Genomic DNA, 57671 nt, shown 5'->3' with positions numbered 1-57671 from the left:
GCAGCACGGGTGCCGGGCGTGCAGTGGTTGTACAGCGACGTCTTTGTGTCTGCCGACGGGCGCACCCAGCTGCAGCTGTCCCCCTCCACCTTGCCCGAGGCCGGGCGTGCCTGCACCTTCCAATGGGCCACGGTATGGCGCGACCCGGGGCCGCACGACCTGACCACGCACTGCTACCGCCACTATCTCATGTGGTGGCCGGCCACCTGGCTGGTGCACGACGATTACCTGCCCACGGTGCAGGCAGCCTGGGCCGCACACCAGCAGCGGGTAGATGCCGACTGCGCCGCAGGCAGACAGGCCGAAACCGACGTAGAAACCGTGCGTGCCGTGTGCGTGGGGTTGCTGAAAGACTTTGTGCCCGAGGGCGAACGCCGTGGCTACCTGGTTCCGGTGGCGCAGGCCCCAGGGCCTGCGCAGCGGGGCAGTGCGCTCACGGAAGCTGACCAACCCCTGTGGCGCATGCGCTGGGCGGCTGCATTGCAGAAGGCCCCCGCGCTGGTGCGTGGCATTCGGCGCGCATCGCAAGCGCAGGCCGGGGCGGCAACGGCAACGGCAACGAATTCCACGGCTTCGCCTGCGCCTGCCAACTCACTACCCAGTTCACCGTCCGGTTCGCCGTCCAGCGCAGACCCCTCACCGCAGGCCCGGCTGGCTGCCGACCTGCAGGCTTTTGAACAGCACCAGGCCTACCAGGCCGAGCTGGCCGCGCGCTCTCGGCGCAAATGGCTGGCGCTGGGCACCACGGCCGCATTGTTCGTGCTGGTCGGCGGTGTGCTGATGAGCTGGCGCACCGCCTTGGTCCTGCTGGTGGTGATCGGCCTGCACGAGGGCGGGCACTGGCTGGCCATGCGTACGCTGGGCTACCGCAACCTGTCGGTGCTGTTCATTCCAGGGCTCGGCGGGGTGGCGATGGGGCACAAACCCAGCGCATCCACCTGGAACAAGCTGGCCGTGTACCTAGCTGGCCCCGTGCCCGGCCTGCTGCTGGCCATGGGGGTCATGGCGGCGGTGGCTCGTGGTTGGGTGGCACCCTCTGCGTGGGTGCAAGACTTTGTGCTGATGTGCCTCATCATCAACTACCTGAACCTGCTGCCTGTGCACCCGCTGGACGGCGGGCGCGTGGTCGAGTCTCTGCTGTTTGTGCGCTGGCCCGTGCTGCGCTTTGTGTTTGTGGTGGCCGGCATGTGCGCGCTGGGGGCGTTGGGCTGGTTTTTGCAAGACCCCATCACGCTGGCGCTGTCGGGGCTGCTGGCCCTGGGCCTGCCGCACCACTGGCGGCTGATGCGGGTGGACCGGCAGGTGCCACGCGGCGCAGCCGGGGCCACCTTGTCAGAAGCGGATGCGGCCGCGCGCATTTTCACGGCGCTGCAGCAGCCGCAGTTTGCGCGCTGGACCTTTGCGCAGCGCCTGGGTGCCGTGCGCGCTCTGCTGCCCGAGCTGCAGGGCACGCGCCTGGGCTGGGGTGGCACGGCAGCGGGCATGGCGATCTACCTGGCGTGTCTGCTGTCGCCCGCCGCGGCGCTCTGGGCGACGGGTGCAGGGTCCTTGCTCATGGCGGCGCGGCCTGCATACCAGTACCAGCCTGATGAGGTAGACGACAAATCGGCCCCCACCTACAGCGCGTCTGCGACCGGGTATGTGAGCCCTGAGGAATGGGAGCGCCGCCTGCAACAGGCTGCCAGCTTGCCCGAGTCTGAGCGCCTGCCGCTGTATCTGGAGGCGGGGGACTACGCGCTGGAGCTGGAGGACACCCCGGCGGCACTCCACCGTTACCAGCAAGCCTGGGCGCTGGCAGAGCCACTGCCCGCCAGCGACCTGCTGCGGGCCCGCACCTTGCTGGGCTTGCTGCGGGCGACGGAAGAGGTGGATGCATCGCGCGCCTGGGGGCTGCGTCTGCTGGCAGACCTGCCGCCCGATGCCGATGCATCGCTGCGCTCGCTTGAGGCGCAGGCACAGTCCACATTGGCCCACAGTGCCGACTCACTGCCCGAATCCATCGAGCGCATGCAGCACGCCTTGGCGTGGTGGGAATCGGCCAGCGCAGCGCAGCCCGCAGACCTGCAGGGCAGCCTTTCAGCGCCTTTTCTTCAGGCGACGATGGCGCGCTCGGCCTTGTCGCGCTGGTACATGCAGCGGTCTGAAGGCGGTGATGCGCAAGAGGCTGTGCGTCTGCTGCAGCGCAATGTGGATGTGTTGCCTGTTCCGGCAGACAGTGACCGCAGCCGTCTCGCCCTCACGGCCCGCGTGCAGCGTGCCGAAGCCCGGCTGGACCTGGCATGGCTGCTGCTGGCCCAGGGGCAGGCAGATCGCACGGTGCTCATCACGCAACAGGTGCTGGCAGAGGTGCCGCCATCGGTCACGGCCAGCTGGGTGCATCTGCAAGACCGGGCTCTGGAGACCCTGGTGTGGGTTGATATGGCCCGCAAGGACTCTGCCAGCCTGCGCGGCCACTGGCAGGCCTGGCAGCAATCGGCGCGCAATACGGCGTCGCCCCGCCGCGATGTGGTGTGGCAGCTGGATCGCTGGGCCATCCTGCAGCAACTGGGCGACACCCGCGGCGCAGAGGACGCACGGGCTGAACTGCTGCGCCGTGCCAAGCCCGGTGCATACTGGGCCGTGCGCTGGTGTGGTCTGCTCACCGCAGACCCGCAAGCCCGCGAACCGGCCGAGGTGCGTGAGCTGTCGCGCCGTAAAGCAGCACAAGCCACTGGCATGTGCGCCCTGGTGGCTGACCACGCAGCGGACCGTGCGGCAGAGCCTGCAGGCAACCCCAAGAACTGAACAACTGAACAACTGAACAACGGAATAACCCATGCCCATGGGGTGACCCCAGGGCAAAACGAGTGTGAGCGGATGATGCAATTTGAAGCGGTATTGTTTGACTGTGATGGCGTGCTGGTGGACAGCGAACCCATCACCAACGGCGTGCTGTGCGCCATGCTCAACGAGGCTGGCTGGGCTATCAGCGCGCAAGAGTGCATGGACATCTTCATCGGCAAGACCGTGCGCAGCGAGGCCGCCCGCATCGAGTTGCACACTGGCCAGCCGCTGACGGACGACTGGATGGCCGCCTTCTACGCCCGGCGCAATGCCGAGCTGGAGGCTCGCCTCACCGCCATCGAGCACATCCTGCCCACCGTGCAGCGTGTGCACGCCCACCACGGCGGGCGCATTGCCTGCGCTTCTGGGGCGGATCGGTTCAAGGTCGAGATGCAGCTGGCCAAGGTGGGGCTCGCCCCTTTCTTTGCGGGCCGCGTATTCAGCGGCCACGAAATGCCCGCCACCAAGCCCGCGCCCGATGTGTACCTGGCGGCAGCCGCCGCGCTGCAGGCCCACCCCGCCCGCTGCGCGGTGGTGGAAGACACGGTGACCGGCGTGACCGCAGGTGTTGCCGCAGGGGCTACCGTGTTTGCCTACGCCCCGCTGGACGACGGCGCGGCCTTGCGTGCCGCGGGGGCTGTGCAGGTGTTTTGCAGCATGGCGGAGCTGCCCGCGCTGCTGGGCTGCTGAAGGGGCGCGGTATGTTGTCATTGCCAACTGTTGTGCGCTTTTGCCGGGGCCAGCCTCCGTCGCTGCAAAGCCTAGCCCGCGCAGGCCGTGCCGCCCGCCGTGCAGCCCTGGTGCTGGGGTTGGTCGCGCTGACGGCCTGCTCCTCCGTCAAACCCTGGATCAACGAGCCCTTGCCGCCTGAGGACCAGACGGTGCCCGTGCGCAAGTCCGAGCGCGACCCGTCCATCCTGGTGGCGGTCACCCTCTCCGGCGGCGGGGCACGCGCTGCGGCTTTCGGGTTTGGGGTGCTGACAGAAATGCAGCGCACCCGGTTTGACTGGAACGGGCATGCACTCACGCTGCTCGACGCCACCGACGTTATCAGCGGTGTCTCGGGTGGCAGCATCGTGGCGGCCTATCTGGCGGCCCATGGCATCGACGGCCTGCCCCAGTTCGAGCACGATTTTCTGCGCCAGAACTTTCAGAACAGCCTCATCACCCAGGCCCTCAAGCCCGGCAACCTCATCGACCTGACCTCGCCCTGGTGGGGTCGCACCCACCTGCTGGCCAAGCGGCTGGACGAGCTGTACCAGGGCCGCACCTTTGGCGATGTAGAAAAAAGCCCCCGCCACCCGCAGCTGTTCATCACCGCCACCGACATGTCCAACGGCGCGGGCTTTGAATTCACCTGGGACCAGTTTGCGCTGATCTGCTCAGACCTGCGCAAGGTGCCCCTGTCGTTTGCCGTGGCGGCGTCGTCCGCCGTGCCCCTGCTGCTCAGCCCCGTCACGCTGCGCAACTATGCAGACCAGTGCCCCGCCCGCCAGGCCGCAGCCATTGCCGGTGCCCGCCAGGCACCCGCAGACGATTACCGCGCCCGGCTCAACCGCGCGCACGAGTTGAGCTACCTGGACGCCCAGAGCCGCCCCTACATCCACCTGGTCGATGGCGGGCTGGCCGACAACCTGGGCGTGCAGCGCCTGCTCGACCGCGCCCTGGCCGGTGGCGGCCTGCGCGAGAGCTTCAGTGAAATGGGCATTCCGCCGCGCAGCATCCGCAGGCTGGTGCTCATCACCGTCAACGCCGAGCGCGACCCGTCCTTCCGCATCGACACGCAGGACTACGTGCCCAACATGGCCCAGGTGGTCGATACCCTGCTGTTCGGCGCGGGCTCGCGCTCCACCCGCGAAACGCAAGAGTTCCTTAAGGACATCACCCAGCGCTGGCGCGAATCCCTGGCCGATGGCGCACGCGACAGCGGCTTTGATGCCTTTGCCGATGATGCCGAGATCCACGTCATCCCCGTCAATCTGCGCGACGCCCCCGACGACGTAGCCCGCCGCCGCCTGCTGCAGGTGCCCACGGCGTTCTCCATCGCGCCGGATGAGGTCACGGGCCTCATTGATGCGGGCGGCAGCGTGCTGCGCCATTCGTCAGAATTTCAGGCGCTGGTGAAGTCGCTGCAGGGTGGGGGTGCGGCGGCGCCGCGAAAGGCTGCGTTGCCTGGTACGGTAGCTGGCGCGGTGGCTGGGCAGTGAGCGGATCAGGTAGGCGCGTCAGTGGCTGGTGCCGGGCTCACCCCTTGCGCTTGCGCCGCTTGCACCTGGGCCGCGTGTGCCCGCTGGTAGGCCGGCCGTGACTGCAGTCGCTGCCAGTACGCGCTGGTGCCTGGGCCAAACTGCGCTTCCAGCCCCAACTGCTGCGCCAGCAGCAAGGCATAGCCCACCGCGACATCGGCGGCCGTGAAGCGCCCTGCGCACAGATAGTCACGGCTCGCCACTGCAGCCTCTACCGCGCGCAGCCGGGCCAGAAACCAGCGCGTGTAGTCCTCCACCACCTGCGGCTGCTTGCGATCGGCCGGTTCAAAGCGCCCATAGCGCAGCACCAGCGTTTGCGGAAAGGTCAGCGTCGCATCGCTCATGTGCAGCCAGTTCAGGTACGCGCCATACGCCGGGTGCGTGGGCGCTACATCCAGCCCCGCATCGGGGTGCGTGGCAGCGAGGTACTGGCACATGGCTGCCGATTCGGTCATGCGGACATCACCTTGCACCAGCAGCGGCACCGTGCCCAGCGGGTTCTCGTCCAGAAACCACCGCGCCTTCGCGCGGGGCGGGAAGGGCAGCATGTGGAGCTGGTAGGGCAGTTGTAGCTCCTCAAGCATCCACAGGGGACGGAAGGAGCGGGCGCTGATGCAGTGGTGGAGGTGGAGCATGAGGCTGGCGATAAAGTGCAGGCGGTGGTTCAAGTCAGTGTAGTGACGGGTGGCCGTGGGCGCGTTGCTTTGGCCGCCATGCAGGGTGCAGATTGCGCCACTGCGGCATTTGCCATCACGCTTGGCCCGCGTGGCGCCGAAACTCCGCAGGCGACTGCCCAGTCCACCCCCGGAACGCCCGGATAAAACTCTTCTCGTTCTCAAACCCCGCCGCCTCCGCCACCTGCTTGATGGGCCGTTGCGTGCGGTGCAGCAGCTCCACCGCGCGGGTGCGGCGCACCTCGTCTTTCAGGCCCTGCAGCGTGGCGCCTTCCTCCTTCAACTGCCGGTGCAGCGTGCGTGGTGATACGTGCAGCAGCGCGGCCAATGATTCGGCGCTGTGTTGGGGCAGGGCGTGCGCAGGCTGGCCCGGCAAAGGGGCTGCCAGCAACTGGCGCACGCGCTGCACCAGCAGGCGGTCGCGGCGGTAGTGCAGCACCGTCAGCGGCAGGGCGTGTTGCAGCATCTGGCGCAGGGCCTGTTCGTCGCGGCGCAGGGGCAGGTGCAGGTAGCGGGCGTCGAAGTGGATGGCGGTGCGCGGCGCGCCAAAGGTAGACGGGCCCCGGAACAGCACGGCATACGCATCGGCATGCGGTGGGGCATCAAACGCAAATTCGGCAGCGATGAGGGGGATGCGCGAGTCCACCATCCAGCAGGCCAGGCCGTGGGCATTGCGCAGCACCGACACCAGACAGAACTCGCGCAGCGCGCCCAGGTCGCGGGCCTCGGTGATGGCCAGGGTGGCGGTTTCGCCGGTGGTGGTGAGGTGCAGCGCAATGTCGTCCGCCAACAGGCCGTGGTGGCGGCACCAGCGGGCCAGGGCCACCTGCAGCGTGGGCGAGCTGATGCTGGCGCGCGCCAGCATGCCGTAGCTGCCCCAGGGCAGGCGGCGGCTGAACCAGCCCAGGGCTTCGTCGTCCAGCTCGCGCATGGCGGCTTCAGAGATGCGTTCCATCTGCCATGCGGTGATGCGGGCGCTGTCGTCCGCCAGCAGCTGCGGCGCAATCTGTGCCAGGGCCAGGGCGCGTTCGGGGCTCATGCTGCGCCGCTCATACGCCAGAGCAATGGCGCGGACAAAGGCGATGGGGGTGGCTGCTGGCCCTGCGGCGAGCTGTGTGGAGAGGGGGGCTGAAAGTGCGGGGAATGTCACCCCGCGGAGTGTGCCACCCGTGGCACGATTTGCAACCATTGTGGCAACTTGGCCGAATAAGAGGCTCCTATCCTTACGGTAACCGCCCATAGGTTGCGCTAGCCGGGGCTGGAGACAAAGCCAAGGAGACAAACCCCGTGACGAGTGCAGCCACAACCACCCCCGCACCGCAAATGGAGAGCTACGCACACGGTGCGACCGACACTCCCTTGATCGAGCAGACCATCGGTGCCTTTTTTGCCGACATGGTGGCCCGCCAGCCCGAGCGCGAGGCGCTGGTCAGCAAGCACCAGGGCCGCCGCTACACCTACGCCCAGTTGCAGACCGAGGCGCATCGCCTGGGCAGCGCACTGCTGGGCTTGGGGCTGGTGCCGGGGGACCGCGTGGGCATTTGGTCGCATAACAACGCCGAATGGGTGCTGATGCAGTTGGCCACCGCGCAGGTGGGCCTGGTGCTGGTCAACATCAACCCGGCCTACCGCACGGCCGAGGTGGAATACGCGCTGAACAAGGTGGGCTGCAAGCTGCTGGTGAGCATGGCGCGCTTCAAGACCAGCGACTACCTGGGCATGCTGCGCGAGCTGGCGCCCGAGTGGCAGGGCCAGCAGCCGGGCCACCTGCGTGCGGCCAAGTTGCCGCAGCTGAAGACGGTGGTTTGGATCGATGAGGCGGGGCAGGGCGTTGACGAGCCCGGCCTGCTGCGCTTTACGGATTTGATCGCACGCGGCAACGCGGCTGACCCGCGCTTGGGAGAAGTCGCAGCCACGCTCAAGGCCACCGACCCCATCAACATCCAGTTCACCAGCGGCACTACGGGCTTCCCCAAGGGGGCCACGCTCACGCACCGCAACATCCTGAACAACGGCTTCTTCATCGGCGAGTGCATGAAGCTCACGCCCGCAGACCGGCTGTGCATTCCCGTGCCTCTGTACCACTGCTTTGGCATGGTGCTGGGCAACCTGGCCTGCTTTACGCACGGCGCGACCATCGTGTATCCCAACGACGGGTTTGACCCGCTCACCGTGCTGCAAACGGTGCAGGACGAGCGCTGCACCGGCCTGCACGGCGTGCCCACCATGTTCATTGCCGAGCTGGACCATCCGCGCTTTGCCGAGTTCAACCTCAGCACGCTGCGCACCGGCATCATGGCCGGATCGCCTTGCCCCACCGAGGTGATGAAGCGCGTGGTGGAGCAGATGCACCTGCGCGAGATCACCATTGCCTACGGCATGACAGAGACCAGCCCCGTGAGCTGCCAGAGCAGCACCGATACGCCGCTGGACAAGCGTGTATCGACCGTGGGTCAGGTACAGCCGCACCTGGAGATCAAGATCGTGGACCCCGAAACGGGTGCCACCGTGCCCCGTGGCGAGCGCGGCGAGTTCTGTACCAAGGGCTACTCCGTCATGCACGGCTACTGGGGTGACGAGGCCAAGACCCGCGAGGCGATTGACGAGGGCGGCTGGATGCACACCGGCGACCTGGCCACCATGGACGCCGAGGGCTACGTGAACATCGTCGGCCGCATCAAAGACATGGTGATCCGTGGCGGCGAGAACATCTACCCGCGCGAGATCGAAGAATTCTTGTACCGCCACCCGCAGGTGCAGGACGTGCAGGTGGTGGGCGTTCCCGACCAGAAGTACGGCGAAGAACTCTGCGCCTGGATCATCGCCAAGCCCGGCACGAAGCCGACCGAGGACGACATCCGCGCCTTCTGCAAGGGCCAGATTGCGCACTACAAGGTGCCGCGCTACATCCGCTTTGTCACCAACTTTCCGATGACGGTGACGGGCAAGATCCAGAAGTTCAAGATCCGCGACGAGATGAAGGATCTGCTGGGCCTGGAAGAACAAAAGACTGCTTGAACGAGCCACACCGTATGACCATTCTCGACACCCAACTCAACGCCCGCTCGGCGGACTTTCTGGCCAATGCCGCCGCCATGCGCACGCTGGTGGATGACCTGCGCGCCCAGCTCGACAAAGTGGTCCAGGGCGGCGGCGAAGCTGCCCGCGCCAAGCACACTGCACGCGGCAAGCTGCTGCCGCGCGAGCGCGTGCAGATGCTGCTGGACCCCGGCACGCCGTTCCTCGAACTCGCGCCGCTGGCTGCGCTGAACATGTACAACAACGACGCACCCAGCGCGGGGCTCATCGCGGGCATTGGCCGCGTGAGCGGCGTGGACTGCATGATCGTGTGCAACGACGCCACGGTGAAGGGTGGCACCTACTACCCGCTCACCGTCAAGAAGCATCTGCGTGCCCAGGAAGTGGCGCAGCAGAACCACCTGCCCTGCATCTACCTGGTGGATTCGGGCGGCGCCAACCTGCCTAATCAGGACGAGGTCTTCCCTGACCGCGACCACTTCGGCCGCATCTTCTTCAACCAGGCCAACATGAGCGCCATGGGCATCAGCCAGATCGCGGTGGTGATGGGGTCGTGCACGGCGGGCGGCGCGTATGTGCCCGCCATGAGCGACGAGTCCATCATCGTCAAGAACCAGGGCACGATCTTTTTGGGTGGCCCACCGCTGGTCAAAGCCGCCACGGGCGAGGTGGTGAGTGCTGAAGACCTGGGCGGTGGGGATGTGCACACGCGCCTGTCGGGCGTGGCAGACCACCTGGCGCAGAACGACCTGCATGCGCTGCAGCTGGCGCGCAATGCCGTGCGCAATTTGAATAAAAACAAGCCTCCAGCGCCCGCGGATCAAGCGCCAGTAGCTCCTAAATTTGCAGCGGAGGAGCTGTACGGCGTGATCCCTGTGGACACACGCAAGCCGTTTGATGTGCGCGAGATCATTGCCCGCATCGTGGATGGCAGCGAGTTCGACGAGTTCAAGGCGCGCTACGGCACCACGCTGGTCACGGGCTTTGCGCGCATCGAAGGGATGATGGTCGGCATCATCGCCAACAACGGCATCCTGTTCAGCGAGTCGGCCCTCAAAGGCGCGCACTTCATCGAGCTGTGCTGCCAGCGTAAGATCCCGCTGGTGTTCCTGCAGAACATCACCGGCTTCATGGTGGGCCGCAAGTACGAAAACGAAGGCATTGCCCGCAACGGCGCCAAGATGGTCACGGCCGTGGCCACGGCCAGCGTGCCCAAGTTCACCATCATCATCGGCGGCAGCTTTGGCGCGGGCAACTACGGCATGTGCGGCCGCGCGTACAGCCCACGCTTCTTGTGGATGTGGCCCAACGCGCGCATCAGCGTGATGGGCGGCGAGCAGGCCGCTGGCGTGCTGGCCACGGTGAAGCGCGATGGCATTGAGGCCAAGGGCGGGCAGTGGAGCATGGAGGAAGAAGAAGCCTTCAAGGCCCCCATCCGCCGCCAGTATGAAGACCAGGGCCACCCTTACTACGCCACGGCCCGCCTGTGGGATGACGGCGTGATCGACCCCGCCGACACACGCCGCGTGCTGGCGCTGGGCCTGGCCGCCACGCGCAATGCGCCGATTGAAGACACCAAGTTCGGTATCTTCCGCATGTAAACACGTTCAAAGGGAGCAAGGCATGCGCGCGTGGTGGTTTGGTGGTTTGGCATGGGTGTTGGCGACTGCCACAGGTGTGGCGCATGCCCGCGTGGTGGAAGAGCAGATGGATGTACCCGTCCAGGTGAAAAACATCTGGGGCAAGGAGGTTGCGCAGAACATCCGCGTGACGGTGTGGTCTGATGATTCCAACCCCCGGCCAGCGCCCATTGCCATCGTCAACCACGGGCGGGCGCCCGACGCGCAGGGGCGCGCAGCCCTGGGCCGCGCACGCTATACCGATGCATCCCGCTACCTGCTGCGCCGGGGATTTGTGGTGGTCGTGCCCACCCGTGTGGGCTACGGTGCCAGTGGTGGAGAAGATGTGGAAGACACGGGGGCCTGCAACAACCGCCACTTTCCGCCCGGCTTCGCTGCGGCAGCCCAGCAAATGGTGGCTTCGCTGAACGCAGTGCGCCAGCGCCCCGATGTGGACCCGGACCGCGTGCTGGTGATCGGCCAATCGTTTGGCGGGGCCAGCACGGTGGCCTTGGCGGCCATGAACCCGCCCGGCGTGCAGGCCGCCATCAACTTTGCCGGGGGCAGTGGTGGCGACCCCAAGGGTCGGCCGCAGAACCCCTGCTCGCAGGCCGCGCTGGATCGCACCTATGCGCAATACGGAGCGCAGGCTCGTGTGCCCATGCTCTGGATCTACACCGAGAACGACATGTTCTTTGGCCCGCAACTGCCCAGGCAATGGCATGCCACCTTCACCCAGGCGGGGGGCAAGGCCCGCTTTGTGCAGTTCCCGCCGCATGGGGAAGACGGGCATTCCCTCTTCACGCGTTTTCCGGAGGTCTGGCAGCCAGCGGTGTCAGAGTTTCTGGACGCCAACGGGTTCAAGGCCGTAAGCCGTCCCTGAAGCGTTGAGCCACTGAAAGAACCGACATGCCCTTCTTTTCTTCCTCGATTCCACAAGCCATCAAGCGACTGGCCTGGGCGGCTGCGCTGTGCGGCAGTGCCATGGCAGCGTGGGCGCAATCGACTCCCCAGTCGGGTTCCATGCAGCGTGTGGAGATCCCTTTGCCCTCTGGTGTGGTGCTGCGTGCCCACTGGCTGCCAGCCCCGCAGGCCGCACAGGCTGAGGGGCTGGCCGGTGCCTCTGCCCAGCCCGCTGTCATGGCCCTGCATGGCTGCGGTGGGCTGTACGCCAAGGGCGGGGCCTTGTCATCCCGCTACCGCGAGACTGCTGAGACATTGCATGCTGCGGGCTATGCCGTCTTGCTGCCCGATAGCTTTGGCTCCCGTGGCCTGCGGGAGGTGTGCCAGACACGCTACAGCGACCGCAGCCTGAACGTGAACGACCGCGTGCAGGACGCGCGCGCCGCACTGGTGTGGCTGGCTGCGCAGCCGGGCGTGGACGCCCAGCGCATCGGCGTGATGGGCTGGTCCAACGGGGGCACCACCACACTCAACCTGCTGGAGCAGCGCCACATCCACCCGCAGGCGGGCGAGCCACCGCTGGCCGGGGCTGCGGTGTTTTATCCCGGCTGTGGCCCGTTGCTCAAGCGGCGTGCGGCGGTAGAGTCCGCGCCTTTGCTCATGCAACTGGGAGCGCTGGACGACTGGACCCCCGCGCAGCCTTGCGTGGACTGGTCCCAGACCCTCAAGGAGCGGGCTGGCAGCGACGTGACGGTGCATGTCTACGAAGGCAGCTACCACGGCTTTGACGGCAAAGAGCCCGTGCGCCTGCGAGGCGATGTGCCCAACGGAACATCCGCCCAAGGGGTGCACCAGGGCGGCAACCCCCAGGCGCGCACCGAATCTCTGGCCGCGCTGCAATCTTTCTGGAGCCGGGTGCTGGGCGCCCGGAAGGCACCATGAACGCCACACAACATTTCAGCCAGTTGGCCCGCTACAACCAGTGGGCTACGGCCCGCCTGCTGGATGCGGTGGCGGTGCTGCCTGATGAGGACTATCGCCGTGACGTGGGGCTGTTTTTCCGCAGCATCCACGGCACCCTCAACCACCTGCTGGTGGGGGAGCACCTGCTGTGGTTTGTTCGGTTTTCTGAGGGCCGCTCGCCCAGCCTCTCGCTGGATGCTGAGGCCGAGCCCGACCGCGTTCGGCTGGCGCAGCGCCTGCGCGATGGTGCAGCCCGTTGGGCACCACTGCTGGCCAGCTGGCCCGCTGATCGCTGGGAAGGCGATCTGTCCTACACCACCACCAAGGGCGAGGCGGTATCGCTGCCCTTTGGCGCCACCCTGGCGCATGTGTTCAACCACGGCACGCACCACCGTGGACAGATCACTGCGGCACTGACCGCACTGGGTCACGATGGCCCGGTACTCGACCTTGTCTATTTTTTGCGCGCCGAGCAGGCCGCAACACCATCATGAGCAGCAACCTGCAAATCCAATACGAAGGCGCGGTCGCGCGCATCACCCTGACGCAGCCCGAGATCCGAAACGCCTTCAGTGATGAAGTCATTGCCGAGATCACTGCCGCCTTCGCCGAGGTGGGCAGCCGCGCCGAAGTGCGCGCCGTGGTTCTGGCGGCGGAAGGCCCCGCTTTTTGCGCAGGTGCCAACCTGAACTGGATGCGCCGCATGGCCGACTACACCCGCGACGAGAACGTGCAGGACGCTGGCAAGCTGGCCGAGATGCTGCGGGTGATCTACGAATGCCCCAAGCCCACCATCGCCCGCGTGCAAGGCGATGTGTACGCGGGCGGCATGGGCCTGGTGGCGGCTTGCGACATGGCCGTGGCCGTGGACTCGGCAGGCTTTTGCCTGAGCGAGGTGAAACTGGGGCTCATCCCTGCCACCATCAGCCCTTATGTGATCCGCGCCATGGGCGCGCGTGCTGCGCACCGCTACTTCCTCACGGCCGAGCGCTTTGGCGCGGCGGAGGCGCTGCGCATCGGCTTTGTGCACGAGGTGGTGGCTGTCGACCAGCTCGACGCCAAAGTGGACGAATTGCTCAAGGCCCTGACCGCCGCCAGCCCCAACGCCGTGCGCGTGTGCAAGAAGCTGGTCATTGACGTGGCCGAGCGGGAGATCAACGCCGGGTTGATTGCTGCCACGGTGCAGGGCATTGCCGACATCCGCGCCAGCGACGAGGGCAAGGAAGGCGTGCAGTCGTTCCTGAACAAACGCAAGCCCAACTGGTTATGAGCCGACACCCCCCTGAGGCGCTGCGCGCCTTCCCCCCGCTCTCGCTGTGCTGCGCTCAGCGGGCAGGGGGGCGACGCCCTCGCTGCGGGGCGGCCCTTGCTCGGCGTCCTGCGCCTGGTGCGCGCCAGTTGTTACGGTCAACCATCTTTCGCTGTGCCGGGGAGTGCTACTGACATGGACACCCTCTGGCTCCACATCGTGCAGTGGCTCCACACCGTGGGGCTGCATATCGACGGCGGCACGGCGAGTGCCGTGGGCGATGCCGCCGCCACGGCCACTGCGCGGCTGGATATGCCCGGTCTGTTGGCGCTGGCTGCGGCCCTGGGCTGGGCCAGCGGGTTCCGCTTGTATGCCGTGGTGTTTCTGGTGGGAATGATGGGCGTGCTGGGCTGGATGCCCCTGCCGCCAGGCCTGGCTGTGCTGCAAAGCCCTCTGGTGCTGATGGTGAGTGGCGCGCTGCTGGTGGTGGAGTTCTTTGCTGACAAGGTGCCTTGGGTGGACAGCGTGTGGGATGCGTTGAATGCCTTCATCCGCGTGCCAGCCGGGGCGGCTTTGGCTTATGGCGTGTTCGGCGCCGACAACGCCACGATGGCTGTGGTGGCGGGGTTACTGGGGGGCTCACTCTCGGCCACCGCGCTGGCCACCAAGATGACCACGCGGGCGGCGGTGAACACCTCGCCAGAACCCTTTTCGAACTGGGGCTTGTCGTTCTTGGAAGATGGCCTGGTGGTGGCGGTGGTGTGGCTGGCCACCCAGCACCCAGTGGCGTTTGGTATCGCACTGGTCGTGATGGTGGTGGTGTCTGCGCTGCTGCTGGTGGTGCTGTTCAAGTTTCTGCGCGCCGTGCTGCGGCGCTTGTCTTCTTTCTTTTCTGGTTCTGCCAAGGTGGCTTAAATGTTCAAAAAAATACTGATCGCTAATCGCGGCGAGATCGCCTGCCGTGTCGCCGCCACCGCCAAGCGCCTGGGCGTGAAGACCGTTGCGGTGTATTCCGATGCCGACGCCAATGCCAAACATGTCGCCGTGTGTGACGAAGCCGTGCACATCGGCGGCAGCGCGCCCAAAGACAGCTACCTGCGCTGGGAGCGCATCATTGAGGCGGCCAAATCCACAGGCGCACAGGCCATCCACCCCGGCTACGGCTTCCTGAGCGAGAACGAAGACTTCGCACAGGCTTGCGCAGCGGCGGGCCTGGTTTTCATCGGCCCGCCCGCCTCGGCCATCAAGGACATGGGGCTCAAGGCCGAGTCCAAGCAGCTCATGGAAAAGGCGGGTGTGCCCTTGGTGCCCGGCTACCACGGCAGCGACCAGGACCCGACGCTGCTGCAGCGCGAGGCCGACCGCATCGGCTACCCCGTGCTCATCAAGGCCAGCGCAGGCGGCGGCGGCAAGGGCATGCGGGCGGTGGACAAGAGCGAGGACTTCGCTGCCGCGCTCGAATCTTGCAAGCGCGAGGCCATCAACAGCTTTGGCGACGATGCAGTGCTGGTCGAAAAGTACGTGCAGCGTCCCCGCCACATCGAGATCCAGGTGTTTGGCGACACGCACGGCAATTGTGTGTACCTGTTCGAGCGAGACTGCTCGGTGCAGCGCCGCCACCAGAAGGTGCTGGAAGAAGCCCCTGCCCCTGGCATGACGCCCGAGCTGCGCGCCCGCATGGGCGAGGCCGCCGTGGCCGCCGCCAAGGCGGTGAACTACGTGGGCGCGGGCACGGTGGAATTCATCGTGGAGCAGCCGGGCGGCTACGAGCGGCCCGACCAGATGAAGTTCTACTTCATGGAGATGAACACCCGCCTGCAGGTGGAGCATCCCGTGACCGAGGCCATCACCGGGCTGGACCTGGTGGAGTGGCAGCTGCGTGTGGCATCTGGCGAGCCGCTGCCACTCAAGCAGGAAGACCTGTGTATCACCGGTCATGCCATCGAGGCGCGTATCTGCGCCGAGAACCCCGACAACAACTTCCTGCCCGCCACCGGCGCGCTGAATGTGTATGCCTTGCCCGAGTGCGTGACCTTCGAGCGGGGTTCGGTGCGCGTGGATTCTGGCGTGCGCCAGGGCGATGCCATCAGCCCGTTCTACGACTCCATGGTGGCCAAGCTCATCGTGCACGGCGACACGCGCGAGCAGGCACTGGCGCGGCTGGACGAGGCACTGGCGCAGACTCACATCGTGGGGCTGGCGACCAACGTGCAGTTTTTGCGCCGCGTTGCGCGCACCGAGGCGTTTGCCCAGGCCAAGCTCGATACGGCGCTGATCCAGCGCGAGCAGGCCGTGCTGTTCCATCAGGAACCCGTGGGCCTGCCGCTGGCAGCGGCCGCAGCGGTGGCGCAGACCTTGCTGAAAGAGCGCGCCAGTGAAGGCGCAGACCCTTTCAGCCGCCGCGACGGTTTCCATTCCCATGCTGTGGTACAGCGCCGCTTTGAATTTGAGTTTGGTGGGCAGCATGCCAAGGCGCTTTTGACCTATGAGCGCGGTGGCAGCCTGCATCTGGCGGTGGATGAGGGCGCTGCGCAAGTGGCGGGGCTGCTCCAGTTCCGAGCGCTGGCGCAGGGTGTGGAGTTGGAGTTTGCGGGCCAGCGCACGCGTGTTGCTGTGTATGCGCAGGGCGAGGTGGACCACATCTTCACACCGCTGGGGGCCACACAGATCACGGCCATTGATCTGCTGGCGCATTCCGGCGAATCAGCCGCCGAGGGCGGACGCCTGACGGCCCCCATGCCAGGCAAGGTGGTGTCGTTCGCTGTCAAGGCGGGCGACAAGGTGGCCAAGGGTCAACCACTGGCGGTGATGGAGGCCATGAAGATGGAACACACCATCGCAGCCCCGGCGGATGGGGTGGTGCAAGAGCTGCTGTACGCCCCTGGCGACCAAGTGACCGAGGGGGCAGAGCTGCTCAAGCTTGCCGCTGCGTGAAGCAGGTGACAGCGCCATCGCGCGGCAAGCGGTACGCTCGGTGCCCATGAAAATCACTTTTTGCTGTACCGATGCCAAGCCCGAGCCCTGGCTCCAGGGCTTGTCCGCCGCGCTGCCTGGCGCTGATATTTCCGTGTGGCAACCTGGGGCGCCCCAGGCCGATTACGCCGTAGTGTGGGCGCCGCCCCAACAGTTCATGGATGAGCAACCAGCCCTCAAGGCCTTGTTCAACATTGGTGCCGGGGTGGATGCCTTGCTCAAGCTGCGCTTGCCACCGCAGGCGCGGGTGGTGCGGCTGGATGACGCAGGCATGGCCGTGCAGATGGCCGAATATGTATGCCACGCCGTCATTCGCCACTTCCGCGAGTTCAATGGCTACGAGGCCGATATGGCCGCCGGGCGCTGGGGCTACCGCAAACCACGTCTGCGCAGCGACTTCCCCATCGGTGTGATGGGCTTGGGCGTGCTGGGTGAGCGCGTGGCCAAGGCGCTCGCGCAGTTCGACTTTCCTGTCAACGGCTGGAGCCGCAGCCCCAAGGCCATCGAGGGCGTGCGGGCCTTTAGCGGCACAGAGCAATTCAACGACTTTCTGGCGGCGAGCCGCGTGCTGGTCAACCTGCTGCCCCTCACGCCTGACACCACCGACGTGATCAACAAGGACACACTGGCCCGGCTGCAGCCCGGCGCCTACGTGATCAACGTGGCGCGCGGTGCACACTTGGTGGAAGAGGACCTGTTGGCCGCCATTGCCAGCGGCCATGTGGCGGGTGCCACGCTGGATGTGTTCCGCACCGAGCCGCTGCCCAAGGGGCACGCCTTCTGGAACCACCCCCAGATCACCATCACTCCCCACACTTCGGCGCGGACCTTGCGCGAGGAGAGCATTGCCCAGATTGCCCGCAAGATCGGCGCTCTGCAGAGGGGCGAGGCGATTGCCGGGGTGGTGGACCCCGTGCGGGGTTACTGAGCGATGGGGCTGGCGGCCATCGGCTCAGTCCACCGTCACGCCCGCATCGCGCACCAGCTTGCCCAGGCGCTGGGCATCGGTCTTGATCAGCGCGCCAAAGTCTGCAGCGCTGCCCGCCACCACGGGGGTGCCAATGGCCTCCCACTTGGCGCGGAATGCGGGCTCCTTGAAGATGGCGTTGACGGTGGCGTTGAGCTTGTCGACGATGGGTTGGGGTGTGCCTGCCCGCACGGCAATGCCATGCCAGCCGGTGATCTGGTAGCCCGGCACGCCAGCCTCTGCCAAGGTGGGTACATTGGGTAGCACCTTGGCGCGTTCGCTGGAGGTCACGGCCAGCGGTATCAGCTTGCCTGCCTGGATGTGGGGCAGTGAGCTGCCCACAATGTCAAACATCACATTGACCTGGCCGCCGATCAGATCGTTGAGAGCCGGGCCTGCGCCCCGGTACGGGATGTGCGCCAGCTTCACGCCCAGCGTGCTGTTGAAGAGCTCGCCCGCCAGATGCTGGGGTGTGCCGTTGCCCGCTGAGGCGTAGCTGAGCACCGGCTTGCCCGCTTTGGCCATGGCCAGAAACTCCGCCAGCGTTTTTACCCCCAGGGAGGGATGCACTTCGAGCACCAGCGGAAAGGCGGACAGTTGCACCACCGGGGCCAGGTCGGTCAACGGGTTGAACGGCATGCTGCTGTACAGCGATGCGTTCACCGCCATGGGGCCGCTGGCTGCCAGCAGCAGTGTGTGACCGTCGGCAGGGGCTTGCTTGGCCACCTCGGCGCTGCCGGTGTTGCCACCCGCGCCGCCCTTGTTGTCCACAATCACCGTCACACCCAGCCGGCTTTGCAGCTCGGGCTGCAGCATGCGCGCCATCAGGTCGGTGGGGCCGCCGGGCGGGTAGGGCACCACGAAACGGATGGTCTTGCTGGGCCAGCTGCTGGCGGCAGTTTGCGCGACGGCCTGGCCTGCAAAGCCCAGGGCCAGCGGCACGGCGCAGGCGGCGTGCAGCAGGGTGCGCCGGGTGGCGCGCTGCGCGAAGGAAAGCGTGGAGTGGTGTTGCATGTTGTCTCCTGTGGGGGATGGGTCCGTCCCGTCTGACGCGGGTTGTTGTCGGTGAACAGTGGGTGTTTTCAGCCCGCGCCAAAGCGCTGGCGGATATCGGCGGCGGTGGCCAGGGGGCGGCCCAGCGCATTGGCGGCTTCCACCGCCTGGCGCACCAGTGCGGCGTTGTCGGGCGCAACGCTGCCGTCCTTGCACAGCAGGTTGTTCTCAAACCCCACGCGGGCATGACCGCCAAACACGGCAGCGGCGGCCACGCAGGCGTTCTCGGCCGCCCCGAAGGCGCACACGGCCCAGGGTTCGTTGCTGTCGTGGGCGTTCAAAAATGGCAGCAGATCGCGCGGGCTGGAAGTCTGGCCCGCGCTGTAGCGGCCCAGCACAAACAGCAGGAACCACGGCGCATCTGGCACCACGCCACTGGTGCGCAAGGCCTGCCAGCGGCGCAGGTCGGCCACGTCGTACAGGATGACCTGCACCATGGTGCGGCGCTGGGCCAGGCCAGTGAAGAAGCGCTGCAGCCCCGCTTCGCCAATCTCGGGCTTGTCCACCTCGCGCAGGCCGATGGATACGGCCTCGGGCTGCAACGCCTCCACCATGGCGATCTGCGCTGGGGCCTGGTAAACGCCTGCGGCTTCGCTGGTGATCTGGATGACCATGGCATCGCCCACGGCCTGGCGCACCACACGCTGGGCCTCGCGGTAGCCCTCCACATCCAGGCTGTGGCGGCCTTGTGCGTCGCGGATGTGCATGTGCAGCATGGCTGCGCCCGCATCCAGGCAGGCCTTGGCTGTGGCGGCCAGCGTGGCGGGGTTGATGGGCACGGCCGGGTGGTCAGCGGGCTGTTTGTACGCGCCGTTGGGGGCCACGGTCACGATCAGCGGGTCGGCCCACTGGCTAGGAGTCATGGGTGATGTGGGCGAGGTGGTCATGAACGATCTCCGGTCTTGGGGGCAGCGTCGGTAGGGGGCTCGATGGTGGGCAGTTCGCTGGCCAGCAGTGCCAGGCCCTGGCGCAGCAGCGTGTCGTAACGCGCGCGCTCGGCCTGCTTGCGGTCTTCGGGCCAGTCGAAAAATCCCTTGCCCGTCTTCATGCCCAACTGGCTCTGGGCCACCTTGTCGCGCAGGGCCTGGGCGGGTATGTCGGTGTTGGAGAGGCTTGGGTACATGGTGGCCGCGGCGGCGGTGTGCACCTCAATGCCCGCATGGTCGCGCTGCAGCACCGGCCCCGCCGCCAGAAAGCGGAAGCCGAAGCCAAAGCGCACGGCGGCGTCCACGTCCTCCGGCGAGGCAATGCCTTCGTCGATGAGGGCAAAGGCCTCGCGCGAGAGCGCATGCTGCATGCGGTTGGCCAGAAAGCCCGGCTTGTCTTTCTTGACCAGCACCGGCACGCTGCCGCAGCCCCGCATGAAGGCGTGCAGCCAGGTACCCAGGGCGGGGTCGCTGCGCTCGCCCAGCACCACTTCCACCAACGGCACCAGGTGGGCGGGCATGAAGAAGTGCAGGCCCAGCATGCGCTGCGCCGTGGCTAGCCCCTTGGCAATGGCGCTGATAGGAAAGCCCGAGCTGTTGCTGGCCAGCACCGCGTTGGCGGGCGCGATGGCTTCCAGCTCCGCAAACAGTTGCTGCTTGGCGGCCAGCTGCTCGGTGATGCATTCGACCACCAGCACCACGCCGGTCCAGTCCACCTCCTGCAGCGAGGCGCACACCTGCACCGGGCCGGCATGGGCGGCCTGGCCGGCGGTGGTCAGCTCCTGGGCGATGTGGGGCAGCAGCCGGTTGCGGCGCTCGGTGTGCGGGTCTATCACCGTCACGTGGGCGCCCCCGCGCGCCAGAACCACGGCCACATCGGCCCCCATGGTGCCTCCGCCCACCACCACGGTGCGTGCGTTGCGAGGCGAACTTGTTTCCATCGTGTCTCCTGTTTCTTGCTGAGCGTGCTTGCGTGCAATGCAGTCTAGGGAGCCTGCATTGCGCGGTCCAGACGTCTTTTTCGATAGACTGATCGGCTATGAAGATCAATTGGTCCGCCCGCGAGGTGGATGTGTTCCTGTCGCTGGCCGAGACGCTGAGCTTTCGGCGCACGGCCTTGCAGATGCACCTGTCGCAATCGGCGGTGTCGGGCACGGTGGCGCGGCTGGAGGAGATGCTGGACGTACGCCTGTTCGAGCGCACCACGCGCACCGTGCAGCTCACGCTGGCGGGCGAGGTGTTTGCCGAGCAGGCGCGCTTTCTGCGCCACCAGATGGAGGAGACCGTGCGCCGCGTGCAAGAGGTAGCGCAGCTGCAGGTGGGCCGTGTGGCGCTGGCGGCGCTGCCGTCGCTGGCCGCCGGGGCCGTGCCACGGGCCTTTGCCCGGTTTGCCGCGCAGCACCCGGGCGTGCAGATGGAGCTGATCGACAGCTTGGCGGGCCCGGCGTTTGACATGGTGCGCGCCGGGCGGGTGGACTTTGCCCTCACCGCCGCCAACCCCGCCTATGCGGACCTGGACTACACCCCGCTGGTGTCCGACCGGTTTGTGCTGCTGCTGCCGCGCACGCACCCCTTGGCTCGTGGGCGGGGCGCCGTGGCCTGGGCCGATGTGGCCGAGTTGCCCCACATCTCCATGCCCGCGGGCACCAGCGTGCGGCAATACGCGCAAGAAGCTTTGCTGACGCACCGCATCCGCTTTGAACCCCGCTACGAGGTGGAGCACCTGGCCACCATCGCGGCCATGGTGGCGGCGGGGCTGGGGGTGAGCGCGCTGCCCGAGCTGGCTGCCCAGGTGGTGCGCAGGCCCGAGGTGGTGACGCGCGCGCTCAAGGCGCCCGTGCTGCACCGGCCCATCGGGCTGATCACGTTGCGCGGCCGGCCGCTGTCGCTGGCGGCGCAGGCCATGGTGGCGCTGCTGCGGCAAGAGGTTGAGGGCGATGGCGCCCAGGCTGGCTGATGGCGCGTCCGGCGTATGGTCTGGCACGATATGAGGTGGCTCTGTGGCGGCGCTGGCGAGACAATGGCGGCATTCCTTGTCCACCCTTGGTAGCCCCATGAGCATTCCCTCCCGTGTCCGCCTCATCGACGTTGGCCCCCGTGACGGCCTGCAGAACGAAAAGACCCCGGTGCCCGCCGCTGTCAAGATCGAGCTGGTGCACCGCCTGCAGCAGGCGGGCCTGCAAGAGATCGAAGTCACCAGCTACGTCAGCCCCAAGTGGGTGCCGCAGATGGCCGATAACCACGAGGTGATGGCGGGCATCACCCGCCAGAGCGGCGTCGCATATTCGGTCCTCACGCCCAACCTCAAGGGCTTTGAGGCGGCCGTGCTGGACAAGCCCGATGAGATCGTCGTCTTTGGCTCGGCCAGCGAGGCCTTCAGCCAGCGCAACATCAACTGCAGCATTGCCGAGAGCATCGAGCGCTTCGCGCCCGTGGTGCAGGCGGCGCTGGCCGCCGGCATCCGCGTGCGTGGCGCCATGAGCTGCACCGTGGGTTGCCCGTACGAGGGCGACATCGCCCCTGAGCGTGTGGCCTATCTGGCGGGCCTGCTCAAGGGTATTGGCGTGCAGCGCGTGGATGTGGCCGACACCATTGGTGTGGGTACACCGCGCAAGGTGCAGCGTGCCATCGAGGCGACCTTGCAGCACTTTGGCGTGGATGAAGTCTCGGGCCACTTCCACGACACGTATGGACAGGCGCTGTCCAACACCCTGGCTGCGCTGGAGCTGGGGGTGTGGAACTTCCAGTCGTCCGTGGCGGGCCTGGGGGGGTGCCCCTATGCCAAGGGTGCCACGGGCAATGTAGCGACGGAGGATGTGGTCTACATGCTCCACGGCATGGACATTGACACCGGGATTGACCTTGATCGCCTGATTGACGCGGGCGCGTACATTAGCGGCTTTCTGGATCGCAAGCCCCAGTCCCGCGTCGCGAACGCCCTGCTGGCCAAGCGCGCGGGCTGAGCGACCCGGCAGGTGGTGCCGGGCGCAGCGCACGGCTGGGGTTCACAAGGATGAATGAAGCTATGTGTGGAAGTGAACTGACCTCCTTGCCCGACGGCGTGCAGCGCGTGGCTGCCGCCTTGCAGGAGAAAGGCCATCCGCATGCCCCGCGCATGCTGGACAACTCGGCCCGCACCGCCCAGGAGGCGGCCGATGCCCTGGGCATTGCCGTCGGCCAGATTGCCAAGAGCATCATCTTTCGCCGCAAGAGCGACGACGTGGCCGTGCTGGTCGTCACATCAGGCGACCGCCGGGTGGACGAGAAGAAGGTGGAAGCCCATGTGGGCAAGATTGGCCGGGCCGATGCCGATTTCGTGAAGAGCCGCACGGGTTTTTCGATTGGCGGAGTTTCTCCCGTGGCCCATGCCACGCCCCCGGTCACGCTGATCGATCAGGACCTGCTGCGCTTTGATGTGGTGTGGGCGGCTGCGGGGCACCCGCATGGTGTGTTTCCGCTCCACCCCAACGACTTGCAGCGGCTGACCGGTGCACCGGTGGTGGATGTGGTGCAAGCCCCAGCCTCCGCAGCAGGAACGCAGGGGAACCCATGAGCGTCACGCCATCTGCTACTGAATCGATAGCAGCCCGCGCTCAATTGATGAGCGATGGGGGCTATTTTGATCTGAACTCTGACGAGGTGGTGCCGTCGCCCTGCATCTCGGTGTGTCGGCTCACGGATGACCGCACCCGCTGCGCGGGGTGCTTTCGCACCATCGACGAGATTCGCGCATGGTCTGCAGCGGACAGCGCCCAGCGGCGTGCCATCTGGGTGACGCTGCTGCAGCGGGCGGGTGTGCCATTGCCTGCCGCTTTGGATCGCTGAGTCTTCCCCGCTGAGTTTTGCCCGCGCTTTGACGAAGAGGCCCCGACATGAAACGCATCACGTTCTACCTGGACTTTGTGTCGCCCTATGCCTGGCTGGCGTATGAACGCCTGCCCGCAGTGCTGGAGGGGCTGAGCTACCAGGTGCTCTACAAACCGGTGCTGCTGGGGGCCTTGCTGCAGCAGCACGGCAATCCAGGGCCTGCGGGCATTGCCCCCAAGCGGGGCTGGACCTACCGCCATGTGGTGTGGTTGGGCCACGCGCAGGGCACGCCGCTGCAGATGCCCGCGCGCCACCCGTTCAACCCGCTGCCCCTGCTGCGCCAGGCGCTGGCCTGCAGCGACGATGGCTACATCAACCGCTTTGTGGCGGGCGCGGTGCTGCGCCATGTGTGGCAAGGTGGACAGGACGCGCTGGACGTTGGCAGGCTGGCCGCCCTGGCAGAGCAGCTGGCCCAGCAACAGCGCCCTGGGCAAGACATGCACAGCGACGCCCCCAAGGCACTGCTGCGCGCCAACACCGAGGCCGCGCAAGCGGCGGGGGTGTTTGGGGTGCCAGCGTTTGAAGTGGACGGCAAGCTTTTCTGGGGTCTGGACAGCCTGCCCATGCTGCGTGCCTACCTGGATGGCGACGCGTGGTTTGAAGGCCCCGACTGGGAGGCTGCCGCCCAGGTGTCCTCAGGGCTCCCCGCCAAAGCCAAAGACTGATCTGCTATTGAGTTGGTAGCTGCCTGCGCTTTCTGAGTAAGCGCTAGGGCCGGATTTGGTCATGTCTTTGTGGCGCTACATACCGCCACGTTCTGCAAGGCCCCTGCAAGCGGTGGGTGGTGCAATGGCTCTGTCGGGTTCTTCGAAATCCGTGGAGACAGCCCCGTATGCCCAACGCCTTCCCGTTTTCCCTGTCGCCGTTTGATTGCCTGGATCCGGACGAGCAGCGCCGGGTGCGGGCCAGCGTGGACATTGCCTACTTTCCGCAGCACGCGGCCATTCTGGAGCCGGGGGATACGCCCGCGTACCTGTTTGTCATCGTCAAGGGCTACGTGCAGCAGCTGGACGATGGGGATGCCGTCGCCACGCTGGGCCCGGATGATTGCTTTGACGGCCGCAGCCTGGTGGCGGGCCGCGTCAGCAGCCGTTTTGTGGCAGCGCAGGAGGTGGTGGCCTATCAGCTGGCGCGGCATACGGTGATTGAGCTGATTGCGAGCAATGCCACTTTTGGTGCACTGCTGTTTGCCGACCTGGGCCACAAGCTGAGCGTGCTGGCCGAGCGCCAGCAACCGCGTGAGCTGCCTTCGCTGAGCCTGTCGCGGGTGGGCGAGGCCTTTTTGCGGCCTGTGCACAGCGTGCCTGCCCATACCGACATCCTGAGCGTGGTGCGCCTGATGCGCGAGCAGCGCACTTCCAGCGTGGTGGTGTGTGATGAGGCCGCAGCACGCAAGGGCATCTTCAGCCGCACCCTGCTGCAGCAGGCGATTCTGGATGGGCGGCCTCTGCAGTCCATGCCGGTGGGGGACTGGGCGCGCTATCCGTTGATTGAAGTGCGCTCTACCGAATTGCTGGGGGACGCCATGGCCCTTATGCTGCGCCACCGCATCCACCGGCTGGTGGTGGAAGAGGGCGGCGTGATGCTGGGTGTGCTGGAGGCGCTGGACCTGCTGAGTTATCTGTCCAACCAGTCACACATCGTGACCCTGCAGATCGAGCAGGCGCGTGACCTGCAGAGCCTGGGGCAGGCGGCATCGCAGATGACCAAGGTGATAGCGCAGCTGTTTCGCAGTGGCTCCCGCGTGGAGCTGATTGCGCGGCTGGTGCAGCAGCTCAACGCCCGGCTGTTTGAGCGGGCGTGGCAGTTGATTGCCCCAGCCGACCTGGTCGCCAACAGCTGCCTGTTTGTGATGGGCAGCGAAGGGCGGGGCGAGCAGTTGCTCAAGACGGACCAGGACAACGGGCTGATTCTTCGGGACGGCTACATGCCGCCTGAAGACTTGCAGGGGATTTGCGAGCGCTTTTCGCAGGCGCTGGGGCAGTTTGGCTACCCGCCCTGCCCGGGGCACATCATGCTCAGCAACCCTGCCTGGCGGCGCACTGCCAAAGATTTTGCCGCCATGCTGCGCCAGTGGGTGTGGCAGCCCGCAGGCGACAACCTCATGCATCTGGCCATCTTCATGGATGCGCATGCTGTGGCGGGTGATGCGGATTTGCTGGCCCAGGTGAGTGAGGGTCTGCACCAGCTGGCCACGGACAACGATGCACTGCTGAGCCGCTTTGCTGCGGCCATGGATGCCTTTGGCACCCACGGCGGATGGCTGAGCAAACTGTTCTCGCTGGGGGAAGCGCCCGCACCGCTGCATCTCAAGAAGGAAGGGCTGTTTCCGCTGTTGCATGGAGTGCGCAGCCTGGCATTGGCGCACCACGTGCGGGCTACGTCCACCGTCGCACGGGTGCAAGCCCTGGTCGCGCAGGGAGCCCTGTCGCCAGGTGAGGGGGAGGACGTGCTGGAAGCGCTGCACGTCTTCATGGCCCTCAAACTGAAGGCAGGCTTGGCAGAACAAGAGCAGGCCCGGCCGGTGACGGGGACCGTGTCTGTGCAGCACCTCAGCAGCCTGGACCGTGATTTGCTCAAGGACGCGCTGGGCGTCGTCAAGCGGTTCCAGCAACTGCTGCGCACACGTTTTCACCTGGGGGCGCTGTGAGCATGCGGGGCCTGGATGGGCAACGTCCTGCCTTGCTGCCGGGGTGGGACAGGTTGCGTCGGCATTGGCTCAGCCACAGATTGCGGGACGCCCGGTTTCAGGATCTGCTGCTGCCACCGCCTCCCGAGGAATGGGTCGCGCTGGATTGTGAGACTACCGGGCTGGACGTGCGCCATGATGAGATCGTCTCGATCGGCGCCGTGCGCATCGTGGGCGATCGCCTGCTGACCAGTGAGCGGCTGGAGTTGCTGGTGCGGCCAGAACGGGCCGTGTCTGCGGGCAGTGTGCGCATTCACCGCCTGCGCAGTCAGGATCTGGCAGGCGGATTGCCGCTGCATGAGGCCGTGGTGCAGTTGCTGCGGTTCATCGGGAGCCGCCCGCTGGTGGGGTACTACCTGGAATTTGACGTAGCCATGCTCAATCGCGCGGTGCGCCCGCTGTTGGGGTTTGGCTTGCCCCAGCCGTGCGTTGAAATCTCTGCGCTGTATTACGACTACAAGTTCCAGCAGCTCCCGCCCTACCAGCAGCAAGCCAACGCTGATATCGACCTGCGCCTGAGCACCCTCATGTCAGACCTGAACCTGCCTATACGTGAAGCCCACGATGCATTGAACGACGCCGTGATGGCAGGCCTCGCATTCGTCAAATTACGGCACCTGAGATCTGACTGACGCGCTGGCGTGTAGTGCTTGGTTGTGGCGAAATTGATAATTCCACCCACTCAAAATGTGGCGAATTTTTGACGGGGTGTCCTCAATTTGTTGCGTAAATGCATAAATTGAAAGCTGAACAGCAAATTGCCAGAAGTGCAAGGTGGTGTAACACCTAAAATTTCCCCAGTTGTAATCCCGGCTTTGGCGGTGACCCCGACATGTCGTGATGCCACTCCTCCTGATGGACTAAAAGCAAACAAGGAAACCTCATGCAAAAGACGAATCGTTTGGCACTGGCTGTGCTGGCCCTGGTTGGCAGCACTGCTGCTTTCGCTCAAAGCAGCGTGACTCTGTATGGTCGCGTGAACACCACCGTGGAACGCCAAAAAAGCGGCGACGTGACTACCACTGGTCTGTTCAACAACTCTTCCCGCTTCGGTTTCAAGGGTACCGAAGATCTGGGCGGTGGCCTGAAGGCTGGCTTCCAACTGGAAAGCGGTTTCAGCTCTGACACCGGTGCTTCCGATGCACGTGGTTTCTTCGCTCGTCAAAGCGAAGTGAACCTGTCTGGCGGTTTCGGTACAGTCCGTCTGGGCCGTTTCACTGCTGAGTCCTACTACGCAACTGCTGACTACGTCAGCATGCACAACCACGACACAGGCTCTTCGTCCGACGCGTTCTACGCCTACGTGATGCCTGATGCCAACAAGATCGCTTACCGCACTCCCAGCTTCGGTGGCCTGACTGTGGACGCCGCTGTTGCTCTGCACGAGCAACCTACAGGCAAGCCCGGCAAGAACGCCTTTGACCTAGCTGCCAACTACAACCTGGGCGCTCTGGCCCTGGGCGCTGGCTACACCAAGCAAGGCGACGTGAACCAGTTCGCAGGCCGCGGTCTGTACACCTTCGGTGCCTTCACCGTTGGCGGTTACGTGCAACGTGACGAGCGTGCCGATGGCCGCAAGCGCACTTCCCTGCGTCTGGCTGGTGCCTACAACCTGGGCGCTTCCGAATTCCACGTGAACGTGGGCCGCGCTGGCGAGTACAAGGGCATCAACGACAGCGATGCAACTCAGTACACACTGGGCTACAACTACAACCTGAGCAAGCGCACCAAGGTGTACGGCTACTACACCCACGTGAACAACGCACGTAACGCTTCCTACATGACTGGCACCGCTGGCGCTGACTTCAGCTCCGTCGCTGTGGGTATCCGCCACAACTTCTAATTGAAGTTTTATCCAGCAGACGCGTTCTGCTGGATGGCCTAGATACAAGGCCCCGCATTCGCAAGAATGCGGGGCCTTTTGTTTTAGGTGTCTTGAATGGACCAGGCAGGTGATTTACTGGGTGCTATTACTGCGGAAGTTAGACCGAGGCTCTGTGTGGGTCAGTTGGAACATCCAGAGCAATACGTGTCCTCCCAATAGGCCTGCATAGGTGTCATGAATGGACTGAATTGACCTTCATGCTTTCCAGCTTGAGCGCTGAAGCTGGCTGTAGCTCGGTGCCTTTTGCATGGGTTTGATGAAGCATGAGCTGAGAGCGGTTTTCAAAGTGCGTTGAAATGGAAATGCAGGGCCTGTTTCTCTGATCCGCGTATGAACGATGAGCCAGAAAAAAGGCGCTCCCCATGTGACTGGGGAGCGCCTTTGGTTTTTGGGGCTTGGAAGCTCAGTGTCCCGAAGCTCCAGAGGCGCCCAGGCCAGTTTCCGATCGGACTTGCTGCGCCGGGAATGCGGCCCTCTCTCGGGCTGCGGTAGCGCTGCGATCCAGCAGCGAGAAGATCCAGATGCCTACGAAGCCAATGGCCATGGAGAACAGGGCAGGCGACGTGTAAGGGAAGAGGGCGCTGCCTTTGGGGTTACCCAGAACGGCTTCCCATACCGACGGAGACACGACCGTCAGGCCCACAGACGACACCAGTCCCATGAAGCCACCAATCACTGCTCCTTTGGTGGTGCAGTCTTTCCACAGCACGCTCATGAACAGCACCGGGAAGTTGGCCGATGCTGCAATGGCGAAGGCCAGAGACACCATGAACGCGATGTTCTGCTTTTCAAACACGATGCCCAGCACCACGGCGACCACGCCCAATGTCAGCGTAGTGATGCGTGATACGCGCAGCTCTGCAGCGCTGTCAGCCTTGCCCTGCTTGAACACTGTGGCGTACAGGTCGTGTGATACGGCGGATGCACCCGACAGTGTCAAACCCGCCACCACCGCCAGGATCGTGGCGAACGCCACGGCCGAGATGAAGCCGTAGAACACGTCTCCACCCACCGATTTGGCTACCAGTACGGCTGCCATGTTGGCTGTGCCCGCCCCGCCTTTGATGACGCCGGTGACTGTGTCGGAGAACTCAGGGTTGGTGAGCACGAGAGTGATGGCTCCGAAGCCAATGATGAAGATCAGCACGTAGAAATAGCCGATCCACGTGGTGGCCCAGAACACGCTCTTGCGTGCTTCCTTCGCGTCTGGCACCGTGAAGAAGCGCATCAGGATGTGTGGCAAGCCTGCGGTACCGAACATCAATGCCATGCCGAAGCTGATGGCAGAGATGGGGTCTTTGATGAAGCCGCCGGGGCCCATGATGGCCAGACCGATCTTGGCCGCTTCTTCTGCAGGTTTGCCCGAGTTGGCCGCAATCGATGTCTTCACCGCAACGCCCTTGGCAAACAGGGCCTCAGGGCTGAAGCCAAACTGCGCCATGACCATGAAGGCCATGAAGGTAACACCCGCGAGCAGCAGGCAGGCCTTGATGATCTGTACCCAGGTGGTCGCTGTCATGCCACCGAACAGCACGTACACCATCATCAGGCCGCCCACCAGCACCACGGCGATCCAGTAGTCCAGACCAAACAGCAGTTTGATCAGCTGGCCTGCACCCACCATCTGCGCGATCAGGTAGAACGCCACGACGACGAGCGTACCGCTGGCAGCAAAGGCACGGATAGGAGTCTGCTGGAACCGGTAACCAGCCACATCAGCAAAGGTGAACTTGCCCAGATTGCGCAGGCGCTCTGCCATCAAAAAGGTGATGACCGGCCAGCCGACCAGAAAGCCGATGGAGTAGATCAACCCGTCATAACCGCTGGCCATCACGGCAGCAGAAATACCCAGGAAGGACGCCGCAGACATGTAGTCACCCGCAATGGCCAGGCCATTCTGAAAGCCCGTGATTCCACCGCCACCGGTGTAGAAGTCTGCAGCCGACCGAGTCTTGGCGGCCGCCCATTTGGTGATCCACAGGGTGCCCGCCACAAACAGGGCAAACATGATGATGGCGGTCCAGTTGGTCGCCTGTTTGGCGGCTTCCCCTACATCGCCGCCTGCGGCATGTGCTGCAGTGCCCAGGCAAGCCAGACCGGCCCAGGCAAGGGCTGCTTTTGCGGTGGTGAAGCCGCGTGAAGTCAGATTCTTTTTCATTTGGCGGCATCCTTGAGAATGGCCTGTGTCAGCGCGTCATAGCGACCGTTTGCGCGACGGACGTAAATGCCGGTGATGGCGATGGTGAAGACGATCACACCAAACCCCAAGGGCACGCCCAGCGTGGTCACGCCGTTGCCAATGGGTTGTGCGAGGAAGGCCTTGTCGAAGGCAATCAGTGCGATGTAGCCGTAGTACACCAGCAGCATCAGGGCCGTGAGCAGCCAGCCAAAGCGGTTGCGTTCACGCTTGAGTTCCAGGTACTTGGGGTGGCTCTGGATTCGTTCTGCCACGGGGTCCGTCATGCTTATCTCCTTCGGTTTTGGGATCTTGCGCAGCACGTCATGGGGCTTGCTGCATGCTGGGGCGGATTCTGGAAACGCGGACTGACCGCCCACTTACGCTGCAAGGTCGTTTGTCTAGGGGTTTGTCCTTGGCAGGGTTGACCCGTAGGTAGAGGGTCAGGATTTACCCCAACGCCTTACGGGTAGGAAGGCCCATGCAGGGCCATTTCAGACGCCAAACGACCCCATTTCCCACATCAAGAAAAAAGCTCTCAGGGTTGAACCGGAGCGTGGCCTGACCTCTGGCCGCAGCCACGCAGAAGTGCGCGGGAGCGCCATGACTTTTGTCAGTTTTCGGTCAGATGACCATCAGATATTGCGCCTCACGGAGCGGGAGGGCTCGTCGGTGTAGCGCCTTTTTTCGCATCCGAAAAAACCTATACAGGAGACACACACCATGGCAACAACAGTTCATCCCGCACCGCGGCCGATGTCACCCGAGGAGCGCAAGGTTATCTTTGCCTCATCGCTGGGTACCGTTTTCGAGTGGTACGACTTTTATCTGTATGGCTCGCTTGCAGCCATCATCGCCAAGCAATTCTTCAGTGGCCTGGATGCCGGCTCGGCGTTCATCTTTGCGCTGCTGGCATTTGCTGCGGGCTTCATCGTGCGTCCGTTCGGTGCCATCTTCTTCGGCCGTCTGGGCGACATGATTGGCCGCAAGTACACGTTCCTGGTCACCATTTTGATCATGGGTCTGTCCACCTTTATCGTGGGTGTGCTGCCTACTTATGCCTCCATCGGCGTGGCCGCCCCAGTCATCCTGATCATCCTGCGTTTGCTGCAAGGCTTGGCGCTGGGTGGTGAGTATGGCGGTGCCGCGACCTATGTGGCAGAGCACGCACCGCACGGCAAGCGGGGTGCCTACACGGCCTGGATTCAGACAACCGCCACGCTGGGGCTGTTCCTGTCGCTGATGGTGATTCTGGGTACGCGCACCATCACTGGCGAAGAAGCCTTTGCCGACTGGGGCTGGCGTGTTCCATTCATCGTGTCGATTGCGCTGCTGGGTATCTCGGTGTGGATTCGTTTGTCCATGAACGAGTCCCCCGCCTTCCAGAAGATGAAGGCCGAGGGCAAAACCTCCAAGGCTCCGCTGACCGAGTCTTTCGGCCAATGGAAGAACCTGAAGATCGTGATTCTGGCGCTGGTGGGCCTGACAGCCGGCCAGGCTGTGGTGTGGTACTCCGGCCAGTTCTATGCGCTGTTCTTCCTGACGCAGGCGCTCAAGGTGGATGGGGCCACGGCCAACATCTTTGTCGCCATCTCGCTGCTGATCGGTACACCCTTCTTCATCGTGTTCGGTGCCCTGTCTGACAAGATCGGTCGCAAGCCCATCATCCTGGCAGGTTGCCTGCTGGCTGCAATCACTTACTTCCCGGTGTTTGGTGCGCTGACCAAGGCGGCCAACCCCGCGCTGGCTGAAGCCCAGGCCAAGAACAAGGTGGTGGTGGTAGCGGATCCCAACGAGTGCTCCTTCCAGTTCAACCCCACCGGTACCGCCAAGTTCACCAGCTCGTGCGACATTGCCAAGCAAGTGCTGGCCGGTGCTTCCGTGAGCTACGAGAACTCTGCTGGTGCAGCAGGCTCGCCTGCGGTCATCAAGATTGGCGAGACTTCCATCACTTCCTACAGCAGCAAGGGCCTGCCTGCAGACGAGGCCAAGAAGAAAGATGGCGAGTTCAAGAAGGCCGTGGCAGATGCCCTGAAGGCTGCTGGTTACCCCACCAAGGCAGACCCTGCGCGTATCGACAAGGTCATGGTCACGGTGATCCTGACCTACCTGGTGCTGCTGGTGACCATGGTGTACGGCCCTATTGCTGCCATGCTGGTGGAAATGTTCCCCACCCGTATCCGCTACACCTCCATGTCTCTGCCGTATCACATCGGTAACGGCTGGTTTGGTGGCCTGTTGCCCACCACGGCCTTTGCCATCGTGGCGCAGACCGGCAACATGTACAACGGCCTGTGGTACCCCATCATCATCGCTGCCGCCACGGTAGTGATTGGTGGCCTGTTCATCAAGGAAACCAAGGACGTGGACATCTACGCCAACGATTGATGTGTGCTGCCGTGACCTGCATTTCCGAGGTCACGCTTCTCATCAGGGCCCGCCTTCACGGGCCGGGCCCTGTGTTGAACCAAGGCGCTTTGGAATCGTTGCATCGTCTGAAGCGCCTTCGTTGAACAACCCCTATCTCTGGAGACTTGTATGTGGAAGATTGCAGTTGGTTTTGCCTTGTTTGCGGCGCTGTCTATTTTTGTGATCCTCAAAGCCGGTGACAAGGCAGACATGGGCGGTGAAAAGCATGGTGCAGATGCTGTGCATGCACCCGAGCCCGCCGCCAGCGCGCCGGCCGCTGCCCCTATGGCTCCAGCTTCTGCTGCTAGCGCTTCCTGATCGCAGTCCTTAAAGGCAAAAAGGCCCGCCCTCGTCAGAGAGGCGGGCCTTTTGTGTTGTGAAGAAGGCTGCGAAGAAGGCCGTGAAGAAGCAGACCGGGATTTCAGCGCTTGAACTTGCCGTCGGCTCCAATGATGGCCAGGTCAGAAAAATCGAGGCCTGAATGATCGGTGGGGCTGTACGACAGCTCCAGCCCCCCCAGATCGAACTTCTTGATGCTCTCCAGGGCGGCGTGCAGCTTGGTGCGGTCGGGCTTGGGGCCAGCGCGCTTGAGGCCCTCTACCAGCACCTTGGCGCTGACAAAGCCCTCCAGCATGGCGGGTGTCAGGTCCGCAATGTTCTTGGCCCGGGCCAGCTCCATGGCTTCCTTCACCATGGGATAGTTCACCGATCGCTCTGACGGCAGCACCTGCGTGACCACTACACCGCGGGCACTGTCTCCCAGGGCCTTGATAAAGCCCCCGGAGGCATTGTTGGACAAGGTCACGATCTGCCCGCCCACGCCAGCCGCCCGCAGGGCCTTGATGCCATCCACCACTGCAGCCCCTGTACCGACGAAGATCACAGCCTGCGGCTGCTTCTGCGCGACGCGGGGTGCCATGGCGCTGTAGTCGGGTTTGGTCCGGTCAAACTTCTCGATGAACAGCGGTTCCAGGTGGTTGGCCTTGAAGCCGGACATGGCCCCTGCCAGCGCATCGGCACCAAAGGTGTCATCCACATGCACCACCCCGATGCGCTTGATTCCCAGCGTGTTCAGGTGGCTGATGGCTTTTTCCACTTCATGCTGATAGGGCGCACGCACGTTGAATACGTACTTCTGCACCGGCTTGTGCAGGGCAATCGCGCCGGTGGATGGGCCCACCAGAGGCACACCGTGCTGCTCCAGCAAGGGCAGCAAGCCTTGGGTGTGGGGCGTGCCCCGTGTCATGAACAAGGCCAGCACACCCTTTTGCTCAATCAGCGTGCGCGCGTTGTCCAGCGTGAGCTTGGTGTCAAATTTGTCGTCCAGCGTGATCAGTTCGATTTTCTGGCCGCCCACGCCACCCTTGGCGTTGATGGCATCCAGGTACAGGCTGGCTCCTTGTGATGCTTCCTGCACCGTAGCGGCCGCCGGGCCGGTTACACCAACGGTCTGGCCCACCAGCAACTGGGCCTGGCATGTGGCCCAGCCCAGCAGGGCCAGTGCAGTGCCTGTGCGCAGCCAGGCAGTCCAAGAAATCATGTGGGGCTCCTCTTGTCTCTGTAAGTGAGCCCTAGTTTATTTACAAAAGGTGACAAATGCCGCGTGTGGTCTTTGTCTGTGGGGGCATTGGCCCCATCTGTCGCATAGCCGCCGCATCTGCCCTGCGCGCGGCTACGCTGCCCTTGGTGAGGACTCAGCGCCGGAACTTGCCGTCCGTGCCCACGATGGACAAGTCCGCAAAATCGAGCCCCGTGTGATCGTCTGGGGTAAAGGACACTTCCAGCCCGCCCAGGTCAAACTTGCGGATGGTTTCCAGCGCCGCGTGCAGCTTCTCGCGCGTGGGCTTGGGCCCGGCACGTTTGACGCCTTCCACCAGCACCTTGGCGGCAGCAAAACCCTCCAGCATGGCCGGGCTGATTTCGCTCATGCCCTGCGCGCGGGCCAGTTCCTGGGCTTCCTTCACCATGGGGAATGTCACGGCGCGTTCGTTCGGGAACACCTGCGTCACGATCACTCCACGCGCATTGGCCCCCAGGCTCTTGATGAAGCCGCTGGAGGCGTTGTTGGACAGAGTGACCAGTTGCGCCGCAGAGCCCGCACCGCGGATGGCGTTGTTGGCGTCCACCACGGCAGAGCCTGACGCAATCATCAGCACTGCCTGTGCATCGGCCTTCACCAGCTTGGCGGCAATGGGGGCAAAGTCGGGCTTGGCCCGGTCAAACTTCTCCAGCACCACGGGTGTCAGCTTGGCTGCTGTAAGGCCCTTTTGTGCCCCGGTCACGCCGTCGGCTCCAAAACTGTCATCGGCGTACACCACGCCGATACGGGTGATGCCCATGGATGCCAAGTGGGTCATGGCCTTTTCAGCCTCGCGCTGGTAGGTGGCCCGTACGTTGAAGACGTATTTGCGCACCGGCTGGTGCAGCACCATTGCACCTGTGGAAGGGGCAATGAGCGGGACTCCGTGCTTGTCCAGCAGCGGGATGATGGCTTCCGTGTGCGGTGTGCCCCGGTTCAGGAACAGGGCCAGCACGTTGTTCTCTTCGATCAGCTTCTTGGCATTTTCGGCGGCCAGCTTGGGGTCGAACTTGTCGTCCAGCGACACCAGTTCAATCTTCTGCCCGTTCACGCCGCCCTTGCTGTTGACCATGTCAAGGTAGAGCTTGGCGCCATCGGTGGTCTCTTTCACCCCGGCCGCCACTTGGCCGCTGAAGCCTGCAGTCTGGCCGATGACGATTTGCGCCTGGGCGGTACCCAATGCCATGCACAAGGCCGCGGCGGCCCAGCATTTGTTCCATGTGTTCATGGTGTCTCCGGTTAATTTTTTGTTACCTTACTTTACTGGCTGTGTATGACAACCCGGCAAACCCTCAAATAGGGAAGGGGCGCAGGTATAGCTGCCGCAGCTGACGCGCACCTTGCCACGGGAGTGACGCGTGTGCTCATACCGTGGGAGCCATCAACGAGCCTCACGCCCGGCCAGCAGCCGTACAAACCGCTACTTCTGCAACAGCGGGCGCAGATCACCACAGCAGTCCCAAGGGTCTCGCGCTGCTGCCAATACGGTGTCAGTAGGCGCTGCCTAGAATGTTCCGCCTCAGAGCGTTTCACAAAGCTCCCCTGGTGTCGTTATCCCGTCTGGCCGTATCGGGCCGTCCTGCCTGCAACGGAACGCCTAGCCAGGGCCGCTACGCTGAGTTTTGTGAGCCGCTCCTACCCCATACCACCAGCAAAGCCTCCACATGACCCAGGGAACCATCCGCATCCGTGGCGCACGCCAGCACAACCTTCGCAACCTGGACCTGGACATCCGCACCGGCGAGCTGACGGTGGTGACCGGCCCCAGCGGCTCGGGCAAATCCAGCCTGGTGTTCGACACGCTGTATGCCGAGGGCCAGCGCCGCTATGTGGAAACCTTCAGTGCCTACGCGCGCCAGTTTCTGGACCGCATGGACAAGCCCGCGGTAGACCGCGTAGAGGGCGTGCCGCCCGCCATCGCCATCGACCAGACCAACCCCGTGCGCTCCAGCCGCTCCACCGTGGGCACGATGACGGAGCTGAACGATCACCTCAAGCTGCTGTTTGCGCGCGCGGGGCAATTGTTTGACAAGCAGACGGCGCAACCCGTGCGGCACGACTCGCCCGACACCATCTATGCCGAGCTGGCAGCGCGCTGCGCGGTGGCGGGGGACCCGCGCATCGTGCTCACGTTTCCGGTCGAGCTGCCTGCCAACACCAGCGCCGAACAGGTGGAGCAATGGCTTTCGGCCAGCGGCTTTACCAAGGTGCAGGCCGAGCGGGACGAGGGTGAACGCAAAATTCTGGATGTGGTGGCCGACCGTTTCCGCTGGAGCGGCGCCGAGCGCGCGCGCGTGGTGGAGGCGATCGAGGTGGCGCTCAAGCGTGGCAGCGGGCGGCTCAATGTGTACCGGTTGGTTGATGAAGGCGAGCCCGAACTGTGGCGCTTCTCCACCGGCCTGCACTGCCCCGACAGCGACTTGCGCTACAGCGAGCCCATTCCCTCCGCCTTCTCGTTCAACTCGGCCGTAGGTGCGTGCGACACCTGCCGGGGCTTTGGCCGGGTGATCGGGGTGGACTGGGGCTTGGTCATCCCCAACGACAAGCTCACGCTGCGCTCGGGCGCGATCAAGCCCATCCAGACGCCCGCCTGGCAAGAGGCGCAAGACGACCTCATGCGCCATGCTGAGGCCGCGGGCATTCCGCGCGACACGCCCTGGTACCAGCTCACGGCCGAGCAGAAAAAGTGGGTGATTGAAGGATCACCGAACTGGAACGGCAAGTGGAACCAGCAGTGGTACGGCATCCAGCGCTTTTTTGATTACCTGGAAAGCAAAGCCTACAAGATGCACATCCGTGTGCTGCTGTCCAAGTACCGCAGCTACACGCCGTGCCCGGTGTGCGCAGGTGCGCGGCTCAAGACGGAGAGCCTGCTGTGGCGCATCGGCCGCAAGGAAGACGCCGACGCAGTGATGGATCCCGGCCAGCGTTTTATGCCTCAAGGCGTGCAGTGGTCGCGCGAGCAATTGGAGTCCTTGCCCGGGCTGTGCCTGCACGACCTGATGCTGTTGCCCATAGACCGCCTGCGCCAGTTCTTTGCGCGCATGCAGTTGCCGGTGGGCGACGATGCCAAGGGCGGCGACGCCCAGGCGCTGAAACTGCTGCACGAAGAAATCACCGCGCGCCTCAAATACCTGTGCGACGTGGGCATTGGCTACCTCACGCTCGACCGGCAAAGCCGCACTTTGAGCGGCGGCGAGGTGCAGCGCATCAATCTCACCACGGCCCTGGGCACCAGCCTGGTCAACACCTTGTTTGTGCTGGACGAGCCCAGCATTGGCCTGCACCCGCGCGACATGCACCGCATCACCGAGGCCATGCTGCGCCTGCGCGATGCGGGCAACACCCTGGTGGTGGTGGAGCACGACCCCGCTGTGATGCTGGCGGCAGACCGCATGATCGACATGGGCCCCGGCCCGGGCCGCAAGGGCGGCAGCATTGTGTTTGACGGCACCACGGCCGATTTGCGTCAGGCCGACACCCTCACCGGCAATTACCTGAGCGGGCGCAAGCAGGTGGGCTTTGGCTTCAAGCGTATGGTCACCGATTCGACCCCGCGCCTCATCCTGGAAGGCGCGCGCGAGCACAACCTGCGCGATGTGTCGGTGGAGTTTCCGCTGCAGCGCTTGGTCACCGTGACCGGCGTGAGCGGCTCAGGCAAGTCCAGTTTGATTCAGGACGTGCTGGCCCCCGCACTGATGCGCCACTTTGGCAAGGCCACCGAGGCACCCGGTGCGCACGACCGCCTGCTGGGCGCGGACCATCTGGCCGATGTGGTGTTTGTGGACCAGTCGCCCATCGGCAAGACGGCACGCTCCAACCCCGTGAGCTACGTGGGCGCGTGGGACAGCATTCGTGAGCTGTATGCCACCTCGCCCCTGGCCAAGCAGCGCAGCTACACGGCGGCCAAGTTCAGCTTCAACAGCGGCGATGGGCGCTGCCCCACCTGCGGGGGCTCGGGCTTTGAGCATGTGGAGATGCAGTTCCTCTCTGACGTGTACCTGCGCTGCCCCGACTGCGACGGCAAGCGCTACCGGCCCGAGATTCTGGAGATCACCATCGAACGCGGCGGGCGGGCTCTGAACGTGGCCGACGTCCTCGAACTCACCGTGGCCGAGGCCGTGGCCCTGTTCGCGGGCGACAAGGACGTGGTGCGCGCCCTGCAGCCCATTGTGGATGTGGGGCTCGACTACGTGGCGCTGGGCCAGCCCGTGCCCACGCTCAGCGGTGGCGAGGCGCAGCGGCTCAAGCTGGCGGGCTTTCTGGCCGAGGCGGCCAAGACCGCCGCCAAGTCGCGCCAGAACGTGGCCCGCAAAGGCACGCTGTTCTTGTTTGACGAGCCCACCACCGGCCTGCACTTTGACGACATTGCCAAGCTCATGCGCGCCCTGCGCAAGCTGCTGGAGGCCGGGCATTCGCTCATCGTCATCGAGCACAACCTGGACGTGATCCGCGCCAGCGACTGGCTCATTGACCTGGGGCCCGAAGGCGGCGTGGGCGGTGGTCTGGTCGTGGCCGAAGGCACGCCCGAAGACGTGCGCGAGCACGCCACATCGCACACCGGCCAGGCCCTGCGCGACTACGAACTGGCGCTGGGCGTGGGCGGCCATTCGGTGCACGAAAAAGCCGCCGTGCTACGAAAACAGGAGCTGCTTGCGCAAGAAAGACATGCGCTACAGGGCAATTTGGCTAAAAACGCCATTGAAATCGTCAACGCCAAAGAGCACAACCTCAAGAGCCTGAGCGTGGACGTACCACGTGGCAAGTTCAACGTTATCACCGGCGTCAGTGGCTCGGGCAAGTCCACGCTGGCGTTCGACATTCTGTTCAACGAAGGCCAGCGCCGCTATCTTGAAAGCCTCAACGCCTACGCCCGCAGCATCGTGCAGCCCGCTGGCAGGCCCGAGGTGGACGCGGTGTACGGCATCCCCCCCACCGTGGCGATTGAGCAGCGCCTCTCGCGCGGCGGGCGCAAATCCACCGTGGGTACCACCACCGAGGTGTGGCACTTTCTGCGTCTGCTGTACGTCAAGCTCGGCACGCAGCACTGCGTGCACGATGGTGCTGCCGTACAGCCGCAAACGCCCGAGAGCATTGCCGCGCAGCTGCTCACGCAGTTCCGTGGCCAGCACATCGGCCTGCTCGCGCCGCTGGTGGTCAACCGCAAGGGCGTCTACACCGAGCTGGCCGACTGGGCCCGCCCACGCGGTTACACGCACCTGCGTGTGGATGGCAACTTCCTGCCGACCTCCAACTTCCCGCGCATTGATCGCTTCAAGGAACACACCATCGAGCTGCCTGTGGCCAGCCTCGATGTCTCGCCTGAGAACGAGGCCGCCCTGCGCACCGCGCTGGCCGATGCGCTCACGCACGGCAAAGGCGTGGTGCATGTCCTCTCCAGCATCGGCACCCTGGCCGCCGCCATGGAAAGCGGTGCGCCCACGGCGGGCATCGGGCATTTGCAGGTGTATTCCACCAAGCGCGCCTGCCCCGTGTGCGCCACCAGCTATGCCGAGCTGGACCCGCGCCTGTTCAGCTACAACAGCAAGCACGGCTGGTGCCCCGACTGCGTGGGCACGGGCGTCAAGCTCACCAAAGAGCAGCGCAAGGTGTTTGACGACTCGGTGCTGGCCGACAAGGAAAAAGGCCGCGAGCAGACCTTTGCCGAGCCCGAGGTGGAAGACCTGGACGGCACCACCGTCTGCCCCACCTGCCAGGGCACGCGTTTGAACGCCACGGCCCGCGCCGTGAAGTTTGCCGGTGTGGGCATTGCCGACATTGCCGCGCTCTCCGTCAGCGATGTACGCCGCTGGGTGGAGGGCCTGCGGGCCGCCGGTGGCATGACGCAACGCGAGGCGGACATCGCCCGCGACCTGGTGCCCGAGATCCAGAGCCGCCTTGAGTTTCTGGAAGAAGTGGGCCTGGGCTACCTCACGCTGGATCGGGGCGCGCCTACGCTCAGCGGTGGCGAGGCCCAGCGCATTCGCCTGGCGGCGCAGTTGGGCAGCAACCTGCAAGGCGTGTGCTACGTGCTGGATGAACCCACCATCGGCCTGCACGCGCGCGACAACCAGATCTTGCTCAACGCCCTGCACAAGCTGGGTGACAAGGGCAACACGCTGGTGGTGGTGGAGCACGACGAGGACACCATCCGCCGCGCCGACCACATCATCGACATTGGCCCCAGCGCCGGCAAGCGCGGTGGCCGCCTGGTGGCGCAGGGCAGCGTGGCCGATGTGCAGGCCGCAGAAGACTCGCAAACCGGCCGCTACCTGCTGCACGCCATGCGCCACCCGCTGCAGGCACGCCGGGCGGTGGATGCTATGGATTTGGTAGCGGCCAGCGCTCAACCAGCAAGCGCCACAGGCCTAAAAGATGCAGAGCAGGGTGGCGACAAGCCCCTGCACTGGCTGCGCCTGCACGGCGCACACCTGCACAACCTGCAGCAGGTGGATGTGGCCGTGCCACTGAACCGGCTGGTGGCCGTGACGGGCGTGAGCGGCTCCGGCAAATCCACCCTGGCGCGCGATGTGCTGCTGACCAACGTGCAGGCCTGGGTGCAGCAGCGCAGTACCAAAGCGGGCCGTGATGCCATGGACGCAGGCAAGGCCCCGGCCCTCGTGGGCAGCACCGGGCTGGCAGGCTTTGAAACCATTGACCGCGTGCTGGAGGTGGATCAGACCCCCATCGGCAAAACCCCGCGCAGCTGCCCCGCCACGTACATCGGCTTCTGGGACACCATCCGCAAGCTGTTTGCCGAAACGCTGGAGGCCAAGGCACGCGGTTACGCCGCCGGGCGCTTCAGCTTCAACACTGGTGAGGGCCGCTGCCCCAGCTGCGAAGGCGCAGGCGTGCGCACCATCGAGATGAGCTTCTTGCCCGACGTGAAGGTGCCCTGCGAAACCTGCCACGGCGCACGCTTCAACCCCGAAACGCTGGCCGTCACCTGGCGCGGCAAGAGCATCGGCGATGTGCTGCAGATGGAGGTGGACGAGGCGGTGGAGTTCTTTGCCAGCATGCCCAGCATTGCGCACCCGTTGCAGTTGCTCAAAGACGTGGGCCTGGGTTACCTCACCCTGGGCCAGCCCTCGCCCACGCTCAGCGGCGGCGAGGCGCAGCGCATCAAGCTGGTGACCGAGCTGACCAAGGTGCGCGACGAGGTGGGCCGCCGAGGCCAGAAAGCCCCGCACACCCTGTACGTGCTGGACGAGCCCACCGTGGGCCTGCACATGGCCGACGTGCACAAGCTCATCCGCGTGCTGCACCGCTTGGTCGATGGCGGACACAGCGTGGTGGTCATCGAGCACGATCTGGACGTGATCGCCGAGGCCGACTGGATCATCGACCTGGGCCCCGAAGGCGGCAAGGATGGCGGCCGTATCGTGGCCGCCGGCACGCCCGAGGACCTGGTGCGCCTGGGCACCCACACGGGCAAGGCGCTGGGGCCGGTGCTGGCGCGCTGAGTCCTTCGCCTCTGATCGCAGGCAAGGTCACGCGGCCGTGCCTGCGGTATCCTGCGGCCCCAAATCTGATCACAACAAGGGACGCAAGCAATGAAGAAGGCGCTATGGGGGGCGGCCGCAGGCGCTGCCGTGGCAGTGGCCGCTGCGGGGGGCTGGTGGGCGTGGAGCCAGGGGCGTGCGGTGGTGCCGCAGGCGGTGGAAGGCTCCGCCAAGGGGGGCGGGCCCCAAGGCACGGCGTCTGCCAGTGCTGATGCGCCTGCCCGTGCCATGGCCCCGCTGCGCGAGGTGCTGGCCAACTACCGCAAGATCATCGTGTTGCTGGCCGACGAGGCCAAGCTGGGGGCGGCGGAGAAGGCTGCGGCCAACCAGGCGGGCATGGCACTGTTCCACGCCAATATCGCCAAGGGCAAAGAGCTGGTGGCGTTGCTGGAAGAGGGCCCGCTGGCCGAGCCCCGCATGCGCTTGCAGGTGCTGCCTGCGCTGCTCGACTATGTGGAGAGCGACCCCGAGCTGTTCGATGCCGACCGCCTGGCGTTTCGCGAAGTGCTGCGCCAGTGGCAGGCGCTGATGGCGCGTGATGGCTCGCTACCCGCCATCAAGCTGCACAAGCGCATGGGCGAAGACCTGGACGCGCTGGCCGAGATCGAGCGCAACTACGAAAAAGAAATCCGCGAGGTCTTTGGCCGCTTTGAAAGCCGGGGCATCACCTTGAAGCGCGAGCGCTGGGACGACTACGTGGCCCAGCTGCAGCGCCTGTACACGCGCGAGGCCATCTTGCGCGACCACGGCGTGGTGTTGCCGTACCCCGAGCCTCCGGTGGCCGACAGCGGCAAGGGCAAGAACAAAGCCAAAGACACCGAAGGCGCAGAGCTGAACGGGCGTGAGCTGCCGCCCAAGACCATTGTGCTGACGTTTGACGATGGCCCGCACGGCACCTACACGCCCGAGATTGCGGCCATCCTCAAGCAGTACAGCGTGCCTGCGGTGTTCTTCCAGGTGGGAAGCAACCTGGGCACGGTGGGGGCCGATGGCAAGCCCCACCTGCATGCGCGCGCGCAGGTCAGCAAGCAACTGCAGGACGCTGGCCATGTGCTGGCCAACCACAGCCTGACGCATGCCCAGCTGTCCAAGCGCAGTGGCGATGCCCTGCGCGATGAAATTCTGGTGACGGACAAGTTGCTCACCTCGGTGGACGAGCGCCGCTCTGCGCTGTTCCGCTTTCCCTACGGTGCGCGCAATGCCGAAGGCATGGACATTCTGAGCAGCGCGCACCTGCGCTCGGTGATGTGGAACGTGGACTCGCTCGACTGGGCGGACCCGGTGCCTGCGTCCATCGCGCAGCGCGTGCTCTCTACCGTGGACAAGGAAGGCCGCGGCATCATCCTGTTCCACGACATTCACGAGCGCACCGTGAAGGCGCTGCCGGGCATTCTGGCCAAGCTGGTGGCCGATGGCTACCAGTTCGCCACCTGGGATGGCAAGGCCTTTGTGGTGCCCAAGGGCGGCCCATCGCCCAGCGCGGCGGCGGCTGCCGCACCGGCTGCGGCCACGGCGGGCAGCTACGGCCAGTCGTGGGCGATTGTGGTGGGCATTGATGAGTACGCCCGCTGGCCGCGCCTGCAGTACGCGGTGCGCGATGCCCGATCGGTGCGCGAGGCGCTGATCCAGAAGTTCGGCTTTGCGGCCGAGCGCATCGTGACGCTGGAGAACAAGGACGCCACCCGTGCCAACATCCTCGCGGCCTTCCACGACAAGCTGGCCCACAGCGGCATGCAGAAGAACGACCGCCTGTTTGTCTTCTTTGCCGGGCACGGGGCCACGCGCAAGCTCACCTCGGGGCGCGATCTGGGCTACATCATTCCCGTCGATTCCGACCCGCAGCAGTTCGCGACCGACGCCATCCCTATGAGCGAGCTGCAGAACATTGCCGAGAGCGTGACGGCCAAGCACACGCTGTTTGTGATGGACGCCTGCTACAGCGGCCTGGGCCTGACGCGCGGGGGCGGCAACGCCAACTTCCTGCGTGACAACTTCAAGCGCGTGGGACGGCAAATGCTGACGGCCGGTGGGGCGGACCAGCTGGTGGCCGATGGAGGGCCCAATGGCCACTCGGTCTTCACCTGGGCGCTGCTGCAGGGCCTGGGCGGCAAGGGCGATTTGAACGGTGACGGCATCATCACCGCCACCGAGCTGGCCGCTTATGTAGCCCCCGCAGTGGCTTCGGCATCCAGCCAGACGCCTGCGTTTGGCAGCCTGCCCGGCTCGGAGGGCGGTGATTTTGTGTTTGAGCTGCCCACCGAAACCGAGTTCTTGAGCGCGCAAAGCACCCAGCTGGGCAGCGAAGCGATTGCCATGAACACCCGGCTGGATGCCGCCAAGCCCGCTGCTGCCCCTGCGTCGCAGGCGGGCACCACAGCACCCAGCGCCGCAGGCCCCGTGCCCAAGGTGGTGGCGCCCGTGGTGGTGAAGGACTTGCAGGGCAACGACCAGAAGATCACGCCCCCGCAGGCGGTGACGCTGTCCAACCGCCAGCTGGCCCAACGCGCCAACGACCGGGGCCTGCAGCTCTACCGCGAGAAACAGTACGAACAGGCCGAGGCCCAGTTCACCGAAGCCCTCAAGCTGCGCCCCGACTTTGCGCTGGCGGCCAACAACCTGGGCTTCATCTATTACCGGCAAGACAAGTTTGTGGAGGCTGCGCGGTGGTTCGATAACGCCATCCGCATGGACCCATCCCGCGCCGTGGCCTACCTGAACCTGGGCGATGCACTGGACAAAGCCGGTGAGGCCGACCGCGCCCGCAAGGCCTACACCACCTACCTGGAGTTGGCCCCCAAGGCGGCGGGGGCGGACAAGCTGCGCGAGAAGCTGGGGCTCTGAAAAGGCCCGTGGCAGGGTGCGAGGTTGAGCACTCGCCGTGCGGGGTGTCGGTGTGTAGGTTCGGTCCTACAAGCCGCCCCCTCGTTCTCTGACACGCTGCGGGGCAGTGGCCGAATAAAGTCAGAACATGGTGGTTGCGGAATCATTCGCACCGCAGCAATCAACCCCTGGGCCGATCGAACCCTCCCTCCCTCAATTTGATCGGCTTTTAACCCGCCCTGGTGGCGGGTTTTTTTTGGTCTGAAGGCGTCGTGACGCCGATCAGACGGGGCATCGGAGAGTACTTCGGAGGGCACCTCGGAGGGCAGATTGCAGCCACTGACACCTGACGCAGCCGCGCGGCTTCTTCCTACGCGTTGCATGTGGCTGGGACGACGTGCTTGTGGTCCGCGCCTTCCTAGCATCCAGCTATCGATGACAAGGCACCCCAAGGCTGAGCAGGCCGGGTGCAGACCCTGTGCGGCATGTCATCGTTTTTCAAACCTGATACTGGAGCGATTCCCATGCCACTGAACCCACGAAGCCTTCTTCTGTCTGTCGCAGCCCTGTCCACCACCATGCTGGTGGCGTGCGGTGGAGGTAATGATGACGATCCGACCCCCAGCAACGAGACCGGCGTGCTCACGGTCACCAGCGCAACGGTGGACGGCCTCAACGGCATCTACGGCAATGGTTCTCTCAACCTGACCGATGTGGACAAGAAGAACCCCGTGGGTTCGTCGCCCGAGGTGTGCACCTTCCGCTTTGACGGGGCCAACAAGGTGGGCTCGGACGCTACGGCTTTTGGCGATATCCGCTACCAGATCAATGGCACGGTCACGTACCAGGTGTTCCTCAACTTTGCGGGCAAGGAATACGCCAGTGGCGATGCAGCAGACTCTTCGGTCGAGCGCGACAACAACCAGGTGCGTTTCTCGGGTAAGACCCTCACTGCTTCGGACGGCTCGGGCAGCACCCTGAAGGTCAGCGGCATTGTGCCGATGCGGCCCAACCGCCCCAGTGGTTGCTGATGTGTGAGGCCGCCAGGCCCGAGAAAAGTTTCTTCGGCTCGGCTGCCTTTAGAGCGGCTCACAAAACTCTTCTGGCGTCGTTGCCACGTCTTGTCGTACCACGTGTACTGCCTGCGACGCAGCGCCTGACCAGAACCGCTGCGCTGAGTTTTGTGAGCCGCTCTTATCCCAACTCCTGTTGCTCCTGCATTCCCCTCAGGCCGGTTTTTTCCTCTCCCTCCCTTTGGACCGGCCTTTCTCCCCGCTTGCCGCGATGGCCAGCGGGGTTTTTTTGTGCCGCACAATCGCCATCCGGCCCAGCCATTGCCTCTCCACCTGTGCGGAGTTTCCACCAGTGCAAACCACCACCCCATCGCATGCCCCGCAGCTGGCGCTGAACTTGCCACGCCAGAGGTTGCCGCATGCGTGACAAGGCGCGTCACGCATCTGCGGATGCCGCCACAGCGCCGGTGGTGTGGCTGCAGCCTGCTGCACCTGCCAAACCACCTGAAGGTGCTGCATGCAACGGTTGCGGCCTGTGCTGCCTGGCAGAGCCTTGCCCACTGGGCATGCTGGTGTCGCGCCGCACGCGGGGCAGCTGCGTGGCGCTGCGCTGGAGCGATGCGGACCAGCGCTACTGGTGTGGCATGGTGAGCCAGCCGCAGCAAGTGCTGGGCCCGCGCTGGCGCTGGCTTGCGCCGTGGGCCGCACGCCTGGCCCGGCGCTGGATCTCTGCGGGCAGTGGCTGCGATGCCCGGTTGCAGACATACTCTGCCGATCCGCCTTCATCCTGATTTGCTATTAAAAATATAGCTGCCTGCGCTTGATTCATGAGCGCCAGGGCACAAAAAGCATTATTTCGCCATGAACCACCTCGACGACACCGACCGCGAAATCCTCAGCATCCTGCGGGCCGATGCGCGCACGCCCGTGGCCGTGCTGGCGCAGAAGCTGCGGGTGGCCCGTGGCACGGTGCAGAACCGCCTGCGCAAGCTGGAGGACAGTGGTGTCATTACCGGCTACACCGTGCGCCTGCGGCCTGATACCGAGCCGCAGCGCATCCGCGCGTGGATGAGCATTGCGGTGGAGGGCAATGCCGCCCCCGAGGTGATCCGCAGCCTGCGTGGCGAACCTGCCGTGGGCACCCTGCACACCACCAACGGGCGCTGGGATATCGTGGCCGAGGTGCGCACCGAAAGCCTGGAGGCGTTTGATGCGGCGCTGACCCGCATTCGCCTCACGCCGGGCATTGCCAATACGGAAACCAGCATTCTGCTGTCCACCTACAAGGCCTGACCGTGCTGGCGTGAACACTGAGGCTGTGGCGCGGGTGCCGCCTTGGTGACAGGTGGGCAGAGTTCCTAGGGGTTTTCTGCATGACGTGGGTAGAGAGGTCGCGGTCCAATCCGTGAACTCTTTTCCTTCGCTTTTCAGGAGCCCGCCATGCAACGCCGCCGTGTTCTTCAATGGGGTGCCGCCAGTCTCGCAGCGCCCGCTTTCCTGGCCCAGGCGCAGAGCTTTCCCAGCAAGCCCATCAAGCTGATCATCGCCTTCCCCGCAGGTGGGCCCACCGACATCACCATGCGCTCACTGGCCGATGGTGCCAGCAAGATCCTGGGGCAGCCCGTGATCGTCGAGAACAAGCCCGGTGCAGGAGGCACGCTACCCGCGCAGCAGCTGCAAACCTCTCCAGCCGACGGCTACACGGTGGCGCAGATCCCGCTGGGGGTGTTCCGCCTGCCCTACACCACCAAGATCAACTGGGACCCGGTCAAGGACATCAGCTACGTGCTGAACGTGACGGGCTACGCCTTTGGTGTGGTGGTGCCTGCCGATTCGCCGCTCAAGACCTGGACGCACTTTGTGGCCTGGGCCAAGGCCAACCCCGGCAAGCTCAGCTACGGCTCCACCGGCACCATGACCAGCCCGCACCTCACCATGGAGCTGATTGCGCAGCAACTGGGCATTGAGCTGCTGCATGTGCCGTACAAGGGCAGTGCCGACCTCATGCAGTCCATCCTGGGCGGGCAGATCATGGCGGCCGCCGACTCCACCGGCTTTGCACCGCAGGTGGAGGCAGGCAAGCTGCGCGTACTCAACACCTGGGGGGCGGAGCGCCTGGCCAAGTTCCCTGATGCGCCCACGCTCAAGGAGCTGGGCCTGAACCTGGTGCAGAACTCGCCCTTTGGCATTGGCGCACCCAAGGGCACGCCTGCCCCGGTGGTCAAGCGCCTTCACGACGCCTTCAAGCAGGCCATGGAGCAGGAAAGCTACCGCACGGCCCTGGCCCGCTACGACATGGTGCCCATGTACATGAGCAGTGCCGCGTACCAGAAGTTTGCGGCAGAGACTTTTGCGCGCGAGAAGGCGCTGGTCGAGAAGCTGGGGCTGGCGAAGCCCACGTGAAATCGGCCCGCAGAGGGGCGCTGCCCGTTCCGTGTGATGATCCGCAGCATTGAACGGAACTCACACACGATATGGCATCCCCCTCCGACAACATCAGCATGGCCCTGTTCTGCGACTTTGAAAACGTCGCCCTGGGCGTACGCGATGCGCAGTACGAAAAGTTCGACATCAAGCCCATCCTGGAGCGCCTGCTGCTCAAGGGCTCCATCGTGGTCAAGAAGGCCTACTGCGACTGGGAGCGCTACAAGGGCTTCAAGGCCACCATGCACGAGGCGAATTTCGAGCTGATTGAAATTCCGCATGTGCGCCAGTCGGGCAAGAACTCGGCCGACATCCGCCTGGTGGTGGATGCGCTGGACCTCTGCTACACCAAGTCGCACGTCAACACCTTTGTCATCATCAGCGGCGATTCGGATTTTTCGCCGCTCGTCTCCAAGCTGCGCGAGAACGCCAAGCAGGTGATTGGCGTGGGGGTGAAGCAGTCCACGTCGGACCTGCTCATTGCCAACTGCGACGAGTTCATCTTCTACGACGACCTGGTGCGCGAGAACCAGCGCGCCCAGGCCCGCCGCCAGAACCCCGGCAACAACCCGCCCGCGCCCCGCCGCACACCTGAGGAAGAACGCCACCGCAAGGAAACGCAGGACGCACGCCGCACCCAGGGGGTGGAGCTGGCGGTGGAGACGTTTGAAGCCCTGCTGTCCGAGCGCGGCGACACCGGCAAGATCTGGGCCTCGGTGCTCAAGGAAGCCATCAAGCGCCGCAAGCCGGACTTCAGCGAAGGGCGTTACGGCTTCCGCACGTTTGGCAACCTGCTGGAAGAAGCCCAGGCACGCGGTCTGCTGGAGTTTGGCCGCGATGAAAAATCAGGGGCCTATGTCTTCCGCAGCCATGGCGCTGCAGCGGCCGTGCCTGCGGCGGCTGCGCCTGTGTCGGCTGCCGTTTCATCCGCTGCCACAACCACACCACGCACGGAAACCAGCAGGGAGGCGGGCGCAGACCGCGCAGTGCCCCGATCCAGCGACAAGGCTGAGCGCAACACTTCGCGCGTTCAGATGCAGGGCGCAGAGCACTCTGCCGACGCTGCGATGGAACGCCCACCCAGCCGTTACTTCAGCCAGCCGACTGCGCCTGTGGTGGCAGCGGTGCCTGCGCAGGCTCCAAACGATGACGATGCAGAGGCGGCGGCCCATTCCTCCGTTGTAGTGCAGGAAGAGGAGGCTGTTGCAGAAGTGCCTGTGGTGCCAGAGCCCGCAGACGCATTGGCCACCGATGCCTCTCGCCCTGCGCGCGGACGTGGCCGCAGTGGTGCCAAAGCACAAGCGGCCAGCACCACACAGGGCGGACCCCGCACGCGGCGCACAGCGGCTGCAGAAGAGGCCGCTGCCACCTCCGCACCTGCAGAGCCAGTCGCAGAGAAGGGCGATGCAGACCAGCCCGCCGCCGCCAAGAAGCCTGCACGTCCCCGCAGCCGTGCCCGCAAGGCGGCAGACGAATAACTGAAGAGGCAAACAGACGCGGGGCTCGTCAGGCCCAGCCTGCAGCGGCCATGCGCTGGCGCACGGCCTCATGGGTGGGCGGTGTGCAGCCAGCCCGCTCCACGCAGTAGCTGGCGCTGGCCAGTGCGTGGTGCAGCACCTGCCGCAGGTCCTGCTCGGTTCTCAGGTGGACCAGTGAATCCGTGGGCGCAGCATCCGCCAGCCAGGCGGTGATGAGCCCGGCCAGAAAGCAGTCGCCCGCACCCACGGTGTCCACCACCTTCAGCGGGGCGGCCTCGCAGGCATGGACTTCCACCCCATCGCGCTGCAGCAGCCACGCGCCCCCCGCGCCCAGGGTCAGGGCCACCCACTGTGCCTGCGTGTGTTGCAGCAGGTGGCGGGCGCGTGCCAGCGCGTCGTTGCCAGGGGTGTGCAGAGCCTCCAGGTCATCGTCGCTCACCTTGATGAGATGGGCCTGTGCCAGCGCTGCCATCACGTTGGCGCGGTAGGCGGGGGCGTCGTCCACCGCAGACAGGCGCAGATTGGCATCCACCACCACCATGCGGCCCGCGGCGCGCTGGGCCGCCAGCCAGGGCTGGTAAATGGCCGCGTCTTCTGCCACCAGCGCCAGGCAGCCGGTGGCCACCACCTGCAGGGCGGGCAGGGCGGCGCAGGTGGCTTGCAACCGCTCGGCGGTGACCTGCCTGTCCGCCACACCATCGCGGTAGAAGCTGTAGCTGGCCTTGCCTTGCGCATCCAGCGTGGCCACCGCCAGCGCTGTGGGGGCTCGCACCGGGGTGACTTGCGTTGGCTGAACGGCTGCTTCCTGCAGGCCTTGCGCCAGCCGCCGCCCCAGCAGGTCGCTGGAGAGCGGGTTGAGGTAGGCCGTGCCCACACCCTGCAGCCCCAGGGCGCGGGTGAGGTTGTACACGGCCCCGCCTGCACAGCGTTGCAGGCGGCCATCGGCCTCTTCGATCAGGTCAAACAAGGCTTCACCCGCTGTCGCTACACGCACCGCAGAGAGGGCGGCGCGGTGATCTGCAGAGGGCTGGCTGCTGGCTGAATCGCTAGGGAAAACCATAATTAAATCCACTTGATTTATTAAGTTGCCGGGGAATATAGTTCGATCCCATCCACCAGGCAAGGTGGTGAACCCGAGGGGCCGCCAATGCAGCGCCGCCGGGGTGTGAACCTTCCCTTCATCACAGGAGACAACCGTGACCCAACGTGCCCCCGCCTTCGCGTTTACTGCCCTCGCCCTCACCGCTGCCCTGGGCTGCGGCCTGGCCCAGGCGCAAAGCTCCGAACCCGTCATCGGCCTCATCACCAAGACTGAGACCAACCCCTTCTTCGTGAAGATGAAAGAGGGCGCGACGGCCGAGGCCAAGAAGCTGGGTGCCAAGGTAGTGGCCGCCGCAGGCAAGACCGATGGCGACAACGCAGGCCAGGTCACGGCCATGGAGAACCTGATTGCTGCCGGTGCCAAGACCATCCTCATCACGCCCAGCGATGCCAAGGCCATCGTCCCCGCCATCAAGAAGGCCCAGGCCAAGGGCGTGATGGTGATTGCCCTGGACAGCCCCACCGAACCCGCAGACGCCACTGACGCCCTGTTTGCCACCGACAACTACAAGGCCGGTGAGCTGATCGGCCAGTACGCCAAGGCCGCGCTGGCGGGCAAGAAGCCCGTGATTGCTATGCTGGACCTGCACCCCGGCCACCCGGTGGGCGCGCAGCGGCACAACGGCTTTTTGAAGGGCTTTGGACTGCAGGCCAACGATGCCAAGAGCAACGAACTCTCGCGCCCGGCCGAAGTGGCCTGTATGGCCGACAGCTTTGGTGACCGCGCCAAGGGCCAGACCGCCATGGAAAACTGCCTGCAAAAGAACCCCGACATCAACCTCGTCTACACCATCAACGAGCCCGCAGCAGCCGGTGCCTACAACGCCCTGAAGGCCGCAGGCAAGGACAAGAGCGCCCTCATCGTGTCGGTAGACGGCGGCTGCGCCGGGATTGCTGACGTGGGCCGGGGCGTGATTGCCGCGACCAGCCAGCAATACCCCCTGCGCATGGCTGCGCTGGGCGTGGCGGCGGGCGTGGAATACGCCAAGACTGGCAAGAAGGTGAGCGGCTATACCGACACCGGCGTGACGCTGATCTCTGCCAAGCCCCTGCCCGGCGTAGACAGCAAGGATGTGAAGACCGGCACCGACCTGTGCTGGGGCACCAAGTAAGGCGCTTGGCATCACCGCCCGCTGCCCCTTTCTTTGCAACGCCGGGCCCATGCCCGGCGCGCCGATGGACTGACCCGTTTCCAAGCCATGAACACCACTGCCTCCAAGCTCCCGCCGCTGGCCACGCTCGGGCCTTTCATCGCGTTGCTGCTGGCCTGCGGCTTCTTTGCGCTGCAGAGCGACCGGTTTCTGACCGGCCAGAACTTCGCACTCATCCTGCAGCAGGTGATGGTGGTGGGCGTGATCGCGATCGGGCAGACGCTGGTCATCCTCACGGCAGGCATTGATCTGTCGTGCGGCATGGTGATGGCGCTGGGCGGAGTCGTCATGACCAAGGTGGCGGCGGACTATGGCCTCTCGGCCCCCGCAGCCATTGCCTGCGGCATGGCGGTGACCACGCTGTTCGGCCTGGTCAACGGGCTGCTGGTGACGAAGGTGAAGCTGCCCCCGTTCATCGTCACACTGGGCACGCTCAATATCGCCTTTGCCGCCACGCAGCTGTACTCAGGCGCGCAGACCATTACCGATATCCCTGAAGGCATGACCGCCCTGGGCAACACCTTTCAGGTGGGCGGCACGGCAGTGGTGTGGGGCGCGGTGCTGATGCTGGCGCTGTACCTGGCCATGTGGTTCTTCTTGCGCGACACGGCTCCGGGCCGCCACGTTTACGCCGTGGGCAACAACCCCGAAGCTACGCGCCTCACCGGCATTGCCACCGACAAGGTGCTGCTGGGCGTGTACATGCTGGCCGGTGTGTTCTATGGCATTGCCGCGCTACTGTCGGTGGCGCGCACCGGCGCGGGGGACCCCAATGCCGGGCAGACAGAAAACCTCGACGCCATCAGCGCCGTGGTGCTGGGCGGCACCAGCCTGTTTGGCGGGCGGGGCGTCATCCTGGGCACGCTGGTGGGGGCGCTGATTGTGGGCGTGTTCCGCAACGGGCTCACGCTGATGGGCGTGTCGTCGGTCTACCAGATTCTGGTCACCGGCATCCTCGTGATCCTGGCCGTGGCCACGGATCAACTCTCGCGCAAAGGAGTGCGTTGATCATGAGCAACTCCACACAGACGAATCACGCAGCAAACGCCCCGCTGGTCATGCAGGCCAAGGGTTTGGTCAAGCGCTACGGGCAAGTCACCGCGCTCGATGGCGCAGACTTTGAACTACGCGCAGGCGAAATCCTGGCCGTGATTGGCGACAACGGTGCGGGCAAATCGAGCCTCATCAAGGCGCTGTCGGGTGCCACCGTGCCCGACGAAGGCGAGATCCTGCTCGACGGCCAGCGCATCCAGTTCAAAAGCCCGATCGACGCGCGCAAGGCGGGCATCGAAACCGTGTACCAGGACCTGGCCGTGGCCCCGGCTATGACGATTGCCGAGAACCTCTTCTTGGGCCGCGAGTTGCTGCGCCCCGGCTTTCTGGGCAGTGCGCTGCGCATGCTCGACAAGAAAAAGATGCTGGAAGAAAGCATTGCCCGCATGGCCGAGCTGAAGGTGGGCATCCGCTCGATGACCCAGGCGGTCGAAACCCTGTCTGGCGGCCAGCGCCAGTGTGTGGCCGTGGCGCGCGCGGCGGCGTTTGCGCGCCATGTCGTCATCATGGACGAACCCACCGCCGCCCTGGGCGTGAAGGAGGGCAACATGGTGCTGGAGCTGATCCGCCGCGTGCGCGACAAGGGCCTGCCCGTCATCCTCATCAGCCACAACATGCCCCATGTGTTCGAGATTGCCGACCGCATCCACATCGCCCGCCTGGGCAAGCGCGCAGCGGTGGTCAACCCCAAAAAGATCAGCATGAGCGACACCGTGGCCGTGATGACAGGGGCCATGGCTGCGTCTGACCTGCCCGCCGACTGCCTCGCTTGACTACGTTGCCATGCTCAAAAACATCGACCCCCTGCTGACCCCCGACCTGCTCAAGGTGCTGGCCGAAATGGGCCACGACGACGCCATCGTGCTGGCCGATGCCAACTTCACCGCCATGAGCCTGGGCGCGGGCAAGCCCGTGCTGCGTTTGCCCGGCATTGGCATGGCGCGCGCCGTGCAGGCCGTGGCCAGTGTGCTGCCCCTGGCGCAGGATGTGCCACACCCCGTGGCTTACATGCAGGTGGGTGGCACTGAGGTGCCGTACCGATCTGCCCTGCAGCGCGAAACCATGGACGTGCTGGCACGCGAGGGCGTGGCCAGCGCGCAGGCCGAGGGCGTGGAGCGCTTTGCCTTCTACGAGCGCGTCAAAAAGGCCTACGCCATCGTTGTGACGGGCGAACTGCAGCCCTGGGGCAACTTCCTGCTGCGCAAGGGCGTCATCGGCGAAACTCTGCGGGATTGAAGCCGCCGCACCCATGCTCGACACTGACCCTGCCATCCCTCCCGCCGATCCTGCCGATCCCGTCACTGCGGGCCCGGCCCTGTTGCGCCAGCGTGGCTCCAACCACGTAGGGCTGCGCCAGTTCAACGAGCGCGTGGTGTTGCAGGCCCTGCGCACCCACGGCAGCCTGGCCAAGGCCGAGATGGCGCGGGTGACGGGGCTCACGGCCCAGACCATCGGCCTCATCACCGCCCGGCTCGACGAAGACCAACTGCTTCGCCGCGAGGCCCCGGTGCGCGGCCGGGTCGGCCAGCCTTCCGTGCCCATTGGCCTGAACCCTGATGGTGCCTTTGCCATCGGCATCAAGATCGGTCGCCGCAGCGCCGACTGGCTGCTGGTGGACTTCACCGGCCATGTGCGTGAGCGCGTGGTGCTCGACTACGCCTTCCCCGACATCGACGTGCTGCTGCCTGCCATCCGCACACACCTGAATCAGCAGCTTGACGGCCTGGGACCTCTGCGCTCGCGCGTGGTGGGCGTGGGCGTGGCTGCGCCGTTTCAGCTGGGCGGCTGGCACCGCATGCTGGGGCTCACCGAGGCGCAATCCGAAGCCTGGAACCGCATCGACCTGGCCGAGCAGGTGCAGCAGATGACCGACCTGCCCGTGAGCTTTGCCAAAGACACCTCTGCCGCCTGCGTGGCCGAACTGCTGCAGGGCCGCGGGCGCGACATCCCGAGCTTTCTGTACCTGTTCATGGACACCTTTGTGGGCGGCGGGCTGGTCATCAATTCGCACCTGCACCGCGGCCTGCATGGCAACGCAGGGGCGGTGGCCTCGCTGCCGCTATCGCCCGCCGATCCCGGGCAGCGGGGCCAGGCCCCTGCACAGCTCATCAGCCAGGCATCGCTGTGGGACTTGGAGCAGCGCTTTCGCGAGCACGGCTTGGACCCCATGGCCGCCTACGACCAGCGCGTGCTGCAGGCCCCTTGGGTAGAACACAGCCGCGCGTGGATCGCCAGCGCCGCGGCAGGCCTGGCGCATTGCATCGTCTCTGCCACCGCGTTTCTGGACCTGGACGCCGTGGTGCTGGACGGCGCGGCCGCCCCCGAGCTGCTGCAGGCCCTGTGCGACGGAGCCCGCAGCGCCCTGGTCCATTACAACTGGGAAGGCCTGCACCAGCCCCCGCGCCTGGAACTGGGCAGCATCGGCTCTGACGCGCGGGCCCTGGGCGGAGCCCTGCTGCCGTTGCACGCGTGCTTTGCGCCTGACCACGAGATTTTTCTCAAGGCCTAAGGCCCGCGCAGCGCGAGGCTGGAGTCGATCTCTTCGCGCTAGAAATATCCGTTCGGGTTGAGCCTGTCGACAAGCTCAGGACAGGCCTGTCAAAACCCTGCGCGGCGCTCGCACGCAGCGCTCCGTGTGCGATTCAATGAGGCTCAGACCGGATTGGTAGTGCAGTTTGCTATTGAATATATAGCTGCTTGCGCTTTGTGGACGGGCGCTACAGCTTGTTTGATATGAGGTGTGCAGTCTCCTCATCTGGCATGACGTGCACTGATTGCCGGTTTGCCAGAACAGCCCGCGCCACTTCCGCAAAGCCTGCTCCCCGCTCCCCCTCCGTCACATAGCGGGGCAGATGCTGCAATTGCGGCACAAACCGCGCCACATTGGCCACGCCCACGCTGTGCTCAAAGTGCTGGAACATCAACTGGTCGTTGGTCGAATCGCCCACATACACCCAGCGGCCCATCTCCGCATCCAGATCCCGCCCCCACAGCTCGCGCACGATCCAGCGCGCGCCTTCGAGCTTGTTGTGGTCGCCAAACCAGCCGTTGATGTGGATGCTGCTCACCGTGGCGTTCATCCCCGCCTCGCGCATGATGCGCACCGCATGGTCGATGGCCTCCTGGGGCAGGTGCGTGAACTCGCTGTGGTCGATGGCAATGTCCGTCTCCCGCCCCGCAGAATCCGTAGCCCGTTGCGCCCCTGGCACTTCGGCCTCAATCTGCGCCAGCACCTCTTGCATGCGCGCAAAGTTGCGTTGCCGAACCGCCGGAGCCTGTTGATATGATTTTGATAGCTGCCAGCGCTTATTCAGCAAGCGCTGGGAGGTGATTTCATTCAAACCCTCCGCCCGCCGCAACGCCACAGCCCCGTTCTCCGCCACGATGGCATCCACCGGCCACTGCAGCGCAAACGGCTCACTCCACCCCACAGGCCGCCCCGTGATGGCCACCACGCTCAGCCCTGCAGCCTTGAGATCAGCGAGGGCCTTAAGAGCGTCGGGGGTGATGGCACCGTCGGTGGTGAGGGTGTCGTCGATGTCGGTGAATAGGCCCGTTAGGTTGTGCCACCCAGAGGGCTCACACTGTGCAAAGTGTTTCATTCAAAGCGCTGCTTTCATGATGGGCTTTTCCACCCAGGAATACCAAACCCTGCTGATCATGACGATTGCAATAGGAAGTGCCAGCAGAAACGCCAGCAATCCTTCGGGAGATGCAATTCCAAGGGCCATACGCACCTTGCCGCTGAAATCAAGCAAGAAGGTGTGCAGTAGATACAGACTAAACGACGCATCGCCCACAGTGACCAGCCAGTTGGGTGGTGTGTGGCGTGTTTGTTCCAGCGCAAGCGCAGCGACAAGTGCTGCAATACCGGCCACTCCGAAGCTGCCTGCCCGCATCACTTCCACGCGATCAAAGTAGGGCGAGGTCATGCCTAACGCGAGACCTGTGGCCATACATCCCACACAGGTTGCGATAGCGATGTAGGGCCTGCGGAACGGCTGCGGACGACCTTCATACAAATGCGCAACCAGGGCTCCTGCGAGAAACTCTATGCCTAAGCCTGTGAGTGCATAGCGAAGTGGCTGTTGGCCTGCAAATACGGCGGAGTGGTTGGCTACCAGCCACCCCGTGCCCCAAGCGGTTAAAAGCAGCAACCCGAAGATGATGGCTTTCACTTGGTGACGCTGGGGCAGCATGGCAATCGCAGCGATCCACAGATAAAAGTAAATTTCCATGGTCAAAGACCAAGCAGGTAGCAGCCAGTTGTCCCAGATGTTGGGGTACAAGAGCAGCGTGCTGAACACCATCTTTTTCAGTGGGGGCAAGCTGCTGTGGTAAACAAAAACTGTGGTGATCGCTATCAGCAGCAACACGGGCCAATAGCCGAGATAGATACGCAAAAGGCGTCTCTTGACGAACGGGAAAACACCTTGCTCGGGTACAGCCTGGCGGGCAGACCGGTACACGACAAAACCACTCAATGCAAAGAAGACGTCTACTCCAGAAAACCCCCAGCGGGTGATGTCACTGAAGACCGCAAGTGCAGGGGTCAACTCCCAATGCGGGCGCATATGAAAGAACAGCACCATCAGTGCAGCGAAGCCACGTAAAGCTTGAATCCAGTGAAGTTTGTGCGTCATTGAGGTCACGCCGATAGATAAGGGCAAAGTTTGTGCAGAGTGAGCAGGTGCTGAGCCGCCGTCATCTCCGGCTTGCCGATCGCGGTAGCTTCATTTGGGTGCCAAAAGCGCGCTTGAAGACTATGGTGCAATAAGTGGCTACCGGGGAATATGCTCAGGTGGGTGGAGTTTGATATGGCTTGGCGATTGCGGGCAGCAACGCGAGAGGCAAAGTGAAGAAGGGCAGCAGGTAGCGGTATTCGCCCGCAATCGAGAAGACAAAAACGCCGCCCAGCTGAACCAGCATGGGTACAGCAATCAGCAGCATGGCCTTGTCCCTGTGCCGAGCGCCCCGGGCAACGCCCCAAAACAGCAACGCAAAACCCAGCCACGGAGTCCACAGCACCCAGCGCCACGCATAGCTCTTGGCATGGATGCGTTGCAGCCAATGCTCGAGCGTGCTCCAA

General features: G+C 64.8%; 47 protein-coding genes (2 of these 47 cut by a window edge). 34 read left to right on the top strand and 13 right to left on the bottom strand.

Going from position 1 to position 57671, the window contains the following annotated elements; all coding sequences use genetic code 11:
- From AACH87_RS18505 to AACH87_RS18495, 3 genes are all read left to right on the top strand, one after another.
- Positions 1 to 2784 carry the 3' portion of a site-2 protease family protein gene (locus tag AACH87_RS18505; protein WP_338795996.1) on the top strand. Its footprint begins 234 nt before the window's first position, so the window shows 2784 of its 3018 coding nt (coding positions 235-3018); its start codon lies beyond the left edge, outside the window; its stop codon occupies positions 2782 to 2784.
- Positions 2785 to 2859: 75 nt separating this feature from the next.
- Positions 2860 to 3513 (top strand): HAD family phosphatase, encoded by a 654-nt coding sequence (locus AACH87_RS18500; RefSeq protein ID WP_338795995.1) that lies wholly within the window; start codon positions 2860 to 2862, stop codon positions 3511 to 3513.
- A gap of 11 nt (positions 3514 to 3524) precedes the next feature.
- Positions 3525 to 5030 (top strand): patatin-like phospholipase family protein, encoded by a 1506-nt coding sequence (locus AACH87_RS18495; RefSeq protein WP_338795994.1) that lies wholly within the window; start codon positions 3525 to 3527, stop codon positions 5028 to 5030.
- Positions 5031 to 5035: 5 nt separating this feature from the next.
- On the opposite strand, the gene AACH87_RS18490 is transcribed toward AACH87_RS18495, so the two are convergent.
- The gene (locus tag AACH87_RS18490; protein WP_338795993.1) at positions 5036 to 5704 is read right to left on the bottom strand and encodes a glutathione S-transferase family protein; all 669 of its coding nucleotides are present in this window, start codon (positions 5702 to 5704) and stop codon (positions 5036 to 5038) included.
- 115 nt (positions 5705 to 5819) lie between these two features.
- The gene (locus AACH87_RS18485; protein WP_338795992.1) at positions 5820 to 6932 is read right to left on the bottom strand and encodes an AraC family transcriptional regulator; all 1113 of its coding nucleotides are present in this window, start codon (positions 6930 to 6932) and stop codon (positions 5820 to 5822) included.
- Positions 6933 to 7066: 134 nt separating this feature from the next.
- Here AACH87_RS18485 and AACH87_RS18480 point away from each other — a divergent pair, with 134 nt between their 5' ends.
- The 9 genes from AACH87_RS18480 to AACH87_RS18440 all read left to right on the top strand — a co-directional run bounded on the left by AACH87_RS18480 (position 7067) and on the right by AACH87_RS18440 (position 17417).
- Positions 7067 to 8761: an AMP-binding protein gene (locus AACH87_RS18480; RefSeq protein ID WP_338799012.1), complete on the top strand. Its 1695-nt coding sequence runs from the start codon at positions 7067 to 7069 to the stop codon at positions 8759 to 8761.
- A 14-nt stretch (positions 8762 to 8775) separates the two neighbouring features.
- Positions 8776 to 10383 carry a carboxyl transferase domain-containing protein gene (locus AACH87_RS18475; RefSeq protein ID WP_338795991.1) on the top strand — a complete coding sequence of 536 codons (1608 nt, stop codon included), beginning with the start codon at positions 8776 to 8778 and terminating at the stop codon, positions 10381 to 10383.
- A gap of 22 nt (positions 10384 to 10405) precedes the next feature.
- On the top strand, positions 10406 to 11284 hold the full coding sequence (locus AACH87_RS18470; protein ID WP_338795990.1) for a dienelactone hydrolase family protein: 879 nt from the start codon (positions 10406 to 10408) through the stop codon (positions 11282 to 11284).
- Positions 11285 to 11310: 26 nt separating this feature from the next.
- The gene (locus AACH87_RS18465) at positions 11311 to 12246 is read left to right on the top strand and encodes a dienelactone hydrolase family protein (protein ID WP_338795989.1); all 936 of its coding nucleotides are present in this window, start codon (positions 11311 to 11313) and stop codon (positions 12244 to 12246) included.
- Positions 12243 to 12761: a DinB family protein gene (locus tag AACH87_RS18460; RefSeq protein ID WP_338795987.1), complete on the top strand. Its 519-nt coding sequence runs from the start codon at positions 12243 to 12245 to the stop codon at positions 12759 to 12761. The genes AACH87_RS18465 and AACH87_RS18460 overlap by 4 nt, the downstream gene beginning before the upstream one ends.
- A complete protein-coding gene (locus AACH87_RS18455) occupies positions 12758 to 13537 on the top strand; it encodes an enoyl-CoA hydratase/isomerase family protein (RefSeq protein WP_338795986.1) in 780 nt (259 codons plus the stop codon). Before AACH87_RS18460 ends, AACH87_RS18455 begins: the two co-directional genes overlap by 4 nt.
- 174 nt (positions 13538 to 13711) lie before the next feature.
- On the top strand, positions 13712 to 14431 hold the full coding sequence (locus AACH87_RS18450) for a DUF4126 domain-containing protein (protein WP_338795985.1): 720 nt from the start codon (positions 13712 to 13714) through the stop codon (positions 14429 to 14431).
- Positions 14432 to 16450, top strand: coding sequence for an acetyl/propionyl/methylcrotonyl-CoA carboxylase subunit alpha (locus AACH87_RS18445; protein WP_338795984.1), 2019 nt, complete (start codon positions 14432 to 14434; stop codon positions 16448 to 16450).
- Positions 16451 to 16496: 46 nt separating this feature from the next.
- Positions 16497 to 17417, top strand: coding sequence for a glyoxylate/hydroxypyruvate reductase A (locus AACH87_RS18440; protein ID WP_338795983.1), 921 nt, complete (start codon positions 16497 to 16499; stop codon positions 17415 to 17417).
- A 24-nt stretch (positions 17418 to 17441) separates the two neighbouring features.
- On the opposite strand, the gene AACH87_RS18435 is transcribed toward AACH87_RS18440, so the two are convergent.
- The 3 genes from AACH87_RS18435 to AACH87_RS18425 form a co-directional block, all read right to left on the bottom strand.
- Complete coding sequence (locus AACH87_RS18435; protein ID WP_338795982.1) at positions 17442 to 18470, bottom strand: tripartite tricarboxylate transporter substrate binding protein; 1029 nt, start codon at positions 18468 to 18470, stop codon at positions 17442 to 17444.
- Between the two features lie 68 nt (positions 18471 to 18538).
- Positions 18539 to 19396, bottom strand: a complete 858-nt coding sequence (locus AACH87_RS18430) for a 3-keto-5-aminohexanoate cleavage protein (RefSeq protein ID WP_338795981.1) — start codon at positions 19394 to 19396, stop codon at positions 18539 to 18541.
- Positions 19393 to 20376, bottom strand: a complete 984-nt coding sequence (locus tag AACH87_RS18425) for a 3-hydroxyacyl-CoA dehydrogenase NAD-binding domain-containing protein (RefSeq protein WP_338795980.1) — start codon at positions 20374 to 20376, stop codon at positions 19393 to 19395. Before AACH87_RS18425 ends, AACH87_RS18430 begins: the two co-directional genes overlap by 4 nt.
- Before the next feature lie 98 nt (positions 20377 to 20474).
- Between AACH87_RS18425 and AACH87_RS18420 the strand changes: the two genes are divergently transcribed.
- The 8 genes from AACH87_RS18420 to AACH87_RS18385 all read left to right on the top strand — a co-directional run bounded on the left by AACH87_RS18420 (position 20475) and on the right by AACH87_RS18385 (position 27834).
- The gene (locus AACH87_RS18420) at positions 20475 to 21392 is read left to right on the top strand and encodes a LysR substrate-binding domain-containing protein (RefSeq protein ID WP_338795979.1); all 918 of its coding nucleotides are present in this window, start codon (positions 20475 to 20477) and stop codon (positions 21390 to 21392) included.
- A 97-nt stretch (positions 21393 to 21489) separates the two neighbouring features.
- Complete coding sequence (locus AACH87_RS18415; protein WP_338795978.1) at positions 21490 to 22398, top strand: hydroxymethylglutaryl-CoA lyase; 909 nt, start codon at positions 21490 to 21492, stop codon at positions 22396 to 22398.
- A gap of 62 nt (positions 22399 to 22460) precedes the next feature.
- A complete protein-coding gene (locus tag AACH87_RS18410) occupies positions 22461 to 22988 on the top strand; it encodes a YbaK/EbsC family protein (RefSeq protein ID WP_338795977.1) in 528 nt (175 codons plus the stop codon).
- A 47-nt stretch (positions 22989 to 23035) separates the two neighbouring features.
- Positions 23036 to 23260, top strand: a complete 225-nt coding sequence (locus AACH87_RS18405; RefSeq protein WP_338799011.1) for a DUF1289 domain-containing protein — start codon at positions 23036 to 23038, stop codon at positions 23258 to 23260.
- Between the two features lie 47 nt (positions 23261 to 23307).
- Complete coding sequence (locus AACH87_RS18400) at positions 23308 to 23967, top strand: 2-hydroxychromene-2-carboxylate isomerase (protein WP_338795976.1); 660 nt, start codon at positions 23308 to 23310, stop codon at positions 23965 to 23967.
- Between the two features lie 167 nt (positions 23968 to 24134).
- A complete protein-coding gene (locus tag AACH87_RS18395; protein WP_338795975.1) occupies positions 24135 to 25952 on the top strand; it encodes a DUF294 nucleotidyltransferase-like domain-containing protein in 1818 nt (605 codons plus the stop codon).
- Between the two features lie 2 nt (positions 25953 to 25954).
- Positions 25955 to 26623, top strand: coding sequence for a 3'-5' exonuclease (locus AACH87_RS18390; RefSeq protein WP_338795974.1), 669 nt, complete (start codon positions 25955 to 25957; stop codon positions 26621 to 26623).
- Positions 26624 to 26874: 251 nt separating this feature from the next.
- Complete coding sequence (locus AACH87_RS18385; RefSeq protein WP_338795973.1) at positions 26875 to 27834, top strand: porin; 960 nt, start codon at positions 26875 to 26877, stop codon at positions 27832 to 27834.
- Positions 27835 to 28279: 445 nt separating this feature from the next.
- On the opposite strand, the gene AACH87_RS18380 is transcribed toward AACH87_RS18385, so the two are convergent.
- A complete protein-coding gene (locus tag AACH87_RS18380) occupies positions 28280 to 30034 on the bottom strand; it encodes a cation acetate symporter (RefSeq protein ID WP_338795972.1) in 1755 nt (584 codons plus the stop codon).
- Positions 30031 to 30339, bottom strand: a complete 309-nt coding sequence (locus AACH87_RS18375) for a DUF485 domain-containing protein (RefSeq protein WP_338795971.1) — start codon at positions 30337 to 30339, stop codon at positions 30031 to 30033. Before AACH87_RS18375 ends, AACH87_RS18380 begins: the two co-directional genes overlap by 4 nt.
- 436 nt (positions 30340 to 30775) lie before the next feature.
- Here AACH87_RS18375 and AACH87_RS18370 point away from each other — a divergent pair, with 436 nt between their 5' ends.
- Together AACH87_RS18370 and AACH87_RS18365 are read left to right on the top strand one after the other, a co-directional pair.
- Positions 30776 to 32440, top strand: a complete 1665-nt coding sequence (locus tag AACH87_RS18370) for an MFS transporter (protein ID WP_338795970.1) — start codon at positions 30776 to 30778, stop codon at positions 32438 to 32440.
- Between the two features lie 150 nt (positions 32441 to 32590).
- A complete protein-coding gene (locus tag AACH87_RS18365) occupies positions 32591 to 32779 on the top strand; it encodes a hypothetical protein (protein WP_338795968.1) in 189 nt (62 codons plus the stop codon).
- Between the two features lie 103 nt (positions 32780 to 32882).
- On the opposite strand, the gene AACH87_RS18360 is transcribed toward AACH87_RS18365, so the two are convergent.
- A complete protein-coding gene (locus tag AACH87_RS18360; RefSeq protein ID WP_338795967.1) occupies positions 32883 to 34001 on the bottom strand; it encodes an ABC transporter substrate-binding protein in 1119 nt (372 codons plus the stop codon).
- Between the two features lie 154 nt (positions 34002 to 34155).
- Positions 34156 to 35268 (bottom strand): ABC transporter substrate-binding protein, encoded by a 1113-nt coding sequence (locus AACH87_RS18355; protein WP_338795966.1) that lies wholly within the window; start codon positions 35266 to 35268, stop codon positions 34156 to 34158.
- Positions 35269 to 35704: 436 nt separating this feature from the next.
- Here AACH87_RS18355 and uvrA point away from each other — a divergent pair, with 436 nt between their 5' ends.
- The 7 genes from uvrA (at position 35705) to AACH87_RS18320 (ending at position 49277) form a co-directional block, all read left to right on the top strand.
- Positions 35705 to 41503 (top strand): excinuclease ABC subunit UvrA, encoded by a 5799-nt coding sequence (gene uvrA, locus AACH87_RS18350; RefSeq protein ID WP_338795965.1) that lies wholly within the window; start codon positions 35705 to 35707, stop codon positions 41501 to 41503.
- Positions 41504 to 41593: 90 nt separating this feature from the next.
- Positions 41594 to 44383 (top strand): polysaccharide deacetylase family protein, encoded by a 2790-nt coding sequence (locus AACH87_RS18345; RefSeq protein ID WP_338795964.1) that lies wholly within the window; start codon positions 41594 to 41596, stop codon positions 44381 to 44383.
- A 503-nt stretch (positions 44384 to 44886) separates the two neighbouring features.
- Positions 44887 to 45393, top strand: a complete 507-nt coding sequence (locus AACH87_RS18340; RefSeq protein WP_338795963.1) for a hypothetical protein — start codon at positions 44887 to 44889, stop codon at positions 45391 to 45393.
- A gap of 401 nt (positions 45394 to 45794) precedes the next feature.
- Complete coding sequence (locus AACH87_RS18335) at positions 45795 to 46166, top strand: hypothetical protein (protein ID WP_338795962.1); 372 nt, start codon at positions 45795 to 45797, stop codon at positions 46164 to 46166.
- A gap of 70 nt (positions 46167 to 46236) precedes the next feature.
- On the top strand, positions 46237 to 46668 hold the full coding sequence (locus tag AACH87_RS18330) for an Lrp/AsnC family transcriptional regulator (RefSeq protein ID WP_338795961.1): 432 nt from the start codon (positions 46237 to 46239) through the stop codon (positions 46666 to 46668).
- Positions 46669 to 46815: 147 nt separating this feature from the next.
- The gene (locus AACH87_RS18325; RefSeq protein ID WP_338795960.1) at positions 46816 to 47778 is read left to right on the top strand and encodes a tripartite tricarboxylate transporter substrate binding protein; all 963 of its coding nucleotides are present in this window, start codon (positions 46816 to 46818) and stop codon (positions 47776 to 47778) included.
- A 71-nt stretch (positions 47779 to 47849) separates the two neighbouring features.
- Complete coding sequence (locus AACH87_RS18320) at positions 47850 to 49277, top strand: NYN domain-containing protein (protein ID WP_338795959.1); 1428 nt, start codon at positions 47850 to 47852, stop codon at positions 49275 to 49277.
- Between the two features lie 28 nt (positions 49278 to 49305).
- On the opposite strand, the gene AACH87_RS18315 is transcribed toward AACH87_RS18320, so the two are convergent.
- Positions 49306 to 50337 carry a PfkB family carbohydrate kinase gene (locus tag AACH87_RS18315; RefSeq protein ID WP_338795958.1) on the bottom strand — a complete coding sequence of 344 codons (1032 nt, stop codon included), beginning with the start codon at positions 50335 to 50337 and terminating at the stop codon, positions 49306 to 49308.
- 190 nt (positions 50338 to 50527) lie between these two features.
- Between AACH87_RS18315 and AACH87_RS18310 the strand changes: the two genes are divergently transcribed.
- The 5 genes from AACH87_RS18310 to AACH87_RS18290 all read left to right on the top strand — a co-directional run bounded on the left by AACH87_RS18310 (position 50528) and on the right by AACH87_RS18290 (position 55091).
- Positions 50528 to 51490, top strand: coding sequence for a sugar ABC transporter substrate-binding protein (locus AACH87_RS18310; RefSeq protein ID WP_338799010.1), 963 nt, complete (start codon positions 50528 to 50530; stop codon positions 51488 to 51490).
- A gap of 87 nt (positions 51491 to 51577) precedes the next feature.
- Complete coding sequence (locus tag AACH87_RS18305; protein ID WP_338795957.1) at positions 51578 to 52537, top strand: ABC transporter permease; 960 nt, start codon at positions 51578 to 51580, stop codon at positions 52535 to 52537.
- Positions 52538 to 52539: 2 nt separating this feature from the next.
- A complete protein-coding gene (locus tag AACH87_RS18300) occupies positions 52540 to 53355 on the top strand; it encodes an ATP-binding cassette domain-containing protein (RefSeq protein ID WP_338795956.1) in 816 nt (271 codons plus the stop codon).
- Between the two features lie 10 nt (positions 53356 to 53365).
- Positions 53366 to 53818 carry an RbsD/FucU domain-containing protein gene (locus AACH87_RS18295; RefSeq protein WP_338795955.1) on the top strand — a complete coding sequence of 151 codons (453 nt, stop codon included), beginning with the start codon at positions 53366 to 53368 and terminating at the stop codon, positions 53816 to 53818.
- Between the two features lie 13 nt (positions 53819 to 53831).
- The gene (locus tag AACH87_RS18290; RefSeq protein WP_338795954.1) at positions 53832 to 55091 is read left to right on the top strand and encodes an ROK family transcriptional regulator; all 1260 of its coding nucleotides are present in this window, start codon (positions 53832 to 53834) and stop codon (positions 55089 to 55091) included.
- Positions 55092 to 55299: 208 nt separating this feature from the next.
- Here the strand turns inward: AACH87_RS18290 and AACH87_RS18285 are convergent, their stop codons facing one another.
- The 3 genes from AACH87_RS18285 to AACH87_RS18275 all read right to left on the bottom strand — a co-directional run.
- Positions 55300 to 56184 carry an HAD-IIB family hydrolase gene (locus tag AACH87_RS18285; RefSeq protein ID WP_338795953.1) on the bottom strand — a complete coding sequence of 295 codons (885 nt, stop codon included), beginning with the start codon at positions 56182 to 56184 and terminating at the stop codon, positions 55300 to 55302.
- Positions 56185 to 57225, bottom strand: coding sequence for an acyltransferase (locus AACH87_RS18280; RefSeq protein WP_338795952.1), 1041 nt, complete (start codon positions 57223 to 57225; stop codon positions 56185 to 56187).
- A gap of 154 nt (positions 57226 to 57379) precedes the next feature.
- A protein-coding gene (locus AACH87_RS18275) for a hypothetical protein (RefSeq protein ID WP_338795951.1) crosses the window boundary here: on the bottom strand, positions 57380 to 57671 show its 3' portion. Its footprint extends 1121 nt past the window's final position; 292 of the gene's 1413 nt are visible here — the last part of the coding sequence; its start codon lies off the right edge, out of view — the gene reads right to left on this strand; the stop codon is at positions 57380 to 57382.

Source organism: Acidovorax sp. DW039 (genome assembly GCF_037101375.1).
GTDB lineage: Bacteria > Pseudomonadota > Gammaproteobacteria > Burkholderiales > Burkholderiaceae_C > Acidovorax.
The sequence above is the reverse complement of the archived record's forward strand: the minus strand, read 5'-3'. Positions and strand labels throughout refer to the sequence as shown.

Coding starts and splice junctions, on each gene's coding strand:
- AACH87_RS18500 (WP_338795995.1), top strand. CDS start 2,860: ATGCAATTTGAAGCGGTATTGTTTGACTGTGATGGCGTGCTGGTGGAC.
- AACH87_RS18495 (WP_338795994.1), top strand. CDS start 3,525: ATGTTGTCATTGCCAACTGTTGTGCGCTTTTGCCGGGGCCAGCCTCCG.
- AACH87_RS18490 (WP_338795993.1), bottom strand. CDS start 5,704: ATGCTCCACCTCCACCACTGCATCAGCGCCCGCTCCTTCCGTCCCCTG.
- AACH87_RS18485 (WP_338795992.1), bottom strand. CDS start 6,932: ATGGTTGCAAATCGTGCCACGGGTGGCACACTCCGCGGGGTGACATTC.
- AACH87_RS18480 (WP_338799012.1), top strand. CDS start 7,067: ATGGAGAGCTACGCACACGGTGCGACCGACACTCCCTTGATCGAGCAG.
- AACH87_RS18475 (WP_338795991.1), top strand. CDS start 8,776: ATGACCATTCTCGACACCCAACTCAACGCCCGCTCGGCGGACTTTCTG.
- AACH87_RS18470 (WP_338795990.1), top strand. CDS start 10,406: ATGCGCGCGTGGTGGTTTGGTGGTTTGGCATGGGTGTTGGCGACTGCC.
- AACH87_RS18465 (WP_338795989.1), top strand. CDS start 11,311: ATGCCCTTCTTTTCTTCCTCGATTCCACAAGCCATCAAGCGACTGGCC.
- AACH87_RS18460 (WP_338795987.1), top strand. CDS start 12,243: ATGAACGCCACACAACATTTCAGCCAGTTGGCCCGCTACAACCAGTGG.
- AACH87_RS18455 (WP_338795986.1), top strand. CDS start 12,758: ATGAGCAGCAACCTGCAAATCCAATACGAAGGCGCGGTCGCGCGCATC.
- AACH87_RS18450 (WP_338795985.1), top strand. CDS start 13,712: ATGGACACCCTCTGGCTCCACATCGTGCAGTGGCTCCACACCGTGGGG.
- AACH87_RS18445 (WP_338795984.1), top strand. CDS start 14,432: ATGTTCAAAAAAATACTGATCGCTAATCGCGGCGAGATCGCCTGCCGT.
- AACH87_RS18440 (WP_338795983.1), top strand. CDS start 16,497: ATGAAAATCACTTTTTGCTGTACCGATGCCAAGCCCGAGCCCTGGCTC.
- AACH87_RS18435 (WP_338795982.1), bottom strand. CDS start 18,470: ATGCAACACCACTCCACGCTTTCCTTCGCGCAGCGCGCCACCCGGCGC.
- AACH87_RS18430 (WP_338795981.1), bottom strand. CDS start 19,396: ATGACCACCTCGCCCACATCACCCATGACTCCTAGCCAGTGGGCCGAC.
- AACH87_RS18425 (WP_338795980.1), bottom strand. CDS start 20,376: ATGGAAACAAGTTCGCCTCGCAACGCACGCACCGTGGTGGTGGGCGGA.
- AACH87_RS18420 (WP_338795979.1), top strand. CDS start 20,475: ATGAAGATCAATTGGTCCGCCCGCGAGGTGGATGTGTTCCTGTCGCTG.
- AACH87_RS18415 (WP_338795978.1), top strand. CDS start 21,490: ATGAGCATTCCCTCCCGTGTCCGCCTCATCGACGTTGGCCCCCGTGAC.
- AACH87_RS18410 (WP_338795977.1), top strand. CDS start 22,461: ATGTGTGGAAGTGAACTGACCTCCTTGCCCGACGGCGTGCAGCGCGTG.
- AACH87_RS18405 (WP_338799011.1), top strand. CDS start 23,036: ATGAGCGATGGGGGCTATTTTGATCTGAACTCTGACGAGGTGGTGCCG.
- AACH87_RS18400 (WP_338795976.1), top strand. CDS start 23,308: ATGAAACGCATCACGTTCTACCTGGACTTTGTGTCGCCCTATGCCTGG.
- AACH87_RS18395 (WP_338795975.1), top strand. CDS start 24,135: ATGCCCAACGCCTTCCCGTTTTCCCTGTCGCCGTTTGATTGCCTGGAT.
- AACH87_RS18390 (WP_338795974.1), top strand. CDS start 25,955: ATGCGGGGCCTGGATGGGCAACGTCCTGCCTTGCTGCCGGGGTGGGAC.
- AACH87_RS18385 (WP_338795973.1), top strand. CDS start 26,875: ATGCAAAAGACGAATCGTTTGGCACTGGCTGTGCTGGCCCTGGTTGGC.
- AACH87_RS18380 (WP_338795972.1), bottom strand. CDS start 30,034: ATGAAAAAGAATCTGACTTCACGCGGCTTCACCACCGCAAAAGCAGCC.
- AACH87_RS18375 (WP_338795971.1), bottom strand. CDS start 30,339: ATGACGGACCCCGTGGCAGAACGAATCCAGAGCCACCCCAAGTACCTG.
- AACH87_RS18370 (WP_338795970.1), top strand. CDS start 30,776: ATGGCAACAACAGTTCATCCCGCACCGCGGCCGATGTCACCCGAGGAG.
- AACH87_RS18365 (WP_338795968.1), top strand. CDS start 32,591: ATGTGGAAGATTGCAGTTGGTTTTGCCTTGTTTGCGGCGCTGTCTATT.
- AACH87_RS18360 (WP_338795967.1), bottom strand. CDS start 34,001: ATGATTTCTTGGACTGCCTGGCTGCGCACAGGCACTGCACTGGCCCTG.
- AACH87_RS18355 (WP_338795966.1), bottom strand. CDS start 35,268: ATGAACACATGGAACAAATGCTGGGCCGCCGCGGCCTTGTGCATGGCA.
- uvrA (WP_338795965.1), top strand. CDS start 35,705: ATGACCCAGGGAACCATCCGCATCCGTGGCGCACGCCAGCACAACCTT.
- AACH87_RS18345 (WP_338795964.1), top strand. CDS start 41,594: ATGAAGAAGGCGCTATGGGGGGCGGCCGCAGGCGCTGCCGTGGCAGTG.
- AACH87_RS18340 (WP_338795963.1), top strand. CDS start 44,887: ATGCCACTGAACCCACGAAGCCTTCTTCTGTCTGTCGCAGCCCTGTCC.
- AACH87_RS18335 (WP_338795962.1), top strand. CDS start 45,795: ATGCGTGACAAGGCGCGTCACGCATCTGCGGATGCCGCCACAGCGCCG.
- AACH87_RS18330 (WP_338795961.1), top strand. CDS start 46,237: ATGAACCACCTCGACGACACCGACCGCGAAATCCTCAGCATCCTGCGG.
- AACH87_RS18325 (WP_338795960.1), top strand. CDS start 46,816: ATGCAACGCCGCCGTGTTCTTCAATGGGGTGCCGCCAGTCTCGCAGCG.
- AACH87_RS18320 (WP_338795959.1), top strand. CDS start 47,850: ATGGCATCCCCCTCCGACAACATCAGCATGGCCCTGTTCTGCGACTTT.
- AACH87_RS18315 (WP_338795958.1), bottom strand. CDS start 50,337: ATGGTTTTCCCTAGCGATTCAGCCAGCAGCCAGCCCTCTGCAGATCAC.
- AACH87_RS18305 (WP_338795957.1), top strand. CDS start 51,578: ATGAACACCACTGCCTCCAAGCTCCCGCCGCTGGCCACGCTCGGGCCT.
- AACH87_RS18300 (WP_338795956.1), top strand. CDS start 52,540: ATGAGCAACTCCACACAGACGAATCACGCAGCAAACGCCCCGCTGGTC.
- AACH87_RS18295 (WP_338795955.1), top strand. CDS start 53,366: ATGCTCAAAAACATCGACCCCCTGCTGACCCCCGACCTGCTCAAGGTG.
- AACH87_RS18290 (WP_338795954.1), top strand. CDS start 53,832: ATGCTCGACACTGACCCTGCCATCCCTCCCGCCGATCCTGCCGATCCC.
- AACH87_RS18285 (WP_338795953.1), bottom strand. CDS start 56,184: ATGAAACACTTTGCACAGTGTGAGCCCTCTGGGTGGCACAACCTAACG.
- AACH87_RS18280 (WP_338795952.1), bottom strand. CDS start 57,225: ATGACGCACAAACTTCACTGGATTCAAGCTTTACGTGGCTTCGCTGCA.